35 protein-coding genes (1 of these 35 running past the window's edge) are annotated in these 57671 nt (G+C 27.9%); 23 read left to right on the top strand and 12 right to left on the bottom strand.

Going from position 1 to position 57671, the window contains the following annotated elements; all coding sequences use genetic code 4:
* The 4 genes in view from infB to ACWXVP_RS00430 are tightly spaced (at most 10 nt apart) and all read left to right on the top strand, a layout consistent with a single transcriptional unit that may run on beyond the window.
* Positions 1-1396, top strand: partial view of a translation initiation factor IF-2 gene (gene infB / locus ACWXVP_RS00445; RefSeq protein WP_438340441.1) — the 3' portion only. It extends 410 nt beyond the left edge of the window; the window shows 1396 of its 1806 coding nt (coding positions 411-1806); the start codon falls outside the window, past its left edge; its stop codon occupies positions 1394-1396.
* 1 nt (position 1397) lies between these two features.
* Entirely contained in the window at positions 1398-1727 is a 330-nt protein-coding gene (gene rbfA / locus ACWXVP_RS00440) for a 30S ribosome-binding factor RbfA (protein ID WP_438340442.1), read from the top strand.
* Between the two features lie 10 nt (positions 1728-1737).
* Positions 1738-3561: a tRNA uridine-5-carboxymethylaminomethyl(34) synthesis enzyme MnmG gene (mnmG, locus tag ACWXVP_RS00435; RefSeq protein WP_456012560.1), complete on the top strand. Its 1824-nt coding sequence runs from the start codon at positions 1738-1740 to the stop codon at positions 3559-3561.
* A 9-nt stretch (positions 3562-3570) separates the two neighbouring features.
* Positions 3571-4002 (top strand): 23S rRNA (pseudouridine(1915)-N(3))-methyltransferase RlmH, encoded by a 432-nt coding sequence (locus ACWXVP_RS00430; RefSeq protein WP_456012559.1) that lies wholly within the window; start codon positions 3571-3573, stop codon positions 4000-4002.
* Positions 4003-4130: 128 nt separating this feature from the next.
* On the opposite strand, the gene ACWXVP_RS00425 is transcribed toward ACWXVP_RS00430, so the two are convergent.
* From ACWXVP_RS00425 to ACWXVP_RS00415, 3 genes are read right to left on the bottom strand one after another with little or no spacing between them, the layout of a single operon-like run.
* Positions 4131-12974 (bottom strand): hypothetical protein, encoded by an 8844-nt coding sequence (locus ACWXVP_RS00425; protein WP_456012557.1) that lies wholly within the window; start codon positions 12972-12974, stop codon positions 4131-4133.
* Positions 12974-21880, bottom strand: a complete 8907-nt coding sequence (locus ACWXVP_RS00420) for a hypothetical protein (protein WP_456012555.1) — start codon at positions 21878-21880, stop codon at positions 12974-12976. The genes ACWXVP_RS00425 and ACWXVP_RS00420 overlap by 1 nt, the downstream gene beginning before the upstream one ends.
* A gap of 17 nt (positions 21881-21897) precedes the next feature.
* Positions 21898-22122, bottom strand: a complete 225-nt coding sequence (locus ACWXVP_RS00415; protein WP_438340465.1) for a hypothetical protein — start codon at positions 22120-22122, stop codon at positions 21898-21900.
* A 487-nt stretch (positions 22123-22609) separates the two neighbouring features.
* Here ACWXVP_RS00415 and gap point away from each other — a divergent pair, with 487 nt between their 5' ends.
* Complete coding sequence (gap, locus tag ACWXVP_RS00410; protein WP_456012553.1) at positions 22610-23611, top strand: type I glyceraldehyde-3-phosphate dehydrogenase; 1002 nt, start codon at positions 22610-22612, stop codon at positions 23609-23611.
* A gap of 37 nt (positions 23612-23648) precedes the next feature.
* On the opposite strand, the gene lon is transcribed toward gap, so the two are convergent.
* The 5 genes from lon to ACWXVP_RS00385 all read right to left on the bottom strand — a co-directional run bounded on the left by lon (position 23649) and on the right by ACWXVP_RS00385 (position 30471).
* Positions 23649-26147, bottom strand: coding sequence for an endopeptidase La (gene lon / locus ACWXVP_RS00405; RefSeq protein ID WP_455994487.1), 2499 nt, complete (start codon positions 26145-26147; stop codon positions 23649-23651).
* A gap of 76 nt (positions 26148-26223) precedes the next feature.
* On the bottom strand, positions 26224-27042 hold the full coding sequence (locus ACWXVP_RS00400) for a nucleotide exchange factor GrpE (protein ID WP_456012551.1): 819 nt from the start codon (positions 27040-27042) through the stop codon (positions 26224-26226).
* Positions 27042-28034, bottom strand: a complete 993-nt coding sequence (gene hrcA, locus ACWXVP_RS00395) for a heat-inducible transcriptional repressor HrcA (RefSeq protein WP_438340469.1) — start codon at positions 28032-28034, stop codon at positions 27042-27044. The genes ACWXVP_RS00400 and hrcA overlap by 1 nt, the downstream gene beginning before the upstream one ends.
* A 67-nt stretch (positions 28035-28101) precedes the next feature.
* Positions 28102-28779 (bottom strand): glycerol-3-phosphate 1-O-acyltransferase PlsY, encoded by a 678-nt coding sequence (gene plsY / locus ACWXVP_RS00390; protein WP_456012549.1) that lies wholly within the window; start codon positions 28777-28779, stop codon positions 28102-28104.
* 129 nt (positions 28780-28908) lie between these two features.
* Entirely contained in the window at positions 28909-30471 is a 1563-nt protein-coding gene (locus tag ACWXVP_RS00385; protein WP_456012547.1) for a M28 family metallopeptidase, read from the bottom strand.
* 393 nt (positions 30472-30864) lie between these two features.
* Between ACWXVP_RS00385 and ACWXVP_RS00380 the strand changes: the two genes are divergently transcribed.
* Genes ACWXVP_RS00380 through ACWXVP_RS00370 form a run of 3 tightly spaced genes read left to right on the top strand, consistent with a single transcriptional unit; the run spans position 30865 to position 34043 of the window.
* A complete protein-coding gene (locus ACWXVP_RS00380; RefSeq protein WP_456012545.1) occupies positions 30865-31455 on the top strand; it encodes a hypothetical protein in 591 nt (196 codons plus the stop codon).
* 1 nt (position 31456) lies between these two features.
* Positions 31457-33274, top strand: a complete 1818-nt coding sequence (locus ACWXVP_RS00375; RefSeq protein WP_456012543.1) for an MAG3240 family lipoprotein — start codon at positions 31457-31459, stop codon at positions 33272-33274.
* Complete coding sequence (locus ACWXVP_RS00370; RefSeq protein WP_456012541.1) at positions 33261-34043, top strand: hypothetical protein; 783 nt, start codon at positions 33261-33263, stop codon at positions 34041-34043. Before ACWXVP_RS00375 ends, ACWXVP_RS00370 begins: the two co-directional genes overlap by 14 nt.
* 93 nt (positions 34044-34136) lie before the next feature.
* Here ACWXVP_RS00370 and ACWXVP_RS00365 read toward each other — a convergent pair whose 3' ends face one another.
* Positions 34137-34652: a hypothetical protein gene (locus ACWXVP_RS00365; RefSeq protein ID WP_444704873.1), complete on the bottom strand. Its 516-nt coding sequence runs from the start codon at positions 34650-34652 to the stop codon at positions 34137-34139.
* A 213-nt stretch (positions 34653-34865) separates the two neighbouring features.
* Here ACWXVP_RS00365 and ACWXVP_RS00360 point away from each other — a divergent pair, with 213 nt between their 5' ends.
* On the top strand, positions 34866-36605 hold the full coding sequence (locus ACWXVP_RS00360) for an MIP family Ig-specific serine endopeptidase (protein ID WP_456012539.1): 1740 nt from the start codon (positions 34866-34868) through the stop codon (positions 36603-36605).
* A gap of 223 nt (positions 36606-36828) precedes the next feature.
* Here ACWXVP_RS00360 and ACWXVP_RS00355 read toward each other — a convergent pair whose 3' ends face one another.
* Genes ACWXVP_RS00355 through ACWXVP_RS00345 form a run of 3 tightly spaced genes read right to left on the bottom strand, consistent with a single transcriptional unit; the run spans position 36829 to position 39289 of the window.
* Entirely contained in the window at positions 36829-37227 is a 399-nt protein-coding gene (locus ACWXVP_RS00355; protein WP_456012537.1) for a hypothetical protein, read from the bottom strand.
* The gene (gltX, locus tag ACWXVP_RS00350) at positions 37218-38609 is read right to left on the bottom strand and encodes a glutamate--tRNA ligase (protein WP_455965914.1); all 1392 of its coding nucleotides are present in this window, start codon (positions 38607-38609) and stop codon (positions 37218-37220) included. Before gltX ends, ACWXVP_RS00355 begins: the two co-directional genes overlap by 10 nt.
* 2 nt (positions 38610-38611) lie before the next feature.
* On the bottom strand, positions 38612-39289 hold the full coding sequence (locus ACWXVP_RS00345) for a hypothetical protein (protein ID WP_456001816.1): 678 nt from the start codon (positions 39287-39289) through the stop codon (positions 38612-38614).
* 112 nt (positions 39290-39401) lie between these two features.
* On the opposite strand from ACWXVP_RS00345, the gene ACWXVP_RS00340 reads away from it, so the two are divergent.
* The 14 genes from ACWXVP_RS00340 to ACWXVP_RS00275 form a co-directional block, all read left to right on the top strand.
* Positions 39402-41417 carry an Mbov_0121 family peptidase domain-containing ABC transporter gene (locus tag ACWXVP_RS00340; RefSeq protein WP_456012535.1) on the top strand — a complete coding sequence of 672 codons (2016 nt, stop codon included), beginning with the start codon at positions 39402-39404 and terminating at the stop codon, positions 41415-41417.
* A 46-nt stretch (positions 41418-41463) separates the two neighbouring features.
* Entirely contained in the window at positions 41464-41916 is a 453-nt protein-coding gene (gene ybeY / locus ACWXVP_RS00335; RefSeq protein WP_438340481.1) for an rRNA maturation RNase YbeY, read from the top strand.
* Positions 41917-41940: 24 nt separating this feature from the next.
* Entirely contained in the window at positions 41941-42828 is an 888-nt protein-coding gene (era, locus tag ACWXVP_RS00330; protein WP_444704880.1) for a GTPase Era, read from the top strand.
* A 1-nt stretch (position 42829) separates the two neighbouring features.
* Positions 42830-44473 carry a hypothetical protein gene (locus ACWXVP_RS00325; RefSeq protein WP_456012534.1) on the top strand — a complete coding sequence of 548 codons (1644 nt, stop codon included), beginning with the start codon at positions 42830-42832 and terminating at the stop codon, positions 44471-44473.
* Positions 44474-44490: 17 nt separating this feature from the next.
* A complete protein-coding gene (locus tag ACWXVP_RS00320) occupies positions 44491-45873 on the top strand; it encodes an ABC transporter ATP-binding protein (protein WP_456012532.1) in 1383 nt (460 codons plus the stop codon).
* A complete protein-coding gene (locus ACWXVP_RS00315) occupies positions 45863-46726 on the top strand; it encodes an ABC transporter permease (protein ID WP_456012530.1) in 864 nt (287 codons plus the stop codon). The genes ACWXVP_RS00320 and ACWXVP_RS00315 overlap by 11 nt, the downstream gene beginning before the upstream one ends.
* Positions 46719-47582 (top strand): ABC transporter permease, encoded by an 864-nt coding sequence (locus ACWXVP_RS00310; RefSeq protein ID WP_456012528.1) that lies wholly within the window; start codon positions 46719-46721, stop codon positions 47580-47582. Before ACWXVP_RS00315 ends, ACWXVP_RS00310 begins: the two co-directional genes overlap by 8 nt.
* 1 nt (position 47583) lies before the next feature.
* Complete coding sequence (locus ACWXVP_RS00305; RefSeq protein ID WP_456012526.1) at positions 47584-49338, top strand: hypothetical protein; 1755 nt, start codon at positions 47584-47586, stop codon at positions 49336-49338.
* Positions 49339-49483: 145 nt separating this feature from the next.
* Positions 49484-50827, top strand: a complete 1344-nt coding sequence (asnS, locus tag ACWXVP_RS00300; RefSeq protein WP_456012524.1) for an asparagine--tRNA ligase — start codon at positions 49484-49486, stop codon at positions 50825-50827.
* Between the two features lie 11 nt (positions 50828-50838).
* Positions 50839-51843: a hypothetical protein gene (locus tag ACWXVP_RS00295; RefSeq protein ID WP_438340489.1), complete on the top strand. Its 1005-nt coding sequence runs from the start codon at positions 50839-50841 to the stop codon at positions 51841-51843.
* The gene (locus ACWXVP_RS00290; RefSeq protein WP_438340490.1) at positions 51834-52493 is read left to right on the top strand and encodes an RDD family protein; all 660 of its coding nucleotides are present in this window, start codon (positions 51834-51836) and stop codon (positions 52491-52493) included. Before ACWXVP_RS00295 ends, ACWXVP_RS00290 begins: the two co-directional genes overlap by 10 nt.
* A gap of 89 nt (positions 52494-52582) precedes the next feature.
* Complete coding sequence (locus ACWXVP_RS00285) at positions 52583-54796, top strand: ATP-dependent helicase (protein WP_456012522.1); 2214 nt, start codon at positions 52583-52585, stop codon at positions 54794-54796.
* A 14-nt stretch (positions 54797-54810) separates the two neighbouring features.
* Positions 54811-56349, top strand: coding sequence for an MHO_4530 family protein (locus ACWXVP_RS00280; RefSeq protein ID WP_456012520.1), 1539 nt, complete (start codon positions 54811-54813; stop codon positions 56347-56349).
* A 22-nt stretch (positions 56350-56371) separates the two neighbouring features.
* Positions 56372-57671 (top strand): M13 family metallopeptidase (locus tag ACWXVP_RS00275; RefSeq protein WP_456012519.1); only part of this gene is annotated, 1300 nt, incomplete at its 3' end.

The raw sequence follows: 57671 nt of genomic DNA, 5'->3' as shown, positions 1-57671 counted from the left end.
AAGTAACATTCTTTCAACAGAATTTGGTGGGATTACCCAACATACTGGTGCATATCAAGTTGAATATAATGGTAGAAAAATTACCTTTCTTGACACCCCTGGACACGAAGCGTTTACTGAAATGCGTTCGAGAGGGGCTAGGGTAACTGATATTGTTATTATTGTTGTAGCTGCAGATGACGGTGTTAAACCGCAAACTATTGAAGCCATCGATCATGCGAAAGCTGCCAATGTGCCAATTATTATCTTTGTTAATAAGATGGATAAGTCAAATGCAGACCCTGAGAAAATTAAAAGCCAACTAAGCGAGCATAATATTATTTGTGAAGAATGAGGAGGCGAAAACCAATTCATTTATGGTTCGGCAATGATGAATAATAATATTGATGCTTTATTAGAATCTATTTTTCTTCAAGCTGATTTACTAGACCTAAAGGCAAATCTGAATCGCGATCCTTTTGGAACTATTATTGAATCAAAGATTGATAAAGGTAGAGGGGTAGTGTCAACGGTTATTGTTGAAAATGGTACTCTTATGCCTAGAGATTTTATTGTCGCTGGTGGTCAATATGGAAACATTAGAAGCTTAACCTCAACCGAGGGAAAACCATTGCAAAAAGTCTTACCAGGCACACCTTGCATAATTACAGGTCTCAATAAGAATCCCTCATCAGGTGATAGATTTATTGTAATTAGTGATGAAAAATTCGCTAAGAAGCTAGCAGAAGAAAAATCTTTTATTAATAAACAAAAAGAATTAAGTGAAAGAAATTCCTTCACTATAAAAGATGGGCAAAAAACCTTAAACATAATTATTAAAACCGATGTTCAGGGGACTGCTGAAGCAATTAAGCAAACGCTATCTAAACTAAAAAATGATGAAATCTCTGTTAATGTTATTAGAGCAACAGCGGGAGAGCTAACTAAAGCAGACTTACTCTTAGCTGAAGCATCTAATTCAAGAATTTATCTATTTAACATTAGCACATCAAGCGAAATTAAAAAACTAGCTGAAACTAAAAAAATAAAAATTGTTTCTCATAACATTATTTATAAAATTGTTGAGGAAATAGAAGCAATTATCAATACCTTAAAAGAACCAGTTTATGAAGAAAAATTAATTGGACAGGCTGTTGTTATAAAACTTTTTTTCTACTCGAAAGTAGGAACAATTGCAGGTTGCATGATGCTTGAAGGACAAGCGAAGGAACTTTGCAAAGTTGAAGTAATTAGAAAAGGCAAAAGTATCTTTAAGGGCTCAATAAGCTCCTTAAAAAGAGAAAAAAATGATGTTAAAGTTGTCGAAAAAGGCTTTGATTTTGGTACCCATATTAAAGATTTTGATAAAATAGATATAGATGATGAATTAAAATTTTATGAGGATGTATTAGTATAATATGAACGCAATTATGCATGAAAGAAAAACTCAATTATTATTAGAATTAATTGGAAATAGTTTTTTTGAATTAAAAGATTTTGATGTAACAAACATCTCAATTAACGACGTAATTTTATCAAACGATGGATCACATGCTAAAGTATATATAACCTTATTTAAAGACAAGGAAAGATACTTTGACAAAGTGACTTCAATGGCGCCATTTATTCGTTCAGTTGTAGCTAAAAGTTGAAAATATAAAAAATTACCAGAACTAGTATTTTTAATTGATAAAGTTGAGCCTGAAGCTGCAAGAATTGAAAAAATACTTAAAGATATTAAAGAATAGTACTTAATAAATGAACAATCAGTATGATGCTATCGTAATAGGTGGTGGTCATGCCGGAATCGAAGCAACTTTTGCACTAGCAAAAAGAAATCTAAAAGTAGCCTTAATAACTCTAAATACTAACCGCTTAGCAATGCTACCTTGTAATCCATCGATCGGTGGATCGGCAAAAGGAATTATTACTCGTGAAATCGATGCCCTAGGAGGAGTTCAGGGCTTTTTTGCCGACCTATCCATGATCCAAATTAAAATGTTAAATACTTCAAAAGGCCCAGCTGTTTGATCGCTTAGAGCCCAAATAGACAAAGATAAATATTCACAAATAATTCTAAATGCTGTAAAAAAAGAAAATAATATTGTTTTAATTGAAGATGAAGTTTCTGATCTAATCATAGTTGACAAAAAATGTGTTGGTGTTAAAACTTTAAAACACGGCGATATACACTCAAAAGTCACAATTATGACAACCGGTGTCTATATGAACTCACGCATCCTACGAGGCACTGATATTAAAAACGATGGTCCTGATGGCGAAAAAAATAGTTCAACTCTATCCAAAAATTTAGCTAAATATGGTTTTGAAATCCAAAGATTAAAAACCGGAACTCCTTGTCGTATTTATACTGATAGTATTGATTTTACAAAAGTAGAAAGAGAAATTCTAGATAAAACTGAACTTTGTTTTTCCAAGCGAAGCAATATAAAATTAGATGAACAAACTTCTTGTTTTCTAACCCATACAACAGCCAAAACTAAAGAAATAGTACTAAAAAACCTTGATAAAAGCTCATTATATTCTGGAATAATTATTGGTATCGGGCCAAGATATTGCCCTAGCATTGAAGACAAAATTGTTAGATTTCAAGACAAGGAAACACACCACATATTTTTTGAACCAGAAACTAAAAAAGGCGACATTATGTACATTAACGGCTTATCCACTTCAATGCCTGTCGATGTCCAAGATGAAATGATCAGATCGGTACCTGGATTAGAAAATTGTAGAATCCAAAAATATGGATACGCCATTGAATATGATGCTATTAATCCACTTAATTTATATAAATCGCTAGAATCTAAAATATTAGAAAACTTTTTTTCGGCCGGACAACCTAATGGGACAAGTGGTTACGAAGAAGCGGCGGCCCAAGGCTTAATAGCCGGAATTAATGCGGCAAATAAGATTCAAAATATGCCTTCTATGGAAATCAAAAGAAGCGATGCCTATATCGGTGTCTTAATTGATGATATCGTTACCAAAGGTACCACAGAGCCATATCGTATGTTAACAAGTCGTTCAGAATATCGATTATTATTAAGAAATGACAATGTTGATGAAAGATTATGCCAATATGCTTATGACAATAAAATGATAAATGAAGAAGAATATCAAAAAATTGTTAATAAATATAATCTTATCCAAACAACAATTGAAGAACTTAAAAATAAATATGTATCTTCAAAGAGTGAATTAGGCATTAAATATAACGTTATCAATGGCCAATCTTACCTTAAGTTACTTGCCAATCCTGAGACAGACCCAATAGATATCTTAGGAAATGATTTTCCCTTCATTGAAGAATTAACAATTCAAGTAAGACTATTCGGGTATCTTAAAAAACAAGAAACAGCTGCTGAAAAAATGATTCGCCTGGAAAATCTAAAAATCCCTGAAAATATAAATTATTCCTTGGTAGATAATCTCGCTACAGAAGCAAGACAAAAACTTGAAAAAATTAGACCCTCAACTATTGGACAAGCAACAAGAATTAGTGGAATTAACCCTTCCGACATACAAATGCTAATGTTCTATCTAAATAACCGCAAAAAATAAAAAATAAAAATGAAAATAAACTTAATTGCAGTTGGTTCTTTAAATTCAGATATTAAGAAAATTTATGATTCATATTTAAAAAAAATAAACTTTTTAGCAACAATTAATTTAATTGAAATTAAAGAAATTATTAATGATAATATTGATATTAAAATTGCAAAGGAAACTGAAGCAATATTAGCAAAAATACCAAAAAGTTCAAAAGTTTTTTATCTTTCATTACAAGGAAAACAAATGAGTAGTGAGGAATTTTCTAATATACTTATTGAAGATAATTTAACTTTTATTATTGGTGGGTCGAATGGCGTAGATGAAACAAAATTTAAAAATAAAATTTGTTTTTCCAGAATGACATTCCCACATCAGTTATTTAGAATCATGTTAATTGAACAAATTTATCGTGGATTAGCCATTAAGAAAAATATTAAATATCATAAATAATTACACCAAATTTTGGTGTAATTTTTTTATTTGATTTTTTTCTCTAGACATTTGGGGATCTATTGACGAAGTTAAAACAAAAAAATCAAAACCTTTACATCTTATAGGTTTTGATTTAAAATTAAGCATTATTTCTTTAAATCTTTAAATTCAAAATTAATAATACCAGAGTTATAAACTACTGCTAGTTTTTCAATTTCTCCGTTTGAAATAGTTTGTTGTTGGTTGTTATGAGTTCAAATGTATGTTCCAGATGATCTTGTATTTTTTATTCAAATATCATTATTTAACATATGATCTCATTCTTTATTTGAGCCACCACTATGTCTAAATCCGTTATTAGGGTGGTCAAGCGGCGATTTACGGTTTTTATCAGCGTCATCTGGTGTTTGCCAACTTGTTGGATGAGTAGACAGTCATTTGGCAAAGTCATAATTAGATCAAACATACGCTTTTGTTTGAGCGTTGTTGCTATTAGACATAAATTCAGAAGTAGGTGTTATTGAATCATCATGTAAACTTTTATTTTTTGCAACATTAAAGCTTTCATAACGATTGACAAACAATGAAACATCTTTTGTATTTGAATCATAATCAACGGCTAATCTCAATGTATATATTGCTGAAACCGGCATAGTTTTAGTTGAATCATAGGTTTGTGAATTTGCGTTAATAATTTCATTACCATTTGTATCAAAAATGGTATTTTTATTGTTTGTGTAATTTTGTGGCCCAACTAACAATTTTCCAGGTAATATTGCTTCAACTTGAATTAAACTATCATTAATAACTCTTATTCTTAGTATTTGATTTTCCGACTCTCATGTAACTGATGTGGATTGTTGGTAAACATCAAATTCGGGAAATTGAAACTTAATATTAAAGTTAGCTTTGTCTATTCAATCATTACGTTTTGTAACTGTAGGGTTATTTACATTGCCACTATTGTTTTTATAATCAAATATTTCTCTAGTTTTATAATTTATAATTACAGCATCATTAGAGTTTTCAAGACCTAGTGCCTTTTTAAATGTATCAATAGTTTGTTTTTTAATTCCATCAGCATCTGTTTGAGTTCACCCTAATTCATCAGCTTTACCAATAACTTGTTTAGATTGTTTACCTAAGTTATCTTTATTATAATCTTTAAAGAATAGGCTAGATGTACCGGCAGGAAGTTCAAGGTCTTGTTTTGTTTTGAATGTTATATCAACATCCTTTTCTATTGAAAATCCTGAGAATTCTTTAAATATCTCCAGGTTAGTTGGTTTAAATTCATAACGAAGTTTAAGGGTATTTGTTTTTTCTGCAATACTTGAACTGCCTGGTTTAACAAATTTAGCAGTGTTAGTATCTTTAATTAATTTAACCTTAAAGTTTAAGGGATTATAAATTGAATCTCTATCGATCTTAGTAAAGGCAAATTTATCAAATAATTCAAGAAAACCATCTAAATTTGTAATATCAAGTTCATTTTCATTATTTTTTGGAACTAATTGTTCTAATTTTCTATCAAACTCCTCTCTTGTGATGCCAGACTTAGCAGAAATTTGATAATATGGTTTAGTTTTATTAGCACTTGTATCACTACCTGTTTCACCTAATATATTTTCATAAAACAACTTGCTATTTGTATTGGTTCAATCTAGTAATACCTTTAGCTTAGATTCAATATTACTTAGAGCATTATTTGTTTTTTCAGATAAAAATGTATCATTAATAATATCTGAGGATTTTTCCTTAGTGATCTCATCTTTTTCACTAGCCAATGAATCGTAATTTTGAGTATATTGAGTTTCAAGCGCACTAAGTTTATCAGTGTTACTTTTTCATTTAACTGATGATTTAAATAATAATTGATATATATCATTTAAATTTTGTCTTTTATTCAATAATCCAACTAATTCTGACTTAAATTCACTAACTAAATTATCGTATCCATTAATTAATTCTTTTGTTTCAAAAGCATATCTTTGTAGATCAGGAGCAGATTCAGTAGTTTTAATCATTGAATTTTTATTCTTTAATAATTCAAATTTAGTTTTTAACTCATCAAATAACTTCTTAGAATTTTCAAATCCTGCTTTTTCAAATAATTTAGTTGAGTCTAAATTAGAAAATGCATTATTATATTTAACAAATGTAGCGGTTACTTTGGAGATAAAACCAGTATTTTCCTCAATCATTTGAGCAATATCTGCTTTTATTTTTTGTATAAGTTGCTCTTTTACTTCTTTAGCCAATCTAATATTTTCAAGATTAGAATTAACAAAATCTGTTATAAAGGAATTTTGTGAGTCAATCGAAATATATTTACTATCAACGGTGTTCTTGAAGTTTTTATTTTGGTTAATAAAAGTTTCAATAATTGTTTTTAAATTTCCTAATGTTGTTAATTTATCTTTAGCGCTTTGTGTTCATAACGTATCATTAATTATATTTGCATTAAAATCAACAAGCTTTTGAAATTCGGTATTTAAAAGTGCTTGTTGTGCATCAAAAGTAACAATAATTTGCTTCTTGTACTCATCAAGAGCTTTTCTTAAAGAAGTGTTTATTTTATTAATTGTTTCAACAGCCTCAGGATAAGTATTGTCTCTTGTCTTAACATTATCGATATTTAGAGAGTTAACGGCGTTTTCTAAAAATGTAGGCAACAATACCCCGCTTTTTACCTCGTTTGCTCCTTGTTTTGATAATTTATCATGAAGTTCGATGGTTTTAGTGCGAAGTTGTCTTACTGAGTTCGCCTTTTCATTAACAAGATGATCAATTTTATCCTGAATTTTCTTAATTTGACCAAGTTTTGCTAATTCATCATTATTAATATTTTTATTTAATTCTTTTGATTCAGTAATTAATTTTTGAAGTTGCGTATATGCTTCCTTAACAGCATTAGAATCAAGCAACTCATTTAAACCGGTTTGTTTATAGTCAAGGATATTTTGAGCATCTTGATATTTATAAGCTAATGTTCTTGAATTTGTTAAAACATATTCAATCGAATCATTTCCTGTACCATTTAATCATTTTTGCGCTAAGTTAGCAAATGTATTTGGATCAGTATTTTCATCTAATTTAATTGCCTTCAATTCGTTCTCAAAATTGGTAACTTTTTTATTAATTACGTCTTTCTCACTTGTTATTATTACAGTATCATTCTTTATTTTAAGTTTAACACTAGCTAGCTGTTGATAAACTTCCAAGCGAGCCTTCAAAAGTTCAAGCTTTTTGATCTTCTTATCTATACTGTTTGACGCTTCTTCTGCTTTGTCAGCAGATGGAATATCAGATGTATAAAATGTTTTAACTGTTATTAGTTCATTTTCAAGTTCCATCTTATTATTGTCAACAGTAACATCTAGTGGTACAAAAGCACTTACAAATTGTTCAATTTCTGTCGCTTTTGAAGCTAATTCAACTAATTTTGATAAAAACGCCTTTAGATTATTAATCTTATTCAAGTTTTGCGCTAATTTTTCAACACTATTTGTTTCTTCTTTATTTGTTGAAGAATCAACAATATCGTCGATTTGCTTATTTAATGAGGTTATTAAAGTTAGATATTGCTTAGCATTTTGATATGAAGTAGAATTTTTAATGTTATTAATACCATCAAATAAGTCCTTACGAGTTTGACGAATCTTAGTTTGTTCAGAAACCTTATTAGTTAATTCATTAATAAATACACTAATTTCAGCCTGAGTTGGATTTTGACCAATATTTGGTAAGGCAGCTCACATATATTGAATTACTTTATTCTCATCAAATTGGGTTGCATCATAATTTGTTGACCCTTGACGTTCAAGTCTTCAAGTAGCAACATTTGAAGACACTTGCTTTAATAATTGAGTTAATTTTAGAGCCTCTTCACCCCTTGCCTTAACATTAGCAATTCTTTGGGCTTTTTGCATATCAGTTGTCTCTGAAAGGTTGTTAGCAGCATCTGCTAATAAAACATTTAATCAACTATCAATTTTATCGTTATTTCTCGTACCGCTTATTGATTCAAGACTATAGAAATCAAGATCACTATTAATTTCTTTAATTTTATCAATGATTTTTTCAGTTATTTCAATCACATCTAGAATACGCTCTTTTGAAACCTGAATTTTTTTAATTAGGTCAATAAATTTCTGTTTATTTAACTCTGCTAATTCATCAGAAGTTTTTGAATTATCTGTTACCACTATCTTAAATAATTCTCTTGCCTGTGATAATAAAGGATTAAGATCTTGTGTTATATACGAGTTTACAGTATCAGTTACTGATGAACCAGCAGCACTAATCACCGTTTCAGCGGACCCGATAATTAAAGCAAGTGCATCATAATATTCCTTGATCTTTTCAATTGCTTCAATTTTGGTTCTTACTTGTACAAGTTGAGCTTTGGTTGTTGATTGAAGATTTGAATTAAGAATTTGATTAATAGCTTCCTTTGTATTTGTAACTAAGAAGTTGTCAGCTAAATCACCAAGCTCAACGCTTTTATTTCCAAAAATTTGTTTAGAAAGCGTATCAACTATCACACGGTTTTGGTTTTGACCATTATTTAGTCCTGGTAATGCTCTAAAGTTTTCAAAGTGTTGCAATAAGCTAAGAGCTTTTTGTTTGTTTCTTGCTCTAAGTCCAGCTTCTTCCTTGATGCGTGTTAGTTCCTTTAAAACATACTCATTTTGTTGTTTTATTTTTAGAGTTTCTAATGGGGTGTGCTCATCACTCAACAATGCCTTAAGCTCAGCAATTGCCCTCTTATTAACATCAGTATTCGAATCTTTTTGATATAGTTCTAATTCAGTAGCTACATCAATTTGAAGCGTATGGAATTTTAACATCTCGTTAATATTAACAATTAGACCTTGTGCTATTGTAAAATCAATATCAACTGATAACTGATTATTAATTCTAGCTAAAAATCTATCTGAATGCGATTTGATAAAGGTTTTTTCTGTTGAATTATTTAGTTTATCAACATCCGTTTTAACAAATTCTTTATATTTTTCAAGAGAAATTAAAACAATATCTTTATGATATCCAGCAACCATTGCTCTTTCATTTTCTTTAATAGATTCAATAGTTGAGTTTATCGGATCATTTATATCCATCGCATATTTTTGGCGAGCTTTTTCATAATTTTCAAAATTCGTTAGTGAGTCTGGTTTAGGCAAATTATGAAATGACTTTTTATCGTATTGAATAACTTCAAGATCAATCCGAGCTTTCTCTTCACGATATTTTTTAATTAGGTCATCACGTTCTTTCGACAAATTTTTAACAAGTTCATTTAATTCACTAACCTTTGAAGCAAGACTTTCGGGTGTGTAAGTTTCACCGCCAGATGATGAGTTAACTGAAAGTATTTTTTCATATGTTTCTCTTGCGGCAGCGACCTTATCCTTAACTACTTCAAGGATCTTATATTTTTGTTGTTCCTCTGATAAAACATTAACTAAATCATTAATTACAATTTTACGCAATTCATGTTTTGATTGCGAAATAACAATAGCATCCTCGATTGCTTTCTTCTTTTTATTAATAATTTCAATAGTATCAGAGTTATCAGGTAGATTTTTATCAATCTCATCTAATAAAGCATTAGCATCCTTGGCGGATTCGGTTTCTACTAATGAAGGAGAATTTTTAATTTTATCAGATTCAAGAATTGCTCTCTTAACTACGTCAATAAGTTGCGTTTGTCCAGTTAAAATCTTAACAGCATCTTGAGCAGTAACATCAGAGGTTGTAGATTCTTTCCCTTTGGCATATGTGTCTATCTGCTTGATTGCATCATTAACCTTAGCTTCTATAGGTTTTAGATTAGTTGAAGATGGATATGATTTAGATTGAACATCTTCATTTCTTGCTCGAATCTGATCCTTATGAAATGCCAAGTCTAAATCATCATTTATGGCCTTGGATTGTCGTGCAGAATCAGCGACCTTGGCAACATCAGGAAGATTATTAACATTAGCAATCTGTCTTATAACTAAATCAATTTCATTTTTGGTTCTCTCTGATGAGGCAATGGCTTGTGGAACTCTTGAACGTTTGTCAGTATGAGCATTATATTCATCAGAAGTTTTTTCAAATCTAGCAATATTGTTTTCAATATCTTTAACATAAGAGACCATAGCCTTAATCTTATTTACCTTATCAAGAATTTCATCTTTTTCAGCTTTTGATAACCCCGGTTGGCGAGACTGATTTAATAATTCATTATAAGCATAACGCAACGATGTTTCACCTTCGGAAATCGGCTGTGATGAATCCTCATGTTGATAATTTTTATTAATTAGTTTTTCAATACTCTTTATTTGCGATTCGAGGCTGCTGTCTTTTCTCTTATCTCTTAGATTTTTTAATTTTTCATCTGCAAGATTACTTAATTTATTAACTAATTCAAAATCAACAGGTGTTGCTTGAAGCGCTATTTTAATATCAGATTTTACTTTTTCAATTTCTGCAAAATCTTGTGCAAATTGATGTTTAATTTCATCATCATCTTTAATTTCATCAATTAATTTGTCCAACTCATTTAAGGTAGAATTAACTTTTCTGATAATTTTTGCACTTTCTTGGATGCTATTTGTAATGCCAATTACGCTATCAATTGACTTTGTATTGCTGAATTGATTAGCTTTTTGATTATCGAATTCAAAACCTTTCAATAATACATCATTTAATAAATTATTTATTTGCGTAGCACGGTCAGCAAGAATTTTTTTTGTACTATTCAATTTATCCAACTGCGTTTGTTCATAATCAGTATAAGAATGTGGTTTTTCATTTGTTGGATTAAATGTTAAAAGTGCATAGTCCTCAACTTCACTGCGTGTTTTTGCGGCATCATTTTGATAACGAGTAGTTTCTATAATTGCTATTAGTTTATATTTTTGAATTTGGTTAAGAATATCTTTTGAAACAATGGGATTATAATTAATTGATGTTATTTTTTTTGAATCAATATTTAATTTTTCAAAGATTTTAGCTAGTAAATTAATGTCAACACTTTGAGTTTTTATGTTATTTAACTTTTCACTAGTTAATTGACTTATTTTTAATAAATCATATTCTTTTAATTTAGTAATTTCTTGCGACGTTCTTTCTTGTAAATAAGCTAACTGTGCCTTTTGCAAAGTTCTTAGTTGTTCCCTAATACTATATTTTTTACTAATAATTTGCTGTGTAGATAAGTCAGAAAGAATGTTCTCGCTTAAAATTTGGTTTTTTAAATCAGTTGCTTTTTGTAGAACATCCTTGCTTAAATACTTAGTCTTAGTATTGGCATCAAAACCATTAATATTAATAATAGTATCTTTAATCTCTCTTGCAATATTAGCTAATTCAAGTCTAGTTTCAACCAATGTTGAGGCTAGATTATTGATTTCTACTACTCTTTTTTGGACTTCGCTAATGCTAATATTAGGATTATATAAATCACTTAATTGTTTAAGAAGAATATTTAATTCTTGTTCATTTAGTAATTTAGGATTATTTTTATGGACTTGCGTAAATTCTTTAATAACATTTGAAATTTCATTATCAACATATTGCACATAATTGATTCTATTCATAAAATCAATCACTTTATTAATAATTTCTTGTTTATTGTGTTTATCAAAATCGACAATATTAATTAAATTTTTATATGTTTTTTCTTTTAAAATAGATTCAAAATGTTGAGTTAAATTATTAATATTCACATTCTTTACATATTGAACAAATAAACCAAAATCATCAATGATTTGTTTTAAAGAGGTTTCTTTATCATTTAAAGCCTTTTCGTAAATATCAAAGTTTGCTTTGGCTAATTTTAGATCAGCTATTGTTAATGAATTATCAATTTTAATAGAAACGATATTCTTGTAATAATCGAATAAAGCTATGTAATTTTTAGTTACTTGATAATTTAAAATTTCATTTAGAGATTCTTGCGTAATCATTTCGTTTCTAATTACAAATGTAATCATTTGATCAAACACATTCTTATTTTGATACACAGAATTGGTTAATAAAATTTGATCACCAAGTAACTGAAGTTGTTCAGATAAATTCTTATCAGTTTTTCTATCAATTGACTTCTTAAGAATTTCTGATGTAATAAATAAGATATTAGCATCAACACTTTTTTCAATACTATGAATTGTTTTTTCATAAAAATCATTGAATTCTGCATATTTAGTCATGCTTCTAATATCCATTAATTTATTTTCAACCAATTGCTTATTTATGGATATATCATTAATTCTAAAATCATTAAACAATATATCATCTTCAATTTGTTTAATAATTTGCTCAATATCACCACGTAATGCTTTTGTTGGCAGCATTTTCTTTAATTCAGCAATATTTTCATCAAAACTATTATTTGGAACTAATAAATATTTCTCAATTAATTCCCTTTGCAATTCAGTTTTGGCGCTTAATGACTCACTGTATTTATTAATTCAATTAAATTGTTGTTCTTTACTTAATTGATTAAGGTTTGAAAGGCTTATTTTTATATCGGTTAAATCGACTGAATCAAATTGATTCTTAATATCTATTTCCCTAATTCTTGATGCCTGATCTCTCAATAATTCTTCAATGTTTTTTAAATCATTTTTACTAAGTTCTTCACTATTTATTAATCTTTTAACATATTTAATTATGTAATCTTTCTGAAAATTTTTAATGTTATCTAAGGCAATAAATTTTTCAACAGCAGATGATTCTGGGTTTGATAATGTTAATTTAACAAGGTTATTAAGATTATTAAATTGCGATTGTTGTTTTGGACTAAAAGATAATTTCTCAACCACTTTATTAAAAAGTAGATTACTATTTTCAAGTTGTTTTAATAATCTGTCATTAATTTTTGGAGCGGTAGTTTTATGGTTAGAGTTAGTCAAATACATTGCTACAAGAGTTGATGCAGTAGCAATAGTTGCCATAACAACAGCAGCCGTTCTTTTCTTAGTTATTTTGTTCATTATTTATCCCCTTCTTTATCTTCATGAATTTTTACCATGAAATCAAAATGATCATATGCCTTTAAAATTTGTGGTTTGTTCCATTCTTTTCCACCACGTTTACCTTTTTGATTATTGCTTGGATTGTAATCAGGATAACCACGGCTTTGTTGATTGTTTGCTTGTTTTGTTTTATCAGTTCACCTTGCCGCAAACATTTCGGCAAAAACATATGCCTTAATATTGACATCATCTGGATGAGCTTGAACTAGTGGGTTGTTATTTATTTTATTTTCCTCCATAGCATCTTTTGGAGGATAGAAATATCATTTTGAGTGACCCGATAAAGTCATTTTAAATGATGCATCGTTTGCATTTATATTATTTTGAATTAATAATTCATATCATGTGTGTAGCACACCAAAATCCTTTCTTCCATTTTCCTCAAAAACAACTGGTATTGTATATCCGAAAGGAATTCAGTTTCTAAAGGTATTATTATTTATAAAATCAAGATCAGCCCCTGTTTGTGTTCAATATGAAAACATTTTGCCATTCGATAACATTGCATGTTTGAAGTTTCTGCCACTACCATCTTCAGCGAAGATAAAGCCTTTTGAATTATCTATTTTAATTTTATATTTTAAGTTATTATGTGAATTTGAAAGATCAAAGTTTTTGTATTCATTCTTCATTGCTTCTTCTAATGTTAATTTATACAAATTAACATTTTGAGGCTTCTGAAGCTTACCAAATAATGAATCATCTCATTGCTGGCTACTAAACGAAACATCCTCACGAATGAATTTAAGATTGTGGTTTAATAGATGTTTATTTGCACCTTCCGCAATGGCATTCATTAGGTTAACATTCATATTTCTATTGTTTCAACCCGCTTTTTTTGCCTCAAATATTTTATGTTGCTTAACAAAATCTTCATTTTGTCGAAGTGTTTGGTTTTCTTGCCCTAAATCAGTTTTTGTAACCCTAAAGAATGGCAAAGTTTTAAATGTAATTCAAACATCATTAAATGTTAAAGTTCTATCAGCTACATCATTGAAAAAGTTTTGATTTGAATGGCTTGAAGGATGCTTATATACAACCTTAAGATTAATTTTTGTCTTCTTGGTTGAAGTATCGGTTTGTAAGAATTCAGGTGCTCATGAATTAGAAGTTGCAGTTCTTGTAATAAACACCCTAACATTAGTGGTATTGTAAGGTAAATTTCCGTTATTTTTTAGAATAGCAAAGACATCAAATAAGTTAAGCAATCCTTGATTTTGCGTGATATCTAATTCAGTTACATTTGATTGATTATTTATCTTGTTAATTTCTTCAACAAAGTTTTCATACAAAGTACTTGATTTAGGTTTTATTTCCCTTATTTTCTCAGCATTATTTTTATTCAAATAATCAAATAAGAAAATATTATTGCTTGAATCATTAATTCAACTATTTAAATTATTAAGATTTGAGAAAATAGCTTTTAGTGCTTCTTGCTTAGCAGCTACAGAAGAGTTTTTATTCATCAATGCCTTATCTGTATTTGATTGTTGCGTTACGGCTGAATTATGTATTGCGTTGTATGAGTTAATTATATTAGCAAAGACACTATTTGATGAATTGTTTTGTTTGAAATTATCTCCAGCAACCAAATTAAGCATATGCTCAAGCACACTTTTAGAAACAACCTCAGTATAGAAATTAATTAAATTACCAACTGCTTTTTTAGCGGCATCCAAATTGCCAGAACCATATATTAGATTATCGATTGCTTCTAGAGCGGTAATTATTTTTTCAATAGCTTCATAGTATTTCTTAAAATCATCTTTTACTGCGTTCTCAGTCGAGGCATTAATATCTTGATTAAAGTTTATATTTAATTGCTGTACTGCAAGATTGTTAAAATCAGAAGGAAGAGCAGTATTTGCTTGGTTTATCTTTTGAATATTTTGTTTAATATCATTTATACCATTAATATTATCGCTGCTTGTAGTATTTAATTTTCCATCTAATAATTTTATTATGTTAAAGATATTGTTCGTACTTTGATCTTTCATTTCTTCATTAAATAAATTAATTTGGATCTTCAATTGTTCGGCAGCATTCTTTGTTAATGTTTTAATAGCTTGATAGTCATTTTCTAAGGTATTCGAGGTATTTCTTAACTCTTGTGAAATTAACTTATAGTTTGAAGTATCTTTTTTTAAGACTTGACCAGCTAAGGTCACATTATTTTCAAAACCATTAATCAACTTATCAATATTAAATAAAACACTTAATTTTTTAGCTCGCTCAGTAGTCAACTGCTTATGTCTATTATCTATTGAAACTTGTTGTGATTTAAACAATTTAACATACGAATCCAATCTATTCTTGACAATAGTTAAATGAATTTTTTCGAATTTAATGATTGCAGCTATTTGATTTTTAAGAGCTTCTTTAGCTTTTAATAATTTTTCGTTAGCATCTTTAATGTTTGCTAACGTATCAAGAGATAAATTAGTTGACAACGAAACTGCATCATTAGTAAAGCTCTCTTGCAAAGGCGTCTTTGTTTTATCAGATCCAATATTTGTGTATGAAGAAGTTAGAAAATTATTTGCTTCATCAATTTGTACTCTTAACTCACGTAATTCTTCACGTTTTTGATCCTTAAGTTTTTGAACTACACTTTCAGTTGGATTTGTAAGTTTAAAGATAGAAGCTAGTTTATTTTCTTCATTATGTGTCTCATTTTTTAAATTATTTTTAGCTTCATCGACCGCTTGCTGCAACGAAGTATATAAATTCATCATTGTAGCACTTTCCTTGGTCTTGTAATCATTATCGGAGCTAGTTGGTATAAATGCTTCTGCTTGAGTTATAGCTTTTTTAAGTTCGATGCTGTTTTTTAGACTAATATCAAAGCTATTTTTTCCTACTTCTAAATAAGTTTCTTTTAGGGCTTCCAAGCCACGAACATCAATAGCATCGCGGTTGCCTAATTCAACTAATAAATTTTCAAGAATTTTTCTTAATGGTTTTTTAGCTTCTTCATCTAGGTCATTTGAGCTTGTTAATTTACTTAATTTATCTGAATATGAAATTAAAATATCAATCTTCTTAGCATTACTTTCAATTAATTTATGTTTTGCTTCAATTTCAAGAGTAATCAAAACTCCAAAGTAAAAATTATCTTTCGATTGTGCTGCTTGTGTTTTTTCAACATTATTAAATTCTGTTTCAAGAGTTTGAATAGCATTGGTTAAAGCTTCTGATTTGTTTGCTGCAGCCTTACCTTTTGTGACTTGTTCCTTAGCACTTGCAACAACAACAGCCAAATCAGCATACTTTTCAAATAGCGAATGTGAAGATAAAACTTCTGATTTTATATTATCAATCGCATTTATATCGGCAGCATTAATAACCTTTGAAATAGCATCTAATCTCTCTTTGAATCTAGTAGTTCTATCTTTTTTCAGTTCATCAAAAATCGTTTGGTTTTTATCCTTATATTTATCCAATGTTGTTAGCATATTATTTTCATCACTAAATGCTTTTTCAATTTCAGTATATGCTGTTTTTCTTGAATTATATAAAGCTTGGTATGCAAGATGTTGGCTTTCCAGCGTTTTAGTTGCTGCGTCAATTTTTGAAGTTATAGTAATAGGTGCAAATACATCAGCTGGTAGTTCGGGAATTGAGTCATTTACAAATTGACCTATGTTTTTCTGATCAATTTCATAACCATATTTTTGGCCTTCAAAACTAAACTCTCCTAACGAATCATAAGTTGCTAAGATTGTTCTTTGTTTTTCGATTAATCTCTTGAATTTGGTTACTATTTCATCTAGAATTTGCATTTGATTTAGGTCGCTATTTACCTTTGAATCTTTTGCAAATGATTCTAACTTTTCAACATATTTGGTTAGCATCTCTTTAGCAGCGGCTGCGCCAGTATTGTTTCTGCCTTCTTTATAGGTCATGCTTGATGATTCATCTTTTAGAGTTTTTATATTATTGTTTAATTCAATTATTTTCTCTAATCTCACAACTAATGAAGATAAATCAGCTTTCTTTTGACTTAAAATTGAAAACTTAGATGGATCATTATATGAAGTCTTAGCATCATTTATTTGTGTTTCAAATTGTTTCTTTAAATTATCAAAAACATCCTTAATGGGACCATCAGTAACTGAAAGTTTTGCTACTTTTTCCTCATTTTCCTTAACTGCCTCTGCTAGCGATAAAATAGTTTTAAGATTTGTTTTTACAATTTGAAGTTTTTTATTTACTTCATTAACTTCTTCAACATATTTAGCTTTATCATTGTTATAAACAATATCCTCAAGTTCTTTAGTATATTTTGAAATTAATCCATTAGTTCCAATTAATGATTCCTTAACCATAGAATCATATGTTTGCGCATTAAACTTGCCTTCCACTTCTTTTTTGAATGCCTCAAATCTATCTCTTTGGTTTTGTTTTAATTGCTCAAAAGGTACTGATTCTGCAAATGCATTGCGTAGTTCAGTGATCTTATCTTCAATTAGAGCTGTAGAAGCATTTTGGCCAGGAACTGACTCAACTAAAGCATCTGCTAGACGTTTGTATGCATCAGCACTTCTACTATTATTTTTCTTTAGCTCTAGTAATCTTTTTGAAACAGCTAGTTGTTCTTCGATTAGATTTCCTAGTGTTTCCATTCGTTTAGTTTCGGCTAAAACATCATTTACATCTGTAGAGTTAACCTTAGGCATAACTTCGTTGTCTGCATGTGTGACAGTTTCACTAATGTTTGCAATAAAGCCTTCAATAGTTAAGTTATTTTCAAAATTAACCATTGGAGACTCATTCATTTTATTTTTTAGCTCATTTAGTTTATTATCAACTTGTGATTTAGTATTTTTAAATTCATCTTTTCTAAAACTAATATCAACTTTTGAAGCTAATGCTTGCAATTCTTCGAATTTAGCTTTATCATAATTTGATTTATTAAACTTATCTTGAGGATCTGATTTTTGGCTACTAATTAAATCATCAAATTTTATTTTTAGTTTTTGCAACTCTGACCCATTAGTTAAACTAGGTGTTTGTACTAAAACCGAAAAATTATTATTTTTTTCTTCATTTAAAAATTTATCAATTTGCTTTTCTAAACGATTTTTGGCATCATTAAATAAACTGTGAATTTCCTGTTTTTTAACCATAAATTGATTAATTAAATATTCAATTCTTTGTTTTTGATTAACAAGGTCAGCCTTTGTTGTGCGGTAATTTGAAATATAAGCGCTAAATTTAGCGATTTCTTCTTCTATTTCCTTATCAATCTTTTCAAAAATATATCTTTGTGATTTATCATTTTGGTCTGATTTATATTGATTATCTCTTACAGCTTGTAAGCGTACAATAGCATCCTTAACTTCTTTCGATATTTCAATCTTTGCATTAATTTCATTTAAGGCAATAATTTTATCATTAATTTCAGCTAAGGAATCATTCAGCGATCCTCTATTAACATTTATAACTTGTGTAAAAGCGGTATATAACTCAAAATATTTAGTCTTATCAACTTTTGATAACTCAATAGCAGACAATTTTGTTTTTTCCAGTAAGCTATGTTGTGAACCAATTTTAGCTACTATCTTATTAGTGTCATTAATTATATTTTGATAGTTAAAAGTGATACGTTGTGCTGTGCCATCAATTTGGAAGTTCTTTGATTCAATTTCCCTTTGAATTGCCTTAATTTTTTCCTCTTCAGTTTCTTTGATTAATTTATCATATAAACCTTTTAGTTCGCCTTGTAAAGCATCAATGCTTGAAATCATACCATCAATAGTTTTTTGAGCACTATCAATAGCACTAAGACCATCTTCACTAGCTTTTTCGAATATTGATATATCACCATTAATTAAGGCAAACGGATCATTATTAATTTTTAAATTGTTGGATAAATCAGCATCAGCAATTTTATTATTTCCTAATAAAATTTTTTCTTTAGTTAATTTGTCTTTTGCTACTTCAAGTTTAATTTTTTGAGTTTGATTAGCGATATCAACATTTTGTTTTGTAATTCATGTCTTATTATGAATCTCAGGATTATATAATTGTTTTTCAATTATTGTGTGATATTTTTCAATTAAAGCATCTGTTTGGGTATTTAAAACTTCGAGTCTATCAACTGTTGTTCTTATTTGATCTCTTGCTTCCATTGTTTTAAATAAATTATTATTAGTCGAATCAGCTTTTAGCGCATGATACACTTTTTTTGCTTCGTTATTTTCAACTTCAAGTTGCTTAATAGACAATTCGAATGTTGCCGCAACCTCGATAGATTCACGTAAAATATCAAATTTATTGGATATTAATTGGCGCTTGTCGCTCTTTTCTTTTTCTGATAAAGTTTTATCATCTTTAATAGCATCAACTTCCGCTTGAAGACTATTTAATGTTTCTAAAAATTTAGATTCAACAGGAGTAGTTTTACCTTCTTCACGTCGAGACGAAAATGTATCATCAATAAGTTGAGCAATGATTGCTGATTGAGTTGATGATTCGAGTTTTGAACGTTTATTTTCAAAATCATTCAAAGCTGTTGATAATTTAGATTGAATATCATCCAAATCATGTTGTGTTGGATCGGCTAGTGCTTCATCAGCTAATCTCTTCAATTTTTGAATTTCATTTAATTCCTTACCCAAATATGTTTTAACTTTTTCTTTATTTTTAACAATAGCCAAAATTTGAGCAGTTTCATCCTTTGTATTTTCTAATCTTTTAGCACTAGCCACTTTCTTAGAATATTCATCCTGTAATTTTTTGAGCTTAGCAATCTCTATTTCTTTTTGTTCGTGGGTAAGCTTATAATCTTCCATAATTAATTTAATATCAGCACTAATACGTGCTGTTTTAAATGATAAATCTTTAGCCACTGGCGAGTCAGGATTATTTTTTCACTCTTTTTTTATAGCTTCCAATAACTTGTTATTGTCTTCAAAAATCGGGCTAGATTGATGCGACAACCTTGCAACATCAAAGAAATCAAGAGCATCCTTGATTAAACCACCCGCTATCGCTTTTTGACCATTAGGTAAAATAGCTTTTTCATCTTCAAAAACAGACATTTCCTTACGTGTTGCAGTTGAATAAATTGAAGCCAATCCTAATAATTTAGTTTTTAAACTATCATATGTTTTTTTGATGGTTGGATAATATTTATTTATATTAACGATTTTTGAAACTTCTCCTTCGATTCCTTCAATAATAGTTTCAATTTCCTTCTTGTTGGCAATTCTTTCATATTCACTATATTCCTCAAATTTACTACTTAAATCCGCAAGAGAAGTATTCTCAAAGTCAATTTCATTAATAGCTAAAAGTGCTTGTTGCACATTTAAAAGCGTAGAATCATCATTTACAAAAGTTTTGTTGTATCTATTTTTTCCAGATGTAAAGTTCAACTGTTTAGATAATATGTTGAATTGTTCTTTATAGAAATTTTTAAGGGTATTATTAGTGTCAATATCACTTAATATCTGATTTATAGTTGAAACATATTGAAAGAAACCGGCACTACTTTTGAATTCTTGATTTTCAATTTTGTCAATAAGCTCTTGTTTAAAATTTGCATCTTGAATTTTATTAATTTCTTCCTTCGCATCATTAAGTAATTTATTCGCAATAGCTATTTCATTTAACGCCCTATACAAATCGGAATGAATTTTATATGCTGGAGTTTTTAATTTGTTAGTTGAAGGGTCTGTATCTTTAACCTTATTATTTGCTTGCATAATAGCAAAATCAATAGCACCAATAAACTTGCTATCAACCTGTTGTTTAATTTTATCTGCTTGTGCAATTAAGTCTTTCACCTTGTTTAAGGTAGTTTCATCACTGCCAAAATAGTCTGATGTTTTGTTGATTATTGTTGATATATAGTCACTTATAACTTGTGAAGCCGTTATTTTTTTTGAATCTTGCAGTCCTATAACTTCAAATGATAGATTTCCTTTATTTTCTATTACAAACTTCTTAATAGCATCTAGTTCATCATAAATGATTTGCTTTATTGTCTGGTCTAAATCCATTGTTGCAACTTGGTTTTTTGCCTCAACAATTTGTGAATAAATTTTTTGAATTTCACCTTCATTATTAATTGATTCATCTTTAAATAAATCATTACTTTGTGTTGTGAACAATGTATCCAAGACATCAACAACACTATCCCTAGATAAAACATTTTGTTCAAGTTTGCCGTTGATAAAATCAATTAATTTTAGAACCTTAACATTCTTAATACTGATATTAAGTCTATCTGTTTTTTGAATATTCTTTAGGACAAAAACATTCATTTTTAATTCTAGATCAAATGCTATCTTGTCTTGCTTAGCAATTATTTTTTCAACCTCATCAGCAAATTTTTGTTTATCATCATAAGTTTGCTGACTAGCATTATAGATGTCTAGTTGTTTATTAAACTCATTTTTTAAATCTGGTGACTTAACTAAATTGCCTAGTTGTTCTATAGCATCACGTGCTATTTTTGCACTGTTTGAATCAACAAGCATTAAACTGCTTACCATACTTCTTAAAATATTTCTTTGATCAAGCATATTTCTAATGGCCGAGACAGCGTCAGCTGTTTGATTGCTAATTTTATTTGCGATTAATTGATTTGCATAGTTAATTGCTGTTTGTAATTTATTTTTTGATTGCTCCGAAAGCATTTCATCATACTTATTTAAAAATATTCTAGCCTTCTTTTGCTCTTGAACCAAGTCATCATGAGCTTTTGTATCTATTGACTTATATTCAGTATTATGAAGAAAAGGAACAATAGCAGCTAAAGTAATAGCTGGTATTGCAGTTAATAAAGAAGTTACAATAACACCTTTTTTTACTTTTCTATGCTTCTTTTCTAAATCTAAATTTCTTTCATTCATGTTTCCTCCTTTATTATTTAACCAAACAAGTTAAATAAACCTTTACTGCGTTGTGCTACGGTTCATAATAGCCCATCACTATCTGTATTCATGTAAACCAAGTAATCTGCTAAATATGCTATTGCTACACTTAACAAAGCAAGAAATAAAAGAATAAAAATTGTTCCAATGATTATTGATACCTTTATTTTTCGATTTATGGCTTTTTCGCTTGCTAAATGAACAGGCTTTACATTGTCCATAATTTTGCCCTCCTCCATTATTTAAATTGAAAATTTAACTGTTATTGAATACAATAAAATTTTTGTAAATTCATTTAATAGTTTAAACTAAAAAACATATTTTTTAAATAAATACTTATTTAAGTTCGCATTTTTTTGCTTATTTTAAGCGCTTTTTTTAAAAAAATAATTAATTTTTGGGTTAAAAAATGTTTTTTTTTTTTTTTAGAGCTTAATTTAAGTTGAAAAATAATTATTTGTAATAATAAAATACTTAATAACAAAAAACAAAATATTTTTTTCTTTTAAAATATAGAATTTATAATTTTTAAGACAAAATTGCTAATTTTGTTAAATTTTAATGTTTAAGAATATAACACAATTTAAGGAATTATCTATATTATAAAAATCCCTAATATTTTGTTTTTTTAAGTTATTTTAGAATTATTTAGAATTATAATTATTAATATTAAATTAATTATTTTATTATTTATGGAGTATAAATAAAATGAAGGCAAAAATAGCAATTAACGGCTTTGGTAGAATAGGCCGCTTAATCTTTAGAAAAATATGAAATGATGCAGATGTTGAAATTGTTGGAATTAACGACCTAACTGATGCAAAAACATTAGCACACTTATTAAAATACGATACAGCTCACGGCGTGTTTCCATTTAGTGTTTCAAACACTGAAAAATCAATAATTGTGGAGGGTAAAGAGTTTCCAATATTTAGTGAAAAAGATCCGGCTCAACTCCCTTGAAAACAATTGGCAGTCGATGTGGTTGTTGAAGGTACAGGTAGATTCTTAACAACTGAACTAGCCCAACTGCATATTAATGCTGGAGCAAAAAAAGTTTTAATTACGGCCCCTTCAAAAAGTGCGGATGTAAAAACTATAGTTTATTCAGTTAATGAAAATATTTTAACAAAAGACGATGTTGTTGTTTCTGGGGCATCATGTACAACAAACTGTCTAGCACCTGTTCTAAATGTTTTAGAAAATGAATTCGGTATTGAAAAAGGCTTCATGACCACTGTACACTCATTCACTGCAGACCAAAGATTACAAGATGCACCTCATTCAGATTTAAGAAGAGCGAGAGCTGCTTCCTCAAATATGATTCCAACCACAACAGGTGCGGCTAAATCGATAGGTAAGGTTATCCCAACGCTAAAGGGTAAAATGAATGGTATTGCTTTAAGAGTTCCAACTATTACAGGGTCAATTATTGATGTTACTGTTGAACTTAAAAGAGATACAACTGCCGAGGAAATTAATAAGGCAATGAAAAATGCAAGTTCAGAATCTTTTTTCTATACTGAAGATCCTATTGTTTCTAGTGATATTATTGGTTCAACCGCTGGTTCAATATTTGATGCTCAATTAACTCAAGCATTAGAAGTTGATGGCAAAAAATTATACAAAGTTTATGCATGATATGATAACGAATCGTCGTTTGTTAATCAATATATAAGAACATTAAAGCATCTAGTTAACATAAAATAAACAATAAAAAACCTGCTTTAAGCAGGTTTTTTTCTAATTATTTTGTCTTAAAGATATCATCAAATATTTCTTCATAATACTTCACAGGTACAAAAGTAACTTCTTTTTTAACTTCCTCTGGTACATCAACTAAATTTTTAATATTGTCATATGGAATAAATATTTTTTTAATTCCAAATTGACATGCAGCTAATGATTTCTCTTTCAGTCCACCAATTGGTAATACTTTACCTCTCAACGTTATCTCGCCAGTCATACCAATGTTTGCGGGAACCGGTTTTCTAGTTAGCGCACTAATTATAGAAGTAGTAAATGTAACACCGGCTGATGGTCCGTCTTTTGGAATAGCGCCCGCTGGTACGTGGATGTGAATTGCCTTATTATCAAAATCAAAATTAATTCCGAATTTTTCAGCATTTGCTCTCACATAACCTAAGGCAATTTGTGCAGATTCCTTCATAACTTCCTTTAAATGACCGGTTAATTTTATCCCGTCTTTGCCCGGAAATGTAGTAACCTCAATGGCTAGTGTAGAACCACCAAAGCTTGTGTATGCAAGGCCATTAACAACACCAATTTGGTCTCTATTTTCGTTTTCATCATCTTCGAATCTAATTGGGCCTAAGAAATCAACAACAACATCTTTAGAAACTCTAAATTCATCCTTAATTTCATTATCTAATATTTTCACAACTATTTTACGAGCTATATTATCTAATAAACGTTTAAGCTCACGGACACCACTTTCTCTTGTATATGAAAGAATTATAAATTTTATAACCTCATCATCAATTTGGATTTGCGATTCCTTAAGCGAATTCTGTTCTAAAACTTTGGGCATTAAGTGTGCTTTAGCTATTTCTAATTTTTCGGCAGTGGTATATGTTGACAATTCTAGTAATTCAACACGATCAACTAATGCAGGTGGGATCGAATCAAAATAGTTGGCAGTAGCTATGAATAAAACCTTTGATAAATCATATTCAAGGTCAAGATAATGATCTTGAAAATTAGCATTTTGTTCAGGGTCAAGAACCTCCAACATAGCGCTTGTTGGGTCACCTCTAAAATCAGAAGACATTTTGTCTATTTCATCAAGAAGAATAACTGGATTAGAAACACCTGCCTTTTTAATAGCGGAGATAATTTTCCCAGGCATTGCCCCAACATAGGTTTTTCTATGCCCTCTAATTTCGCTTTCATCTTTTACACCACCAAGCGATACCTTGATAAATTTTCTTTTTAAAGCTTCTGCAATGGATTTTGCTAATGTGGTTTTTCCTGTTCCTGGAGGACCGATCAAGGTTAAAATAGGAATATTATTAACTGGATTATTCAAGGTATCACCAGTTTTATGAACGAATAATTTTGTATCAATAAAATGGTCAGAATCATTTTTAATAGGCAAATAATCACCAGTTTCTTTTTGATTTTGTTTGTGAGTAAGAACTGAAATAAATTCTAAAATTCTCTTTTTTGGTTTTTCAAGTCCAAAATGGTGTTTATTTAAAACTTCTCTAACATGATTTATATCAATTAATTCTTTACTTACTTTTCTTCATGGTAATGCTAAAATTAAATCAATGTATGTTTTAGAGATATTTGCCTCTGGGCTCGAAGCCATCATGGCAGCCAAGCGAGCTTGTTCAGTCTTTAATGCTTCGATTACATATTTAGGAAACTTGCGGCTAGTTTCTGGGTCTTTTTCCATATTTTCGGCATTATTTTGTGATTCATCATTAAGCATTTGTCTTAACTGCTTCATCTTTTCACGAAGAAGAAAATCTCTTTGTGAGCTTTCCATTTCTTCATTTAATTTCTTAGTTATTTCTATGTCAATATTTGTTGACTCTTTTTTTCAAGCTAATCTATCAGCGATATTTTTAATAAGATCGTAAATATCTAAAGACAAAAAACCTAATAGTTCATCTCGGGTAAAGGCTTCTCTAATAATTGCAAAATTTTTTCATATCAATTCATCGATTTTTTCTTCCTTGTTATATTTAACCAGTGAATTCATTTGCATTGCAAAATCTTTGACTTTTTCAAAGTTAAATACCTGTTTAGAAATTGACGAAAAATTTTTATCTGTTTGCGGTTCAAGTTTTAAAACAAAATTATTTAAGTATTCAATAGAATTTTTTATTTTTTCAATATCAACCTTTTGCCCTTTTTCATTTTTGTATTCAAATGAAGCATATATTAGCGGTGCTTCCGGGTTGGTATCAGACGAATGAATTTCATTAATTTTAACAATTTTATCTGCATCAAGGCTTATTTTATAAACGCCTTTATTTTCCGATGATTCTTTGATAAGAGCTACAATGCCATAATCTTCTAGCATTGACGAAGAGGTAATTACTTCAGCATTTATATATTGCTCCTTAATAAAAGTTATTAATATCTTATTATTAGATTCCTTACTATCCAATGCACTTTGTAAGGCAAGAACCGAATTTTTCTTTCCCACTCTTATTTCATCCATTGATTGTGGCAGTATTATCTGCTTCTTAACTGGTATAAAAGGTAATTGCATTTTTTTCCTCATTTCATTTTATTAAATTCTATTTACGTTATTATTTTTATTTGCTAATTTAGGAAAAAATAGCGAATTATTTTGAAACAATAACTAATGCCGGTTTAATAGTTCTATCATTTAGTTTATAACCAATATTTTTTACTTCTAAAATTGTATCTTTTTCTAAATCTGATGCAACCAATTCATAAACTTGATGAATATTAGAATCAAACTTATCACCAACACTTGGAATAATTTTATTCAATCCAAAATCAAACAGAATATCTTCAACCTGATTATATAACATATGAAATCCGACGATAAATTTTTTCAATGTATCATTATCAATTTTTTTAGCAGCAAGAATTGCTTTTTCAAAATTATTTATAGGTTGAATTATATTTTCCATAAAAGATTGAAGTGCATATTTCTTTGCTTCAGCAATTTGTTTTTCTTGATGATCATTATTTTTTTGTTTATGATCACTAATTAAGTCTTGGGCCTTCTTTTGAATTGCAATAACCTCATCCTTAAATTTATTAGCTTCGATTATTGATTTAACTCTTAACTCCTCTTTTTCGTTGTTAATTTTTTCGATAGTTTCTTCCAAAGATTTAATTCTATCTTTTTTTTCTGAAAGTTCATTTGTAAGAATGGCATTTTTTTCAATTACTTTTTTTGTTCAATCATCTAGACCGGCGACTGAAACCAATTTAAGAACATAACTTTTTTTCTTAATCCTATAACTAAGTAAATCATCAGCTTCACTCTTACCTTTGTTTAATATTTCATTAATAATAGGATCAACATCATCATAATCTCAAACGTATGAAAAGTGTGTTATTTTTTCTTTATGATTTTCTTTCTCACATAGCTCAAAATTTACTTTTTCGTATTTTTTAAAATCTCACATTATTTATCTCCTTTTTGCACTATTTTTGCCAATATGTCTAACGTTTCTAATGATTCATCAATATCAATATTTTTAGGCCCCATAATTGAGATTTCCTTAATATTTTTATCGTTCTCAAAGTCAATTTTTTTACTAATAATATTTAAATTTTCTCTTGAAAAATCAAGCTTAATTTTATTGTCTTCATCCAAATTATTTTCAATCATTGATCACACCGAATGTTTTTCGATGAGATCTAATAAGTCAACCAACTCTTCACGAGATATATCTTTTGATAAAATCATTGCGTTTTTGTTATAGGTTTTATTTTGAATCTTTTCTTCAAAAACGAAAATAGTTTTTACAAACTTTTCTAATATTTTTTCATAATTGCCTATTCTTTCTTTAAATAAAGGTAACAAAGCCTTAGCTCTTTCAGCCAATTCAATTAAAGGCGTATCAATTAGTCTTTCTTTAAATAGTCGCACAGCAATTCTCAAATCATTTAAAGCAATATCATCGCTAAAATCAAAAATTTTATTTTGCACATTACCACTGCTGGTAACAATAACAATAACTGCTGAAGACGTGTCAAGAGGTGTCAATTGAATACTTTTTAATTTTTCATCTTTATTATTAGAAGTTGCAACAACAGTAAAATGTGCCATTTTACTAATCAAATTAGCAGCTTCATCTAATGTAGAATCTACACTCAATCTTTTCTTTACAAGAATATCACTCAAACTTTTATTAAAAAACTTTTTTGGATTATATGCAATATATTTCGTATAGTATTCAAGGCCCTTAGTTGAAGGTATTCTTCCACCGGATACATGCGGTTTTTCTAGAAAACCAATCTTTTCAAGATCAGACATAATATTTCTAATAGTTGCAGATGAAGAAGTCAAGTGTTTTGATTCAACTAATTTTTTAGATCCAACAGGTTCTCCTGTCTCAAAAAATTTTTCAACAATCATCTTAAAAATTTCTATGTGGCGTGCCTTTAATTCCATAAAACAAAAAACACCTCCTTAAAATTTAATAATATATATTTTAGCACTATTTTAGCACTTTATAAAGTTAATTGCTAATTTTACTACTAAATAAGTTAAGTTTCTTTTCTTCTTTATTTGATAATCTAATGTAATTGGGGATGTGTTTCAACAAAATTAATATAGAAGCAAAAACTAAAATGTAACTATGTGATCATAATGGAACATTATGGTTTATAAACGAAAGAATTCAAGATGTATAAAAATAAGGAATAAATGAATAAAAAGCAAAAATAATTGATATAACCACGGATGAAATCGAAATATATCTTATGATTAAAACTAAGGTTATATAAACCAGTACAAGCAATAAAAATGTTGGAAAATCAAATGCCAAAATCATTCCAAAAAATGAAGCAACACCTTTGCCACCTTTAAAATTAAAGTAACAAGGAAAAATATGCCCAATCAATGCTCCCAAACCTGCAAATAAAGGAATTATAAAATTACTATTTACCCCTTTTTTGATAACAAAAACAATGATTGTTGGAATAAAAGACTTAAAAATATCAAAGCAAAAAACAAGTAATGCAAATTTAAAACCAAAGACTCTTAAAGCATTTGTCGCACCTGCATTTTTTGAGCCAAAATTTCTAATATCACGATTTTTTCTTTTTGAAATAATTATGCTAATATTAATCGAGCCAATTAAGTAGCCTAGTATTAAAATTATTAAATTAACTCACACGTATTTTCAATTGAACATAAATAAAATAATACATTATTTTAGTAAATCATTATTCAAAATTAAGACAAGTATACACCAAAAAAATAAACAAAAAACATTACCTGCTTAGTAATTAGGTAATGTTTTTTGAAAACAAGGATTTTTAGCTTATAGCTTAATGTAACTAAAGTTATCGCCATCAATTTTATGTAATGATGTTACTGTTGCCTTTAAAGTTTGAAATACAGTATCTAGTTGTTTATAAAATTTTGGACCAATGTTATCATTAACCCATTTTAGAGTATCTAAATCACTGTGTCAAATATCTCCAAGGATCGCAAAATCTTTTCTCGTTAATCCATCAGGTCAATCATGAACAATTTGGCCATTTTCTAATTTTCTTTCTTTTAATTTTTCTATTGTTTTACCGTCTTTTAATACTCAAGCCTTAGGATTAATAGTTTGAGCATATCCATCATATTTACCTGATTTTGCCTTAATTGCGAAGTTTGTTGATTCAACATAAGCCACTGGTAACTTAGCGATTTGATAGAATGGAGCATGGTCTGATCAGTCTCCAGTTTCGCCTTCTTTATATTCCGTTTCAACAAATTGCGGATGAATTTTTAATTCTTGATCAGCATCCTTTATTTTGTTAGCTCTTTCTTTTGAAAGCTTATTGATGTGGTTACGTAGTAATGGAGATAAATTTCATTTATCTTTTTCAACCTTGCCATCGTCATTCAAATCATCAACAGTATTAGGAGAGTGAATATACATATAATCACCGCCTGCAACTGTATCCATATTAATCATTCCTAAAGAATTATCACGTAATTCATTTTTTTCGCCAGTTAAAAATTGTTTTACGAATGCTTCTGAGCCTAGTTTGTCAAGCTCTTCACCATCAACAAAAATTAAATGTAATCTAACACTTAGATTATCTCTATTTTTAGGATCTGAGAAATACTTTAATAAATTTAAATTAACAGTAACACCAGTAGCATTATCAGTTGCACCTCATGAAACACCTTTTGGTCCTACATTATTCATTGAGTCGTAGTGAGAAACAATGTAAAAATCTTTAATTTTTCTTTTACCATTATCAGTTAATTTAGCACTTGGGTTAATTGTTACCACAATATTATTACCCACATTATTGTATCCATTATTTGCAAATAAAAAACCTTGTGTAAAGAAGCCATCATTCTTTAAATTTTGCTTCATTGAATCAACTATTGCTTTATCTTTGGTTTCATCATATTGCACAGTTCTTTTACGTTTATATTCAGGATATGTGATTCCATTTGGAGTGTAATTAGTATAACCCATATCTGCGATTTCTTTAACTAAATATTTATATGAATAATAGCTACCATAATTATTAACTTTTTGATCTACTTTTTCGCCAAATTTGTATAGTAAATTCTTTTCAACTATTTCTGTTGTTAATCTTTTATCTTTTTCTAACTTTATTCCATCATTTAAAGTTTTTTTAGGGGATTGTTTGTTTGGATTTGGTATTGTCGCTAATGACGTTTTTTTAAAGTTATTATCATCTCCTGCTTTTCTACCATGAACAGTAGACAAGAAATTTGTAAATGTATTTCTTAGCCCTACTTCATCAGTGGATTTTGAATTATTTGGATTTGAACATGAGATTGCCATTATTGGTAGTGCAATGCCAGTTAGCCCCCCCATGGCAATTAGTGCCTTAATTGAACGTTTCATAAACTATTTCCTTTCTTAAATTGTTTTATATTTGTACAAAATAACATTCAGCAATTTGTAAAATATAAATATATTTTAAACTATATTATTTTTTTATACACAAAAATCGACCAGATTAAGCAAAAAAATATTTATAATAAAAATATTAATAATAACAATTTTTCAATTAAAATTAAGATATCTTTTAAAAAAGCATGATACAAATTTCTTAATTAAATTAAGCAATATTCGTTTCCCAATATAAGATTTACATAATAAAAATATTAACAGTTTGACAAATATAATCTAGTTGCACTTTAATAAATAATGCATATTTTCCAAAATTTCAGTGTTTTATTTTTTTATATATCTTTTCTAAAAAGTTTATAATTATGTTAAAAGAGGTATTAAATTATGAAAACATTTAAAAAGAAGAAGACTATATTGAAACTTTTTTTATCTGCAACGCCCGTTATTACAGGAGCTATTTTGCTAACTAGCTGTAGTCAAACTACAAATAAACAAGAAAAAGATAGCGGCGTTCAACAAAGCAATAGCATTGATGCTTCTATTAATCGCGATGGTTCTTTAATTGGGGAAGAATTGCGAGCTAAAGTAAATGATACAATTGCTAACGCTAACTTCACTATGACTGACAAGGCTAGGGATGAGTATAGCAGCCTTACTGATGATATTGCAAGAGACGAATATATTAATGGTTTATGAGAAAAAATTATAAAATGATTCTCTAAAAATCAAAATTCAGATGATAAAGATAGATTCTTTTTTACACCTGAAGACTTACGCAATGCAGATTTTAATGAATACATAAAAGTTTATATTCCTAATTTAGAATATTTTGCTGGAAACCATAATGTAAAATGCTACTTCGGTTATAATAGCGAAAAAAGAAATATTTTTTACTTCTTTAAAATTAAATGTTTGGATGGAAAACAAACTGAAGGGCATGGTTTTGTAGATTTAACACTACCTATTGATAAATAATATGAAAACAAGTAAATTAATACTTGCCGGAATAATTGGAAGTTTAGCGCTTCCAATTATTTCTATATCATGCGCAAAACAACAAAAAATTCTAATTGATGAATCAAAAATTAACACTAAATACTTAACAAAACTAAATGCTCAACAACTAGCATCACTGCACAATTTTGAACCCATTTTTATTAATCAAAATCAATCTAGCAAAACTTATTTAAAATATTTGGGTCAAGTTAAAAAGGTTACAAATAACAATGAATTAGAATTTAAGCCCACTCTCAAATTTAAACCAGAATTCAAATTGCAAAAATCGTGAAAACAAATAAGAACCAAATATGATAATTACAAAATAGAACGGACAAATAACTCTGCTTTTAAAAATTTTGATGACTTATTTACTCAATATGACTTTAAGGAAATAAGAAAAGCAGGAGGATATTCTAACCTTTGATTTTATTTCCTTGCTAACAAAAACAAAGATACAGATTATTACCGCGTTTATGATCCATATTTTTTTGATTTTCAAACAGTAATATTTCGTCTTGTTAACGATATAAAAACAAACAGCGGATTAATGAATAAAAATTCCCTTTTAAATAAAGCAGGTGAAGCCTTTATTACGCGTAATATTTTTAACAATGAATTCATTCAAGCCAGTTCTTGATTAAGGCCTGAAAATGAAATTTTTAGAAATACATTTATTAATTTTCTTATTTTATATTTAAATAAATTTGACCTTAATATTAAAAAAATTAACATAGATTGAACAAAGGCGAGAGTTCAGGAAAATGATTTTTCAAACCAAAGTTTTATTAGTTTTCAAATTGAAGACATTATTGATTTTGATGATAAAAGCATTGTAAATAATGCAATTAAAAATAAAACCTTTTATATTAATGGTTTTAGAAATTATGCCACTGAACAAAAATTCGGTGTTGGCAATAATGGTCTTAGCGAAACACTACCTTTATTTAATGATTATGTAAAAAATCCATTTTTAATCATAAAACAAAATGAAAACATAAACCTAGGAAAGGATATAAATTCATTTATCAAAGGCTATAATAGCATCGATTATTGAAACTCGAGAGGTTTGGTATATTTATTTTCTAATTTTAAAGATTACCTAGAATTCGATATTCCAGACATATATAAGAATATTGATGAAAAATATAAAGTAATAGATATTCAATTTACAAACTACTATGAAACTAGCCAATTAATCAAAATGATTATTAGGGTTTTTAAAAAAGATAAAACAACAAAAGACTACGTACTATTAAGTTCAAACTTTGACGACCATGGACACTTTTTAAAGGCTATATCAACTAAGCTGGCAGCTGTTGATAAATTAGAAAGTAGCGACTATGCAATATATAGAAAAGAAAAAAAACCAACCTTCAACGGCATAAAACTAGATGATTTTGTTAATAACCCCTTATTTAATTCGCTAATAAATTATGCCTTAATAAATTGAAAAAAACACATTGTTAATCCGAATAGCAATACACAGGATCAATTAAAACTCTTAACTGCTTATTTGAACAATTACCTTCTTGCATATGCTCTCGAAATTCAAAATTCAAATCTTAATAGCGGAATCAAAAAGATAGAATTATCCAAAAATGAAACCGTTGGAGATGAAACTACTTTAAAATTTTATTTTTACAAATTTAACTCAGAAAAAGATTTTCTTTACAAAAACAAGGGCGAGAAACCTTTTTATTATATAGATATAAAAGTAAAAAATTTATTTGAGTTTAGTAACGAAACACCAGTTTTTACAATTGTTTCTAAAGGACACTATAATGAAAAAATATAATATTTTAGCTTCCCTTTTAATTCCTTCAATCGGGTTACTAACTATCTCATGCAATGCAACAAGCAGCGAAATAAAATCATCGAAAAATGTACAAGGTTTTAAGGCAAATGAAGATCTCAATCCCTTAGAAATGCAATTTGATAAAAAAATAACAAAAACTGCTTTAGAAATAAAAAAAACAATGCGGACTTTTAATTATGCTTACTATACCTTTTTTGAAAACTATGATATAGTCAAAGATAAACTAAAAGAATTAATTGAAGAGCAAAGTATAAGCCAAAATAAAGATGGGCTAACAAAATATTACAATTCTTTTTGACATAACAAAAATCCTAAATTACTCAATGATTTTTCAAGGCTACTTGATGATTTTTACAATCTTTTTAATTCAGCTATTAAATCTCTATCAAATCTTAATTTTTATTTGGAACAATTCAAATTTGATAATGATAACTTAAAAAAACTAACAAAAGACCAATATACTAGCAAACTAGATGATGATTTTAAACAATATATCTATAACAAGGATTTTGCTGATAATATTTACGCAGCTAAAAAAATACCAATTAAAAATTTAATGATTGCCTTAAAAGAAAAACTAGCGCAAATATCAAACATGATAAAGAAACAAGAACTTAAAAACTTCTTAAATAAATATCACAAGGCAAAAATTTTCATTTATGACAATATCAACCATGTAAATCTTGACGTTAATATTGATTTAATAGTTTCTAATCTTGAAGAAAACAACCAACAAGAATTCTTTTAACTTCTACTATAGGTCTAAAAAAATATTAAATATAGCTTGTAGCCCAATTGACTGCAAGCTATTAAAATAAATAAAAAACTTAAGAGAAAAAACTTAATCAATTTCCATTGGGATTTTTGCATTAACTTCCTCATTAACACGTAAATCAAAACAAATTACATCATAAAATAAATCGATCTGTCTCGTAATAGTATCAACCTTAAATCTAATATCAATCCGATGAGATTTGCTAACTTTTGTTATATCGGGTTTATGAAGAAAAAAATACTTTTTAAATTCAACATCATTAGCAATCTTATCACCATCATCATGTTTCTTATTATTGTATTTTTTGTTAAGCTTTTCTATTACTTGAATAAATCTCGCCATTGCATTATCTTGCTCGGCATTATATTCTTTTTGCGCTTCATCAGATAACTTAAAAACAAATTCATTTCTAATGCTTGATAGTTGCGAAGCATTAAGTAACATAGGTTTTTGTCGCTGACTATCATCTATTTTATTAGAATTAGCACATGATATCAAAACAGGACTAATTGCTATGCATAACCCGATCGATAAAAAACTTAATTTTTTATTAAATAAAGATTTTCTTATTATTGATTTCATAACACATATTTTAATACAACAAAAAATTATGTTTTATTTTTTTAAAAAAGAGCAACTTATGTTTTTATTTAAATAATTTTTAAATACTAAAATATTTTTATCAATTATTGTGTAAAAAAATAAGATTAGCCAAATTAAGGAAACCTAAATTATTTTATTAGAAAAAATAATATAAAATTATTGTAAAAAATAATAAGTAAAAATAGGAGCAATATGAAAAAGAAATTATTATTACTTAGTTGAATTCCTACATTAGCACTGTTAACCACTTCATGTATCGAAACTAAACAACCAAACCATGAACCGAAGTCTGAAGATGATAATAAAAAAGAAAATAATGATAATACAAATACTGATTCTATAAATTCAAACAAAAAATCAGAAAACCAAGAACCAATTCCGTTACCGTTGCCAACACCTAAGCAACCCGAAATTTCTAAAGAGCAATCTTCGCCGGAAAATCCATTAAATCCGCATAGTAAAAAAGACAATAGCGCCCCGCAAATACCTCAATTCCCTATAATACCGCCAAACTTCCCAGGATTGCAAAAACCAAAACCAGCAATTAATAAACCGGAGTTAGAGATAAAACAAACTGAAGCATATAGAAAAATATTAGACAGATCTTTTGCTATTTCATTTAATACCATTACACAAAGTCTTGATGATGGAAAAAGAGATAAAGATGAAATTCCTTTCTTATCAACTGGAACTGGTTGAATACTTGATTATGCTTGAAAAAATGGAGTTGAAAATTCTGAAGAACTAATGTTATATATAGCAACAAATGCTCATGTATATCAATATGCATACAATGCATTAGACAATAAATTAAAAGAGACGTTTCCGGAATATTTTACTAGCGAAGAACAAAAAGATGCTAGAGTTGTTTCATTTGGTATTGGCATACCTTTGGGTGATGCTAATTTAGAACCTATCGAGTCAGGAAAACACGAAGGCAATGAAAATATTGTTAGCTATTTTATAAATTCAAATGATCAAAAATATAAAAATGGTGTAAGAGATGTAAAACTTGTTGGAGATCAAATTTTTTCAAATCCAAAAACTGTTTTTGTCGCAACGGACTTCTTTGATAAAAAAACAAATGAAGAAATATTAAAGAAACATCCAAACTATCAACCTAATATCAATAAAACCCAAAGAATCGGAAAAGACTTTGCTGTATTTGCTATAAAAATTAAATTCAACGAACTTAAAAAACAAGCCGAAACAAATCAAGATTTAAAGAAATTACTAGAACATATTAATAAAGGCATAAACAGTATTAATAATGATGTAACATTATTTTCATCAAAGCAATATCCTAACCATGATAAATCAAAAGTTCCCTATATTGCATATGACTACTACTCAGCCTATCTTCATAAGGAACAATATAAAAACTTTGATAGCGAAAATGAAATTTTAAGTCCAAATGCAAAAAGAATATATATAGCAGGCTTCCCTTCTGATAATGATAGTGGAAATAATCAATACTTCTGAAAAAACTATCCTAAGAACATAAAAATCGAAGATTACACTTTCACAAGTAAAAGCTTCTTAAGTAGTGCGCCAGTTGAAAATCTATTATCTGAAAAAACCATATCATATGGCATCGGTGTGCAGGCACAAGTTCTAAATAGCAGTTTATATTATGGGGCAAGTGGTTCTCTTGCTGTAAATGAATTTGGAATGCCTGTTGGAATATATTCATCTCTTTCAGCACTAACCCCCAACATTAAAGATACAACAAAATGAGGCGCCTTTACTTTTTTAGTTCAAAATTCCAATGATTTATTCTATGGACCAAAACATAATTTAATAGATGGAAGTAATAAAGAGTTATATCCAAACCAAGAAAAATCTTTCAGACAAAATCTTAAAATTTTATCTGAACAAGATGATTTCTTTAAAAGTTTTAATAAAACGGTTTTATTTGAAAACGGTGTATAGTTTCTTTTTACATAAGGATTATCAAAAATACAAAATCCCCCTTATAAACTTTTTTAAAACTATCTTCAAAATCAAGGTTTTTAATTTTCACATTCTTAAGGTATTGTAGAATTTCTAAAATTAACCCTAATTATTAGGAATCACATTTAATTTATTCCTGTGTTTCCTATTTTAAGTATAAAAAATTAAAAATCTAATCGGAATTATCGATTAGATTTTTTGTTTATTCAAAGACTAGTTTAACAGTGTTTCTTACAAGAATTTTTTTTGATTGCAAAATGTCATACATAAATGATATTTCTTTATTAGATATTTTTGTTTCAATTAAATATATATCAATATGAATTTGCTGAATGTTATTTGTCTTATTATTTGGATCAAATGAAACAATAAGTTTATTGGGCACAAATTCATTCTGCTTCATTTCTAAATATTGACCAGCATATGAGATTCTTACTTCATCATTTTTAATATCTAAAATACAGTCCATAACTTTTTCATCAGTAAATTCAATATGTGTAAATTCAGTGATATTACTTTCTTTAAAATCGACAAAATCAGTCTCCACTTTGCTTAATATTTCGCCTTCTTGTTCTGAAATTAAAATATATTTTAGCTTCATTTTTTTAGTCTTTCAAATACAATGTCTTTGCCAAAAAGATAGATAGCCTTAGCTAATTCTGGTCCATGCTCCTCATATGTTGCAGCAATTCTAATAGGCATAAATAAATCCTTACCTTTTACATTTAATTCCTGCTTTGTGTGTTCAATACACATTTGAATGTTTTGAATATCAAAATCATTTTGATGCAATAATTTACTAAATGTTTTTACGACATCTATATTGGATATCACCAATGTAGTATTATCTTTTGGCTTGGTATATATTTTTAAATTATTTTTGATCTCGTTGATTGTTGATGCTGATTGCTTGTAAGTTTCAACAAATAAATTGTTTCATTCGTCAGAAAATGGTGAATTAATTAATTTTATAATTTCTTGGTTTTCCACTTTTTTCATATATTGTTTTGAAAATCAATCCATCTTAACTATATCAAATTTAGAAGGTGATTTAGATAACCTTTCTGGATCAAATTTTTCAATTAATTCCTCATGACTCATTATTTCCTGGCTATCTTTTGAAGTTCAACCTAATAAAGATAAAAAGTTAAAAATTGCATGGCTGTTATATCCCTCATTCTTGTAATCTTCAATAAATTGCTTCAAAGTTTTATCTCTTTTTGAAAGTTTTTTACCTTCCATATTAGTAATAATGGTTAAATGTCCGAATACAGGAGGAGTTCAATTTAAAGACTCATATATTGCTAATTGCTTAGGCGTATTTGTTATATGCTCTTCGCCTCTTAGAACATGGCTAATTTCCATTTGGTGATCATCGACGACAACAGCAAAGTTGTATGTCGGATAACCATCGCTCTTAATAATAACAAAATCACCAATATCATCGCTATTAACTTCTATTCAACCTCTAACTAAATCGCTTCATCCGTAAATAGTATTTTTTTTCAATCTTAGCCTTATTGAATATTCATTATTCTCATCCCTGCGTTTCTTTTCTTCATCAGAAATTTTCAATCAATTAGGATCATATCTAAACGAAGCAATTTTAGCTTCCTCTTGTTCTTTATGCTGTTGCTCTAATTCCTGCGAATTATCATATGCCTTATAAGCGAAACCTTTGGCAATTAACTTATTAGCAATGTCTCTATAAATTGCTAATTTTTCAGATTGTCGATAGTTGCCGTATTTTTTATTAGGTTTTAGCGGGCTTTCATCTGGTATTATACCCAGTCAAGCAAGGTTTTCAAGCTGACTCTCTTCCCCACCCTCGACATTTCTAGCAACATCAGTATCTTCTAATCTAAAAATAAAAGTTCCATTAAAATGTTTTGCAAATAAATAATTAAATAGAGCGGTTCTAGCACCGCCAATATGTAAATAACCTGTTGGACTTGGGGCGTATCTTGTTCTTATTGTTTTCATAATTATTCCTCTTCAAAAAGTAAAACTAATGGTTCAGTAACATCTTGTCAAAAACCTTTTAACGAAGGTGAAGTATTTCTAACGAAAGCTCATGGTGCTTCTTCAATTTCAGGGCGAGATTCTGGAAATCGAGATTTTGATGGACTAATAACATCATTAATAAAATTAGGTGCTGCTTCAACATTTTTTCTAATTCAATATAACATAATAAAAACTGCCTTAGGGTTATGTTTATATTGAGAATATTTGGGAATAGCAGCGCCAGGAATGTTTGCGACTAATTCATCATATCTAAATGAAAAAAGGCGATAATCATATTGACCTGATAAATTAGCAAATTTTAAAAACTGAAAATCAGGTTTAATCTTATAAACATGGGATGTATCATGTGTATTATTTAATTTCCTATCATTTGTGAATAGCCTATATTTATCATCAAACTGGCTAATTGGATTGAATAAACGTTTTGAATTTAATTCATAAAATGAACTAGCACTACGTTTTTTAATTATTTTTTCTCCTTTTTCATTTATGCTAACAAAATTTGGATCATCAACAATTGATATAACCGGTAAATCAAACGTGCAAGCTGCTGATAAAACAGAGGGAGCTAAGACCGCGCCCAATGATCCTAATAAAGAAAAAATTAATATTTTTCTTTTAATTTTAGATTTTTTCATAATTATTAATTTTACTAAAATTTAAAATTTTAATATTGTTAAGTAATTAGAATTTCTCTTTTTTTTCTTTATTTAGACATAGTTAAAATTAAATAATGAAACAATTGAATATATGAAAATTCGGTTCCAAGAAGATATTAAAGATTGTGGACTTTATGTATTACAATCATTGCACAAATTTTATTGAAAAAAATGAGTTGATATAAATTTTTTAAAATATGAATCAACCTATTCTGAGGATGGGATTAATATTACCAATCTTTGTTTGTTGGCTAGTAAAATTGGCCTCCATACAGAAGCATTTAAAATTGAATGAGAAGAAATATTAAAACTCAAAACTTCTTTTCCATTAATTGCTATTTCAAAGATAGACAATTTTCTACATTATGTAATTATTGAAAACATAAGTGATAATTTTGTATTTACTTTAGATTCAACAAAAGGAAAAAGAAAAATAGAGATTAAGCAATTTAAAAAACAATTTACTGGTCTAATTATAATAGTTAAAAAACAGCAAGAATGTAATCAAAAAAATATTTATGAAAAGTTTTTTTCTTTTAAATTTAAACTTAATTTAAAGTCCTTAGTCATTGGTGTCCTATTTAGTTTCATTACTATCTTTTTAAATTTTTTACTTTCATTTATTAATAAAAATATATTTGCAAGTATTCAACAAATAAAAATATCAGAAGGACAAAAAACAATAATGTTTTTCTTTTGAATTTCAATGGTTTTGCTTGTTGTTTCCTTATTAAATAATTTTTTATTAACAAAATTAAAAAATTTAATATCAACAACAATAAAAGAACAATTTATAAATAGCATTGAGGGAGCGGAATACAAACAAATTTTAAAAATTAGCAAGAATGAAATTCTCTTAAGATATCTATCGATTGAATCAATAGCCGGTTTTTTATCGTTTATGATTTCTTTTATCTCTTCCTTTTTATTTTCTATTATCTTAGTTATACCTTTATTATTTTTTATAAAAATAAAATTCATATTAATAGTAATACTTGTTAACATAATCAAGACCTTGGTTAGCTATTTTATAAACGATAAAATTAGCTATTTATCAAAAAAGCTAACACAAAAAAGCGTTGAAGAAATAAATAAACTTTCGTTTATAGTAAAAAATGAAGATTCTTATGGACTAATGCTGTGAGAAAATCTTGAAAAACAAAGTTTTTTAAACAATATAAAAAGTTATAGAAATGTTGATCTTGATATTAATAAATTAAGTTCAATAAAAAATTTAATTTTAAGGTTTTTAAATTTGATGACAACAATAATAATTTATTGCTTTTTTTTATTACAAAAAACATCTAACCTAAGCCAATTATTTTTTATATTGCAAATACAAACAATTATTTCTGAACCAAGCAATAATCTTCAAGAATTTTTTATAGGATGAAAAATCTTTAGGAATGGTTCAACTAGATTAAATTTTATAATCAATATTCCACAATCAAGATTAAGAAATTCTATTAATAATATAATAGATTTAAAAACAATTAAATTCAAAGGGCTTTGCTTTGGATTTGAACGTCGCAATATAATTAATGATTTAAATTTTATTATTGATAAAGGTGCGAAATTGCAAGGACCAAACGGTTCCGGAAAAAGTACTTTGTTTAAATTATTAAGTGGATTTTATTTAAATTACAAAGGGTCAATTATTTTTAATAATATTGAAATCAAAGAGATAAATAAGTCTTGATTTAAGGAAAAAATTTATTTTTCAGGCAATGAATTTAATATGCCAAACATAGATTTATATACATATTTATTTTCAGATGTTAATAATAAGGAAAAAGAAAAAATATTAAAAGATACAGATTTCATCAGTATTATAAATTCGCTAAATATAAATATATTTTCTAATCTACTTTTAAACTCAAATAAGTTTTCTATGGGACAAAAACAAATTATAAAATTATTGCCTCTATTAATAAAAAAATATCAATTGGTTTTGCTTGATGAAAGTTTTGAATTTTTATCACAGCAAATGTTTGAACTTATATCTAGATTAATATGTAAAAAACAAGAAAATTGTATTATTATTGAAACAAGCCATAATAAAAGATTTTTACTAAAAAATTCCCCAACTATTTTTCTAAAAAAATAAAATTCAATTTTTTTCATTTTTTTTGTGTTAATTTATAATTATTTTTATGAATAAATTAACCATTAAAAATAACAGTTTTAGCACGTTTAAATTTGAGAAAGATTTTTGCAATATACTCAATGAAGCAAAGGTAGAGTTTAATAGTACAAAAGATTTGTCTGTTGACCTTCTTTTTGTTAATAGATTCAAAATGAAAAAACTTAATAATTTGCATAGAAACAAAAACTATACAACTGATATTTTAAGCTTCCCACTAGAAGCAGCTAATGAGTTAGATTTTCTTGAAAATTTAGAGCTTGGTCAAATAATTATTTCGCCATGAAAAATTAAAAAACAAGCAAAAAAATTTAATCATAGTTTAAAAAGAGAATATTGCTATATTTTTGCCCATGGAGTTGCACACCTTTTTGGTTTTGACCACCAAACAGAAGCAGAAACTTTAGTTATGAATACACATGTAGAAAACATTATGAAACGTTTAAACATCACTAGATATTAATAAAAATTTTTATGAGGTTTATAAATGAAAAAAATTTGTTATGTTGGTTTAGTAGGAAGACCAAATGTAGGAAAAAGTACGCTAATAAATAACATTTTAGATTTTGAGTTAGCAATAGTTTCCAATGTTGCCCAAACAACAAGAGATAATATTAAAGGTATATACAATGATGATGAAGTCCAAATAATTTTTATTGATACCCCTGGAGTCCACAAGGCAGAATTCTTATTATCAGAAAAGCTAAATCAAAAAAGTTATGAGACAATGAAGGCTGTTGATATTGTCTTATTTTTAACGCCAGCTAATGAAGAAATAGGAAAAGGCGATAAATTTATTATTAACAAAATTAAGGAAACAACAGATAGCGAAATAATAGCAATAATAACTAAAATTGATTTAATTGATAACAAAATAAAATTAGATGAAAAAGCTCATGAATTAAAAAGTTTAGGAATTAATACCGTTTTGGGTATTGGCAAAGATTATAAACAATCCTATATTGATTTAATTGATGAAATTAAAAAATATTCTTATGAAGATGATTTGCCTTTTGAGGAAGATCAATTAAGCGATGTCTCTCTTAGATTTATAGCTAAAGAAATTATTAGAGAATATGCAATTAAAAATTTATATCATGAAGTGCCGCATTCAATCGCTGTGCTAATTGATGAATTTAAAGAAAATGATAGCGAAACAATTCCATATACAATTTCAGCTACTATTTATGTAAAAAGCGAATCACAAAAAGGTATTGTAATTGGTAAAGGGGCACAAAAAATAAAAACAATTTCAATGTCTTCAAGAGAAAAAATCGCCAGTGTTTTAAAACATCCTATTAATTTGTTTTTAAGAGTTAAAGTTGATGAGGATTGAGTGGATAAAGAGGAAAAAATTAAGAAAGCTGGATATTAAAATGAAAATTCAAATAACTCATAAATTAAAGCTTTCACTCCTCTTTATTTTAATTAGCATTATTTTTGTGGTTTTTATTATTATACTTTTTTTAAAAATAAGCAACCCTTATAAAATAAGTATTTATAACTATGAATCATACCTTAATAAAAATACTATTAACAAGATCAAAAAAAACTATTCATATCATACATTTAAGAATCTTGATGAATTTACAAGAGCAATAAAAAATAAAAAAGCTGTAGCAGGGGTAAATTCTGATTATCAAATAGCTCAACTTATCGTAGAAAACAAATTAAAAAAGATTAATTTTAAAAAAGTTTTTGATGTTAATTATGATGCAAAAAATAAAAAAGAGATCATATTAAATCTTTATACTAATGACGTAAAAAAACAATTTGATTTTTTTGATAGTTGAATAATACAGGAAATAAAGAGAATTAATCCAAATAATAAAATTGACAAGTTAAACTTTAAACCTTTTCTTTATTATAAAGATAAGGAAGTTATTGGCTTTGAAGCAGATAATAAAGAAGGTATGGACCATTTTTATGAATTTTTAATTCCTTATTTTACTCTTGACAAAGGTATAGCCTATAATCCTGAAAATTCAGAAATTTCAAAATCTACAAGAAATAATATTAAGGAAAATGCTGATTTTAGTGATATTAAAGACGGAAAAAATTGATTTGATCTAATAAATTCATTATCAAAAAAATATAAAAATCCAAAATTTTACTGAACTGATTGATTTCTTGACAATGCCATGATTGGTCAATTTTATAAAAATCTAATTGACAATGGAAGCCAAAAAAACTCATTCGGAAAATGAAAAGATTTAAACAAAGAGAACTACAAAAATATTATTGATCACTTTGCAAAATTTGTCAATGTTTCAACTGGCAATAATATAAAAGACACAAAAAGAAATAAACTTATAACTGATGGACAGGAAATTGTATCGGGCATAATTGAGCCAGCACATGGAAAAGCTGATGTTGCAATAATGTATAATGGCGATGCACTTGATGCTTATTATGGAAAGGATAACTTTGCAAATTTAAATCAAAGTAATAATATATCGTTTGTTCGGCCTAAAAATACATATAAAAATATTGATGCATGAATCATTTCACAAGACACAGATGATAAAGAATCAGACGCTCTTCTAGAAACGCTAAAAAACCTTGTTTTTGGGGATGTTAGTTTAAGCTACCAACAAATATATAATAAATACATAAATAATGTTTATAAAGAAATTAAAAATAGTGGGATTTCAGAAGAAGAAATAGAAAAAAATCTTTTTAACAAAAAAGATAAAAATAAAATTGCCAAATCATTAAAAGACATTGATTTATCATTTTATAAAAAATACTATAGATTTTTTAGAAATGCCTTTTCAAACGAAAATTTACAAAATGTTGCAAACTTTGATGTAATAAATTACACACCTAGTTTTAAGACTATAAAGCTCTTTTTATTAGAAACTTATTTCATTGATAGCAATAAAAATCAAGATCAAAAAGCAATTTCTATTTTTGATATAAAAGAAAACAAAGACATAAATTTTAGACCATATCAGCCGCTCAATCCTGAATTGAGAACAAAAATGATTGATTACTATTATCAAATAACCAAATCATAATGGTGAAAGGAATAATTATGGAAAAAAAGAAAGTTAAAAAGACAAACTCAGCAATCATTGAACTTGTTGATGTTGTTAAAGAGTTTGAAGACAAACTAGTTTTAGACAATGTCAATCTTAGTATCGAAAAAGGTGAATTTATTACTCTTTTAGGACCTTCTGGATCTGGCAAAACTACTATTTTAAGAATTATTGGTGGTTTTGAATGGGTTACTCGTGGAGAAGTTAAACTTCATGGCAAGGATATTAAGGATCTTTCTCCACATAAAAGGGATGTTTCTACTATATTCCAAGACTATGCCCTATTTCCGCACTTAAATGTTGAAAACAATATTAAATATGGTCTAAGACTTAAGAGAATTAACAAAGAAAATCTTCCAAAATCATTTCATAATAAATTAACACTGCAAAGAAGAAAATGAAGAAAATTTGCCGATCAAAAAATGAAAAATCTCGACAAAGAATTCGAATTATATGAAAGAGAATTAAATAATAATTCATCGCTTTCAAAAAGAAAGAAACAAAAATACCAGCAATGAATTGATGATATGGATTTTAAATATTCATATTGAGAAAACTATGTTGACTTAAAAACTGAGGCATTTGAAAAAAGATACCTAACTAGAAAAATTACTAATGAAGAAATGGACAAAGAAGTTAAACAAATTATGGATCTAGTTGGCTTAAGCGGCAACGAAAAGAAAAACGTTAACTTTTTATCAGGTGGTATGAAACAAAGAGTAGCGCTCGCAAGATCACTAGTTATTGAACCTGAAATTCTCTTATTAGACGAACCATTAAGTGCTCTTGATGCTAAAATAAGAGAAAAAATGCAAACTCTTTTAAGGGACATTCAACAAAAGCTGAAACTTACTTTTATTTTTGTAACTCATGACCGAAATGAAGCACTGCAACTGAGTGATAGAATTGCTGTTATTCGTGATGGAAAAGTAGAACAATTTACCACTCCGAAGGAACTTTATGATTTTCCAGTTAATAAATGAGTAGCAAACTTTATTGGAGATTCAAACTTTTTTAACGCTACTTTCATAAAAGCAAACAAGGTAAAATTTATGTCAAAGACTTTTGACACTATTCATGACGAATTTGAGCCCGGGGAAAGTTTGGATGCCCTAATAAGACCAGAAGATATTATTATAACAAGAGTAAAATCAAAAGCTAAACTAACGGGAGAAATTATAAAATCAACCTATGGAGGCAGCTACTATAATTATGAGGTTCAATGTAAGGATAAAATTATTTATGTAGAAACTTCTTCAAAATACGCTGTCGGCAAAGAGGTATTTTTAGATTGGGATATTGATGCTATCCACCTAATGAAGAAAGATAAAAAACTTGAATTATTAGAAAATGAATTAGGTCAAACAAATGAAGTCTAGTACAAGAAATGTAAAAAAAATCAAAAAACTTTCTTCACCGATGTCAAAATTGCAATTTACATTTATAGTTCCATATGTTGTTTTTGCGGTTTTATTTATTATCCTACCTATGGTGTTTGTATGCATTTATGCATTTAAACCGTTAGAAGGACAAACAAAACTAGAAAATTGAGAAATTGCTCTAAAACCTTCAACATGGATAATAATAGGAAGGTCTCTGCTGACTGGATTATTTGCTGCAACTGTATCGCTAATAATCGGTTTCCCGTATGCATATATTGTTTCAAGATCTAAATATAAGATTATTAAAATATTGGGTTTAACTCTAATTCTTAGTCCCTTAGCTATTTTTACAATATCAAAAGCTTTAGCAGTTAGAGGTTTATTCTCGGCAATTTTCGATGAAAATCAGTTAAATAACAATTTCTTTATTGTTTTTGGTATGGTTTATCTTTATCTACCATTCATGGTTCTACCATTGTACCAGGTTATTAAAGATATGCCAAATAACATTTTGGAAGCCTCGGAGGATTTAGGGTATTCAAAATTTAAAACAGTTTTTAAAGTTATAATTCCTTACACATCCAAAGCAATATTAAGTGGTTTCGGAATTGTTTTAATGATATCTGCAACCTCTATTATTATTTCAGACAAACTCTTACCAAATGGCAGTCAAAAACAACTAATTGGTAACCTAATAAACCAGTTTGCCAACACAGCCAACCCGTTTGATTTAGCAAATTCTTCAACATTAGTTATTATAACTCTTGCAGTTCTATTATCAATATATGCAATCATTTATGGAATACCATTCTTAATTAGAAAAAAAAGACAAGGAGGAAATTATGACTAAATTTAAAAACTTTTTAAAATATTCATATGTTTTTGTGATTCTTGCTTTTCTTTATATACCAATAATTTTTGGAACGATTTACAGTTTTAATTCTCCTTCAGATAAAGGAATTTTTTCAGTAACAACTTGAAATAGAACTTCTTTTGATGCATACAAGGAATTGTTTTCTAAATCACATAGTCTAGCATTTGTTAACTCATTTCTTCTTGGAATCGCAACTTCTGTCCTTGTTATTAGTATCTCCTTACTAACTGTTTTTGCTCTATGAAGACACAAGAATAAAGGGGCAAGATCTTTTCTGCAGGCAACCTCAAATGTGCCTATGATAAATCCTGATGTTATTACAGGATTGACACTTGCTATTGTTCTAAACTTCTTATTTTTTGGAACCCTAAAAGCAACGAGTGAAGGTTTTTTTAGATCTATTATTGGACATACTGTTATGTGTCTTCCATACGGAATTTTAATAATGCTACCTAAAAGCGATAAATTTTCCAAAAATATTTTTGAAGCAAGTCAGGATTTAGGATATTCAAAATTTAGAACATGATTTAAAACATATTTTATTTATATGCTAGGATCTATAATTTTTACATTTGTTATGACTATGACTTTGTCATTTGACGATTTTATTATTACAAGAATTGTTTCTAATACGGAAACATTAGGAACGCAATTGTATGAAGGTCAATTTCAGGCATGATCGCTGGCTATTGGTGCAATATCACTTCTAATAGTAATATTTATAAATACACTATATATTATTTTTAAAGGAACACAAAATAAATTAGCTAAAAAATCCCTAGTTTTAAGTAAAAAACAAGCACAAAAGGATTTTTATAAGGAGGTCTTATAAATTGAACAAAAGAATTTTTAAGGTCTTAATATTTATACTTTCCTTTTTTGTTATAACCATAATTTTTATTTTTGCAATCTCAATTAAACTTTCAAATAAGTACCGACCAAGTATTTATAATTACGAATCTTATTTAGCGCCTTCTATAAAAGAAAAACTAAAAAAAGACTACAACTATAAAGAATTCAAGGAAATCAACGAATTTACCCAAGCATTAACCCAAGACAAAGCGATCGCTGGTGTTGGAAGTGATTTTCAAACAGCACAACTCATTATAGAAAAAAAAGTCAGAAAAGTTGATTTTGCTAGATTATACGGAAAAAGTGATGCCAATGACTGAAATGTTAGAAAGTTTTTTTACACAGAAAATGTTAGAAAACACCTTGAAAACTTTGATAATCTAATATACAATAAGCTAGTAAACCTGCCTAAACGCGAATTAGATTCAAAAGGTTTTATTTTAGACAAAAATAAAAAACTTTGAAAAAGTAATACTAGCGCCCAATGAGAACATTTTTATGACTTCTTTATACCGTATTATGCGCAAGACAAAGGAGTTGCATATAATGTTAATAAAAATAGTAGACCTAATTTAACACTAAACAATTCCTCAATTCAAGAATTAGAAAACAAATCAATGCAACTCGATTGAAATCAAATTTTTGATACCCTAAAGGAAAATAAATATCAACATATTGGTTGAACTAATGCATTTGTTGATAACTTAATGATTGGGGCCATTAATTATAAATCACGAGACAACAAAAATTGAAAACAATTATTCACCTTCAATGGAGAAGGAAAACTCTTTGACTTTAACGAGAATAATTACAAGCTAGCAATTGATTCTTTCGTAGAATTTGTCAAAAATTCTTCTGGTTATGATATTAAAAACACAGCATATAATCACCTAAGTGGCGATGGATTAGAATTGCTTAACTACCTTATTGAACCAAAACAAGGACGCTCAGATTCATCAGTTATTTATAATGGCGATGCCTTAGACGCTTATTATTCAGAAGATAATTTTGCTTCAGTTGAAGAAGGAACAATTAGATTTGTGCGCCCTAAAAACAATTATTACCTTGTTGATGGTTGAATTATATCCCATAAACTAAGTGATGAAGACACTTCCAAATTTTTAGATAGCATTAGCTCTTTGATATATAATAACAACAACGTTATTATCAGATCGGCCGAGAGCATTGAAAAAAGATTGAAATTACTAGAAAAGCGTTTCTTTGAAACATTAAAAAAATTCCTGACCAATGAAGACCTAAATAGTTCCATCGATACTTTAACGTTAATTTTCAACAGTGATAGCAGACAAGAAATTATCAAACTTCTTTCAAAATCTCAAAAATTAAAAAGTATTGATTGAAACAATCTAGAAAATTGAAAAAAATTCTTAAGAAATTTTAAAAGTGAAATTACTGAGGATAATATTGAATTTTTACGAATTATAAGAAATAATTCTGATAAGGGAACGGATATTTTTTCAGATAGTTTTGAAGAAGTTTTTACTAAAAGCGACTTAGGTGAACTAATAAACTTTGAATATATTTCATATACACCAACAGATCTTTTAACATATAAATTTTTAGATGAATGGTATTTTGGAAATGATGAAATTGCCAAATCTATTTTCAAGCAACCCTCGACAAATGAGAATTATCATTTATTCACATATCCAATTATCGAAAACAACCTGCGAACAAAGATTGCAGCCTACTATTTCGAAGCAACAAAATCATAAATAGGTTAATCCTATTTTTTCTTTTAAATTTAAGAATAAAAACATTTAAACATTTAATAATGTTATCAAAAATTAAATAGTAACAAAATTTAAGTATAATTATAAATTATAAATTAGATTAAAAGAATTGGTTAGGAGCAATGTTATGACAATTAAAAAGTTATTACAAAACATTGAAACAATAAGAGAAAATGAAAAGTTTGAGGTTAAAGGTTGATTAGTTTCTAATAGAGGAAATGAAAAAATTAGATTCTTAACTGTTAATGATGGGAGTACTGTTGCAACATTACAAATAGTAGTTAAAGGAGAAATGATTCAAAAACTCAATGTCGCGCAAATTTCACTAGGAACCTCATTAATTGCTAGAGGAATTATTCACCTCACACCAGATGCCCAACAACCGCTTGAACTTATTTTAGAAACATTAATTGTTATCACTCAAGTTGACAACGATTTTCCTATACAAAAAAAAGAAACTTCACTTGATTTTTTAAGAGAAATTCCTCACTTAAGAAATAGAACAAGCTTATTCAAAAGTATAATGTTAATAAGAAATACTCTTTCTTTTGAAATCCACAAATATTTTCAAGAACACGAATTTCTTTACATGGCATCACCAATTATCACTTCAAATGATGGTGAAGGAGCTGGCGAAACTTTGTTGGTTGATGATGAAACAAAAGAGTACTTTTTCAAGCAAAAAGCATTCCTAGGAGTTACGGGGCAACTTCATGCTGAAGCATATGCAGCTAGTTTTAAGAAGGTTTATACCTTTGGGCCTACATTTCGAGCCGAAAATTCGCACACATCACGCCATTTAGCTGAGTTTTGAATGATTGAACCTGAGGTTGCTTTTTATGAATTAAAGGATATTATTAACCTTGCAGATGATTTATTAAAAACTGTCATTAAAAACACTATAAGCAAACATTTAGATGAAATGAAGGTATTGCAATCTTACAATCCTGATCTACTGGAAACATTAAATAGATTTCTTGATAACAAACTAACAGTTATTGATTATAAAGATGTGGTTGAAAAACTTAAACCTTTTAGCGACCAATTTGAAGAAAAAAACATTTTTTTTGGTATGGATCTAGCTTCAGAACATGAAAAATTCCTTTCTGAAAAAATTGTAAATGGGCCAGTCGCTGTTACAAATTATCCAAAAGATATTAAAGCTTTTTATATGTACCAAAATGATGACAACAAAACTGTTGCAGCTTTTGATTTATTAGTTCCAGGGATAGGGGAATTAATTGGTGGTAGTCAAAGAGAATCAAGATATAGCAAACTTATTCAAAGAATGCATGACTTAAAAATTTCACAAGAACCCTTACAATGATACATAGACTTGCGTAGATTTGGATATGCACCATCGAGTGGTTTTGGCATTGGTTTTGAAAGACTAGTGATGTATGTGACAGGTATTGCTAACATTAAGGATGTCATCCCCTTCCCAAGAGTTGCTGGACAAATTAAAATGTAACAAGGATATTAATGAAAAAAAATCTAACTATAATTATTCCTATTTACAACGTAAAAATACCTCTAAATGAAATTTTTTACAATATCTATAAACAAAAATCACAAAATTTTAATATCATTTTGACCTTTGATAGACCGAAAGAAAAGGATTATATAGAAATTGATAAACTACAATCAAAGCTAGGTGAAAGATTAAAAATTATCTTTAATTCGGGCCATCAACATTTCGATGTTGTAATAAAACAAGCTTTAGATCTTATTGAAACCCCTTATACGTTCATTCTTTACTCATATGCCAATTTAAAAAATGAGTTTATTCAAAGATTTGATAATTTTATTAAATCTTCGCCCAAAAAAGCAGATTTCATACAAGTTCCCGGATATAACCAAGTAATAAACAAATTATTATTCAAGTCAGCCCACTTATCAATGTTAGGTTTAGTCAATTTAGAAACCAATAAACTACCTTTTATATTAACCAGTCCTTTTATGTTCAATTCAATTGTTAAGACAAATATTTTAAAGAAAGTTTTTTTCTTACCTAAAACAAAGGATCTCAATCTAGAATATTCACCCAATCCTGTTTTTCAAAGCCTTCTTTATTCAAAAACATATGCTTTTTTCGAAGACACATGAATCATTAATAATAATGATAATCCATTAATTTTTAACCCTAAATCCTTGACTCGCAATTGAAATAATATATTCAATTCCTTTAATACAATAGATATTGAAACTAAAAATGCTCTCGAATTGGCTAAATGTCTAAATTATTGCTATTATATTGCTGCAATTGTCGGCTCATTAAAACATAATAAGAATCCATTAGATGAAAAAACACTAATTAGCATTAAAAACTCTCTTATTCAAGAAATTTCAATACTAAGACCTTTTTGAGTAGAGCAACTCCAAGCAAATCATTTTTTTAAAGAATTTAATATTCAAAAACTTTATGATTTAACGTCTGGTTTTAGTAAAAAATGAGACCACATTATTAAAAAATTTATATGACCATAAAGCAAAATGTTAAGGCTAATTTTTGAATAAGATTATTAGCTACATTAATTGATCTTCTTATTTTCATAGTTTTAATTGTAGCGACTTCTTTTATAATATTCAATTACAAAAAAGCTGAATTTCGCACACAAAGTACCACACTAAAAGAAATATACTTTCGCCTTTGATTATTATTGATGATTTTTTTATGTATATTTGAATACATTGTTATTCCAACAATACTAAAAGGCCAAACAATTGGAATGTTAATATGTAAAATCAAAATTCTTTCCGATGAAGAAAAAAGAAGAACTTCCAAATTTATTTTTGATCGGCAAAGACTATTTGCATTCTTATGAATTTTTGTTTTTATGAGTTTCATGTTAATGTCTACTGATGCATTTTTAAAAGCTGCTCGCGGTGGAAAATTAAATAATGTTGAAAAGCTTGTTGTTATATTACCAACAGCACTAGCTACGATTTCTATAAATCTTCAAATACTGCTAATTATTTCTGGTATTTCATCAACAAGACTAAGTTGAAATGATAAATTATCGCGAACAAAAACCGTTTGAAAAAATAGATATGAAGATATTATTGAAGATGAAAATTTAACGTTTAAAATTAAACCAAAAAAACGTGAACTTCCTAAAATCAATATCACAAAATAGCCAAAAATTAAGGCTATTTTTTATTACTAAATATTAATAGGTTTAATTAGGTTATAATTATAAAGTATATTTAATTATAAGGGGTGAAGATGATAGAACTAGAAAAACTAAATAAACAACAACGAGAAGCAGTAGAATACAATGACGGACCACTTCGTATAATTGCTGGTGCTGGTTCAGGAAAAACAAGAGTTTTAACATATAAAATATCATATTTAATTGATGAATTGGGAATAAAACCTTCACGCGTTTTGGCTCTAACTTTTTCAAACAAAGCAGCTAATGAAATGAAACAGCGCGTTATCACAATGGTGAATAATCCTGAACAACTTCCTGTCATAAGTACTTTCCACGCTATTTGTGCAAAAATATTAAGATATGAAATTCATTTGCTAGGTTATGAGAACGATTTCCAAATTATTGACGAAATAGACCAAAAAGCAATCCTTAAATCAGTCTATAATGAATTGGAAATATCTAATAATGAATTCAGTTATAGTTCAATCATTTCATTCATTCAAAACAAAAAGAATTCATTATTTGAATTTTTAAATATTGAAAACGAAAATATTGATACATCTTTATCTCTTCAAGAAAGAAAAGCTATCGAAACAAAGGAATTGATTTACAAGCATTATCAAGAAAGATTGCAACGATCAAAAGCGCTTGATTTTGATGACTTACTAGTTTTTGTTTACAAACTTTTTTATGACCCAAAATATGAGCATATAGCCAACAAATGGGCTAAACGATATGACTATTTATTAATTGATGAATTTCAAGACACAAGCATTATTCAATACAAAATACTACAAAAACTTTGTTCAACAAATAAATTAACAATTGTAGGAGATCCCGACCAAACAATCTATAGTTGAAGAAATGCTGATATCAATATAATTATTAATTTTCACAAGGATTATCCAGATGCTATCACAATTAAACTTGAAGAAAATTATCGATCAACTAAAAAAATTCTTTATTACGCAAATAAATTAATCATTAAAAATAAATTAAGACTAGAAAAAAACCTATATACAGAAAATGAAGAAGGAGAAGATGTTGAATTTTACTGTGGCCATAGCGAAGAAGCTGAAGCCCGGTGAATAGCACGAAAAATTTCAGAATTAAAACGTTCGAGAGTGCAATTAAAAAATATTGCTATTTTATTTAGAACCAATAGCTACTCAAGAGCAATTGAAGAAGCTTTGATTAGAGAAAGTACAATATATAAGCTTTTTGGCTCAATCAAATTTTATCAACGTGAAGAAATTAAAGATGCTTTAGCATACTTAAGAGTTATTCATGATGGTAGTGAAATTATGCTTCTACGTATCATAAATAAACCTTCAAGAAAAATTGGAGAGGTAACCGTTGATAAGTTAATTGAATTTGCAAGAAATAAAGGTACAACATTATTCAATGCAATTGAAACGCATATTGATGAGCTGCAAGAAACTTTAAGTATTTCAACAACTACACTTCAAAAATTAGCTTCACTAATTAATGATATTCGGTGAGCAAGAGCAGCCTTAAAAACTAATTCAATAAGCAGCACGCTCAAAGAGTTTATGTATAAAAAAATAAACTATTTTGATACATTTAAAATTTCCGAAGAAGATTATGAATCAAAACAAGAAAATTTTCAAAGTTTAATAAATGCTATTGAGTTATGGGAAAAAAACAATTCCCACGGTACTATAGATGAATATCTACAAGAAATTACACTAATAACAGATAGAGACGTCGAAAACGATGCAACAAGTTTTGTTTCATTGATGACAGTGCACAATGCTAAGGGATTAGAATTTGATTATGTTTTTATTTGTGGGCTTGCTGAAGGTTTATTCCCTCTAAAAAGAGCAATTTCTATTTCACCAAGTAAAGATTTTACATTTTTAACTAATTCAAATACACATGAAGAAAATATTGAAGGTCTCGAAGAAGAAAGACGGCTTGCATACGTTGCAATTACAAGAGCTAAGAAAAAGCTTTTCCTTTCATTTGCAATTAATAGATCTGGTTTTACTAAACGTAGCAGATTTTTAGGAGAGGCAGGTATAAAAGAACAAAATGGTTCTGTAACACTTGCAAATGATTTTTCTATTGCTGAAGAAAATCACCAAAACAATAGCCATTTAGTTGTCGGAGATTATATAATGCATAAAATCTATGGACGCGGCGAAATTATTGATATGGTTGACTCAATAATTACTGTAACCTTTCCACAACAAAAAACCACAAAACAATTTGAAAAATCGCATCACTCAATTAAAAAATGAGATGGTGACCTTAATGACTAAGGAGTTAATTTAATTTGCTAATCTGAATTATTGCATTCTCTTCCATAATATTCATTTTTTCTTTTTGATTTATTTTATTTTTAATAAGAACACAAAATAATATTAAAAACGAAAGTGGTTTCCTCTGTTTAGAAATTGATTTGAAACAAAATAGAATTAAACATCTGAATGGTATTCCCAACATTTCAAATGAACCCACATTTATAAAAAAATTAAACCTTCTAAATAATAAATGAAGAAAATTAGATGACTTATGTGAGATTTTAGAAAAAAAATATAAACTTCTTTTTTTAAGTGCTTTAAAAAATAAAGAAAATACGATTATTAGTTTTGAAACAACACATAACAAGCATTCAACATTCAAAACAAAGGTTAGTTTTGAAATAAATTTCATAAATGATCAAAAAGCTTTTATGACAGTTAATTGAAACAGAAACGATACTATTAAAAATGAAGTTTTCGAAGCTTTAAACACCAACATTTCTTACCTTTTTTCGCCAAACAGCAAATATATAGCATGTGGTTTTATTTTAAATATAAAAAATATTAATAGTATTAATAACTTTATAAAACTTTTCCAAGATAGTTGCGTTTATAATCAAATAAAAGGCGTCAAAGTTTTTCTTGATTGAAATAAGATCTTTTTCGTCTTTCCCTCTGATAGATTTCAAAGCGGGCATTCTTACTATGCAACTAAAATCTTTGCAAACACTGCTACTCTTTACAAAAATCTTTACTCTACCTTTTTTTCATTTAACAATGAGCTTTTAACCAACAAAAATCAATTGTATTATGAAACGGTCTTTGACTTTGTCAAAACACTTACACCTATGGTTGATTATTGAATTCCGAATAACATAGAAGATAACAAAGATTTTAAAATTTTTAAAGAAAAATATGAATATACACTTGATGAAATAAAACAAAGTAATAATATTGATTTTAAAACTGTGTCTATAAATAATTTTGGCGATGAAAATACTAAACTCAATTTATTATTAATTAAAAGAAAATTTGAAATTTTAAATATAAAAGATGAGAATATCATAGCTTCCTTAGACATTTATAAAAATTTTTTTATGCAAATATATGAAAACATCAGATCACAAGATATTCATGGAAAAGTTTTAAATATACAAGATTTTATTTTTAATTATATTGATAATAAAAGTATTGAAAATTCTATTAAAATTGATCGTTCCTTTGTCCAATTAGTTTCACTTAATTCAAAAAAAAGTATGTTAAGAGTTAAGAAAAAAATAGAACAAATTAAAGAAAACTATCCAAAGGCGGCTATAGGAATAAAATTAACCGAAATCAATAATGATATTATTTCACTAATTGGTAAATGAGTGGGAATTATATGATTTGATAAGTCGCTTACCAAAATGCTTAATAACCCAAAAACAATGTTATATATTGGTCTTATACTTAAAAAGGCAGAGCATTTAAAAATCTCAATTGTTTTTGAGAATTTAGATTTCAAAAACTATAAAAAAGTTTTATTTAACAAAAAAATTAAAATGTTTTACTCAAGCGAAAGAAAAAAATAACATTAAATTTGAAAGGTAAATTATGAATAAAGCTAAAATTAAAGAAAATTTTTTTGAGGCAATTAATGGAGAATGATTAAATAAGCATAAAATTGCTGATAACAAAACCTCAGTCGGCACGTTTGAAAGATTAGATGAAAGTTTAACAAGATTAAAAACTAAACTTATAACAAAATGATCAATTGACTCATCCGAAATAACTGAAAATAAAATTCTTCTAGAAATGGTTAAATTTTATAATTTAGTTAATAATTGAAACGATAGAAAAAAACACTCAATAAAGCCTATTATTCCAATACTAAAAGAAATAGAGTCATATCAATCATGAAATGATATTGAAAATAACTACACTAGCTTATGCTTAAGAAATTTTGAAGTTCCTATTCCTTTTTTTATACACACAGATTTTAAAAACCACGAAAAACAAACCCTTTTTGTTTCGACCCCTTCTGTTATCCTTCCAGAAAAAAGTTATTATAATGATGAAGAAAAAAAGAACTCATTTTATAGAATTTGAGTTAATATGGTTAAAAAAATGCTGTTAAAAGTAAATAATGATGAAAAATGAGCAAATGATTTAGTTAACAAAGCTCTCCTATGAGATAACGAGGCATCAAAATATATTCTTTCAGCACAAGAATGAGCAATTATAACTAACATTTATCACCCTAGAAAAGTTGATGATTTCAATAAAAAAATAAAAGAAATAAATTTATCTAATATTTTGAATTCATTAATCAATGATAGCATTAGTGAAGTTATTTGCGTTTCGAAAGATTTAGTTGACAATTATTCGAAATTATTAACAAAAGAAAATTTTGAACTTTATAAAGCTTTTCTATACATTTCATCATTAATTGAATTATCTCGCTTATTAGATTATGAAAGCTTAGTAATTTCCGGGGAATTTTCAAGAGCTTTAAGTGGTCAAAGAAAACCTTTTAGCAAGAAAAAAATAGCCGTAAAATTTGTTGTTGATAACGTTTTTTCTATGCCTTTTGGTAAATATTACGGTGAAACTTATTTTGGCCCTCAAAACAAAAAGAATGTCGAGCAAATGATTCATAAAATGGTCAAAATATACGAGGACCGCCTAAAAGAAAACACCTGACTATCAAAACAAACAAAAGACAAAGCTATATTAAAACTTTCTAAAATTGGCGTTTATGTAGGCTACCCAGAAATTATTGAAGATTTTTATAAGGAATTTATTGTTCAAAAGTATAATGGCTATGATGATCTAATAACAAATGCCCTTAATTTCACAATGGCTGTTCAAAAAGCAAAATTTGCTGAATATGGTAAAAAGAAAGATATTAATC

It is taken from the genome of Mycoplasma sp. 1781 (assembly GCF_053851675.1).
Note: the sequence above shows the minus strand (reverse complement) of the source record. Positions and strands in the feature narration are given on the sequence as shown.